This is a genomic window from Enterococcus sp. DIV1420a (genome assembly GCF_051712165.1).
In the GTDB taxonomy this organism is placed as follows: Bacteria; Bacillota; Bacilli; order Lactobacillales; family Enterococcaceae; genus Enterococcus; species Enterococcus faecalis.
The window spans coordinates 568,701-626,371 of sequence record NZ_JBIOOI010000001.1 but is presented as its reverse complement, the minus strand read 5'-3'; the positions used below and the strand labels follow the sequence as shown (position 1 = coordinate 626,371).

The following is a 57,671-nucleotide window of genomic DNA, read 5'->3' as shown; positions in this document are numbered from 1 at the left end:
CGGAAATAAACGATTCTGTCCCGACCTCAGTTGAGCCACCATATTATATAAAAGAAAATATGTGGGACAAAAGTCATGCTTGACTGCTGTCCCACATACTAAATCCTATGATAGTCAGCTGGAGACATGTGTCTCAGCTTTTGCTCGTAGTTGTCAATCGATTATCGATTGCTTACTTACCGCCGTATCTAGCTTTCGGGGTACCATACCACGCTTTACCAAGTTTGCGTTGAATCCATGGAATTACCCAGCGGTCTAAACCGACAGCACGGCCTGAACCGTTCATCAAAGCAAAAGCGACAAAGATAAACCAGATATTTACCCAATAGAACATGCCAGATAAACAGAAGGCAATTGTTAAACCAATTGTAGCAGCACTTGATAACCAAGTGAATAAACCAGCAATCAATGCTAAAGCAATACATACTTCAACGATTGTCATGAATTTTTGCATGAACAAAGCAACTTCTTGGTTTGGCATCATAAATTTCATTACGCTTTCGAACCATTTAGGCATGTGATCAAACACTTGCATTGGTGTTTCGCCGTAAGCGTAGCTTAAACCAAAGTGCGCTGCTTGTGTTGCCGCATCGGCACCACCGCTTGCCGCCGCATCCGCCGCACCACTTGCAGCAGTTGTTGCTGTTTCAGTTGCTTGAGAAGCACCTGTTGTTACTTGTTCTTGTAACCAAGGGAATGGGAAAACGACTTTATCTGTGAACCAAGAACCGTCACCAAACCAAGTGCTTGGTTTCAAGTAATCGCCGTTGCCGACAATTTTCTTCATTGATTCGACTAACCAAACCATACCATAGAAAACACGTAGCGGAACACTCCACAAGACATTGCCGTAACGAGACGTATGTCCGCGAGCAACAGAACGATCATCTTTAATATGGAAGATTTCGTGCATAATGTATTGGAACATATAGTAACCAGAACGAATATCAAAGAAGTATTTCAAGTTAACGATATGTTTCATAATGATGGCTAAGAAACCACTCAAATGAATTTTATCGAATAAGTTGGCAACGCCCCATTTCGCGCCGATGGAAACCATGAATCCTTGGTAGTTTCCTTTAAAGGCGTGTTTTTCGCCACCTTTAATATCTGCAACGATGTTGGCAGCCGCAGTATGACCTGTTTGTTCAGCTGCTTGAACGATTTGAGGAGTTGGTGTATTTGGTGTTTCTTCGTAATAAACCAAGTCACCAATGATATAAATGTTTTTGTCTTCGTAACCTTTTGCTTGCATGTATTCATTCGCAACTAAACGACTACCACGTGCTGCTTCTAAACCAAAGTCAGCGGCATCAGAAGTTGCTTTCACACCAGCTGTCCAGATTAACGTATGCGTTGGGACTTCAGAACCATCTTTTAATTTAATGTGATCTGCTGCAACTTCAACGATTGGTGAGTTCAATAATAATTGAACATTTTTCTTTTCTAGATAACGTTCTGCTTTGGCAGCATCGTTACGAGATAACATGTTTAAAATGGTTGGCATTGCTTCAACAACCATTAATGTAATTTCGTCTGGATCAATTTTGGCATCTTTCGCTAAACGATCTTTCCAGTCGATTAATTCGCCGACCATTTCGATCCCAGTAAAACCAGAACCACAGACAACGAATGTTAACATTGCTTTGCGTACTTCAGCATCTGGTTCGATGGCTGCTTTAGCAACGGTTGCTTCAATGTGATGACGAATTTTCACTGCATCATCAAATGACCATAAGGTGAAACCATTTTCTTTCACGCCTGGTGTTCCAAAGTCGTTTGGTTCGCCACCCATACCCAGAATTAACTGGTCAAATGGATAAGAACCTGCTAAAGTTTTCACAACTTTGTTTTCTTTGTCGATCCCAGTAACAGTATCTGTTACCAATTTTACGTTTTTCTTGCGTGAGAACAAACGTTGTAAGTCGTATTGAATTGCTTCTGGTTCAACACGTCCGCCTGCTACTTCATGCAATTCGGTCATCATAGTGTGGTAAGAATGGCGATCAATCAATGTGATTGTTACGTCCGTATCTTTTTTAAATTTCTTTGCTAGAAATTTAGTAGCTGAAACGCCAGCATACCCAGCACCTACAACGACAATATTTTGCTTTGTCATTGACAATCCGCTCCTTAATATTGTAAGTAGTAAAATAGTGATAATGATTAATAAGTACACAATCGACTAACATTATATAAGTATTTCACGAATTTGTCTAATATAAATTTTAATTGTCAACAAATTTACTCCAACGATGAGTTTTTGATGAAAAAAAGACCGAAATGTAAATATTTTTAGGGGATGGTCTTGACAACGTTTTTAAAACCATTATAATGTGTAATGTATCACAAACTTTTGATGTTTGTGAAAATCATGAAAGAAAAGGTGACTATCAATGAAAGTGAATAAATTTGTTAAAGGTTTTGCGGCAATTGCATTATTTAGTTTAGTATTAGCAGGCTGTGGCGCAGACAAGAAAGACAACACAACGAACTCTTCTAGCGCAGCATCTTCAGAAACGAAAAAATCAACTGAATCATCAGCACCAGCGAAAAAAGTTGCCGGTGGCGATTTAAAAGATGGTACGTATAAATTAGAAGAAAAAAATGAAAAAAATGGTTACCGTGCAGTCTTTGAAATGACTGTAAAAGACGGCAAAATCACTGAATCTAAATATGACAACATCAATGCTGACGGCAAATCTAAAACAGAAGACACTAAGTATGAAGAAAGCATGAAAGCAAAATCTGGTGTTGGACCAAAAGAATACATCAAACAATTAAACGATTCTTTTGTTAAAGCACAAAGCGCAAGCGGTGTGGAAGTAGTAACTGGTGCGACTCATTCATCTGAATCATTCCAAAACTACGCACAACAATTAATCCAAGCAGCACAAGCTGGTAACACAGACACAATCGAAATCGACAATGGCGCAGCATTGAAAGATGGTACGTACTCATTGAAAGAAAAAAATGACTCAAACGGCTACCACACAACATTCTCAATGACTGTGAAAGATGGTAAAGTGACTGAATCTAACTACGATAACGTGAACGCTGACGGCAAATCTAAAAAAGATGACACTGAATACGAAAGCAAAATGAAAGACGTTGCTGGCGTTGGACCAAAAGAATATATCGAAACATTAAACAAAGAATTTGTTAAAGCAATGGGCGAAGAAGACGGCTCACCTGCAGGTGTTGAAGTGGTAACTGGTGCAACACACAGCACACATTCATTCATCAACTACGCACAACAATTAGTGAACGCTGCTGAAAAAGGCGACACAACTGAAATCGTTGTTGACAACATCGTAACAAAATAAGTAATAATAAATGAATCGTGAAGTAGTTCCTGAAATGCTTTTCAGCAATTACTTGACACCATTGAGGGGTTGGGAAAAAGTCGGTTGGCTGACTTTCCCGCCCCTTTTTCTTCGCTAGTTCTGTCCATCATTTCACAAATTTTTTCACAGAAATTTGTGAATTTCCAAGAGAAAGACTTTTCATTTTTTCCAAAAAAGGCTACTATGCAAGAGAACTTATTTTTTAATTAAAGAAGGAAAGAAGAGGGAATCCTATGAAAAAGAAACTTCTGCTCATGGTGAGTGTTCTAGCAGTGCTGTTTGTGGCAGCTGCTTGTTCCTCAAAACCAGAAGCGAAAATTAATACAGAACCATACTCTGACCGTCAAACAATGCTTGGTACCTACGTTCAAATTCGCATCTACGATGATGGCAAAGAAGACGTCTTACCGAAAGCCTTTGCCCGCGTCAAAGAACTAGGCGATAAAATCACGGTCAACCAACCAGGTTCAGAAATTGATGAAATCAACCAAGAAGCAGGCGTAAAACCAGTCAAAGTCTCAGATGACCTGTATCCTTTGTTGAAAAAAGCCTATGAATACAGCAAAGACTCCCGCGGCGGCTTCGACATGGCAATTGGCCCAATCACTTCTATGTGGCACATTGGCTTCGATGATGCCCGCAAACCAAGCCAAGCCGAAATTGATCAAGCCTTGAAACTCGTTGATTACACGAAAGTCAAATTCAACGACAAAGAGCAAACCGTTTACCTTGAAGAAAAAGGCATGCAATTGGATTTAGGCGCAATTGCCAAAGGCTTCATCACCGACGAAGTCGTGAAAGTCCTCAAAGACAACGGCGTCACCACCGCTATCGTCGATTTAGGCGGGAATGTTTACGTCTTAGGACACAGCCCACGTGGCAAAGACATGGATTGGACAGTCGGGATTCAAGATCCGAATAAAGCCCGCAACACAGTCTTAGGTCAAGTCAAAGAAAGCAACAAAACCTTAGTCACATCAGGAATTTATGAACGCTACTTAAAAGTCGATGGCAAAACCTACCACCATCTCTTTGATCGTGAAACTGGCTATCCGTTTGATAACGACATCGCAGGTGTCACCATTATCACCGACAAATCCATCGATGGTGATGGTCTCTCAACAGCCGTCTTCTCAATGGGCGTCAAAAAAGGACTAGAATATGTCGAAAGTCTGAAAGGAACCGATGCCATTTTCGTCACAAAAGACGACAAAGTCTACATCAGCAAAGATATCGAAGGCAACTTTGAAATCGGCAAAGACTCTGGCTATACGATGGGGAATCGGGCCGATTTGAAATAAGGAGCGACTAAAAATGTCTTTAAATGTGTTTTTAAAAGTAGTGGAAATTCAGACGAAGCTTGCCAGTCTCTTTCCCTTCATTATCGGGGTCTTGTTTTCAATGACCTATTTCGGGGAAGTTCAGTGGGGCAACACGCTGGTTTTCTTCATTGGCATGGTGGTCTTTGATATGGCCACCACCGCCATTAACAATTACATGGACTTCAAAAAAGCCAAATCTGACGTCTATAAATATGAAGAAAATATTATCGGACAATCAGGCGTTTCACCACAACTGGTCCGCAACATGATTTTTGCCATGATTGCCTTCACTGCCGTTGTGGGTGCTTACTTAACGGTTCAAACAGGCTGGCTCTTCCTCGTATTAGGGGGGATTTGCTGCTTCATCGGGATCTTCTACACGTATGGACCGATTACGTTATCCCGCATGCCCTTGGGGGAAATTTTCAGTGGCTTCACGATGGGCTTAGGCATCTTCGTCTTAACCGTTTACTTGAACGTCGTCACCAATCCGCCTTTTTATTTAACGGTCGATTTTGCTAGCGGCGCCTTTCGCTTAGACGGCAATCTCTGGGCGGTGCTTGCGATTGTCGTGGCGTCCTTGCCCTTGGTTTGTTCGATTGCTAACATCATGCTCGCCAACAACTTACGGGACTTAGACACGGATATTGAGAACCACCGTTATACATTAGTCTATTATATCGGGCGCCCAGCAGGGATTGTGCTGTTTCAAGTGTTAGCGCTAGCTGGTTATCTGGTGATTTTATTCGGCTTCATTAGTGGTATTTATCAATGGCCTGTGTTAATCACGTTTGCCACTCTGTCAGTCATTTGGAAAAATATTCAAACGTTTAAACAAGAATTGCCGCAGCCGAAAAGTTTCCGTCATTCCATTAAAAACTTAATGGTTTTCAATGGCACCTATGCCTTAGGGCTATTAATTAGTGCATTGCTTGGCTAGATTCTAAAAAAAGTAGAGAAAATACGAAAAAAATACTGTTTTTTTTCAATCGACTTCTTCAAAAGTGTTACACAAAGCTCAAAAAGTTAGTATCAATTACTAACTTTTTGAGCTTTTCTCGTTAAATGGCTAGAAACCTTAAACTTTTGTCGGGGATTTTTGATAAAAATTGACTAAAATCGCCTTTTTTTAGTAATGATTATTAAATAACGGGTGTTGTAAACCCTGGTATAACAAGAACTTTCAAAATTTTCGCAAGAGGTGCGAAAAAAACGTCAATTCCTAAAGGGGGGTTCTTTGTTATTATAGAGGTATGAAAAAAGGTTGTTACACATTCCTTGTATAAAAGATCAACGAATACAAGTGAATCTAAAGGAGGTTTTTAAATGAAAAAAAAGCGTTATTTAATGATTGTGTGTCTACTATCTTCTCCTAGTTTTTTTATAAATGTTGAAGCGTCTGATGGTGGTTCTAGTTCGGTGGGGATTGAATTTTACCAAAATCCGAGAACACCCGCTCCTAAAGATGCCCCACCGAAAACAGATGCGCCAGCTGCTGATCCCAAGGAACCAGCTGGTCCTCCGCAAGGAGATCAACGAAGTGGTGGTTCGACACAGACCACCACAACTGGCTCGCAGCTCCCTCGTACAGGGAGCAAGAGTCAGGCAAATCTTAGCATTCTCGGCTTAGCCTTAATCGGCTTGGCGGGAATGGTGCATAGAAAGAAGGGACGACATGAAGCAAACTAAGTGGCAACGATTAGCAACCATTGGCTTGTGTAGTTCTTTAGTGATTAACGCCTTTTCTGGCGTGACCGCAGTTGCGGAAACAATCACGATTGAAAGTAGTCCGACAGTAGCAAGTAGCGCTAAGGAAGCAACATCAGCAAGTAGCGCAACGCCAGCAAGTACGGAAAGCAGTCAAGAAACGACTGAAACGAGTCGGGAAGAAGGAACACAGGAAACAGAGAAACCAGAAGAAATCACGAAAACGAGTGATTCTAAAATAGATATGATAGACCCATTAAACAATTCACTACAGAATTCACCAACAGTTTCCCCTAAAGCAACTGTTGCAATTCCTAGTCAAGTAATGGATTTTGCAATCGTAGATGAAGAGAATAATGGCGTTGCTTTGACCACACCTATTACGGGCGATAGTCAGTGGGTACGAACAGGTGGCGTCAATGGACTTGTTGGTAGTGTTCAATCTGTTCGATATAGTACAGCATATGCAGGGAAAAACGTTTTTTTTAATAGAATAACGATTCCAGGGGTTAACTATTCAAATACTGTGAACTTTGCATACGGCTTAAGGAATGTTACTATTACACTGCCAAAATGGTATAAAGGGCTGAGTTTTGTCAAGCCGTCCTATTCAATATATCCAGCATCTTATATAAGTAGGTATGATAATAACGGGCAGACCCAAGTTGGCTGGTGGAAAATGTCATCAGATAGTGCACTTGGGCAATCAATGCATGTCATTGCTCAGCCGAATGTTTATCAAGTCAAGCATGGTCTTGATGAAGTAGGTCTAGCAACAGCTTCATTCAGTTTTAATGCCGTTTATCGCGTTGGCTCGATAGCAAATAAAACATATACTAAATATAATATCGGACCCGATGCTTTAACAAATAACTATAATATTATTTATATGTATACAACAAAACGTAAAGTTACTGAAAATTTTGTTGATGTCAATGGAATCAAAATCACACCGCCAAGTGGTTTCACCCAAGGCAAACAAACAGTAATTAACAGTGACCCCTACACCTTTAAACAAAGTGGCACCTTGCCAGAGATTTACAAAGCAAGCAACGGCAAAACCTATCAGTTCAAAGGTTGGTACAAAGGCAAAACCAAGCCAAACACCTTGACCACCACCAAAGCACCAAGCTATGCGGTGACTTATAACGATAATGATGATTTGAATGTGGTGTATGAAGAGATTGAAGCTTTTGATTTCCCAGCGCTGACCTATCAATTCGGGTTCGTTGGTGAAGATGGAAAATTAGCAAATCCTGCCGATATTAATATCACCTATGATTACAAAACCAGTGCTTATAGAGGAACAGGAGGGGGAGCAGATGATACTGTTTCTTTTGGAACCATTGCCACCAATCAAAGTGCCACAACAGTAGGCAACTTAAAAAACGTTACAATGCCTGCAACATCTATAGCTCGCCCTACTGAAACAGGTTATAATGGAGATGCGTACGCTAATTTCTCAATTAAACTTCCAAGGTACTATCAATCGTTAAATCTTTATGATAAAACAGGCAAAATCAATCCAAGCTATCCATTGCCAGCATATACTAGGAAATATAGTGTCCGCTATGATGATCAGATTCTATCAGAAGCATCGGTAATTGCTTTTTTAAGATTGACACAGAAATCAGATCAGAGTTATGCGCCATATGAGTCATATTCAGTGGTGGATCCTAGTGTAAAATATCCAGAATTTTTACATAGAGTAATTTATAGTACTGACCTAGTCTCTGGATATGCAAAATATACAACTTTCAGTAGTCCAGTTTATTATCACTTAACTAATCGCAAGATCACTGAGAACTTCGTCGATGCCAACGGCACTAAAATCACGCCACCAACAGGCTTTACGCAAGGAAAACAAACAGTAATTAACAGTGACCCATACACCTTTAAACAAAGTGGCACCTTGCCAGACACTTACACAACAGGTGGCAAAACCTATAAGTTCAAAGGCTGGTACAAAGGTAAAACCAAGCCAAACACCTTGACCACCACCAAAGCACCTAGTTATCCAGTGACTTATGATGATAATGATGATTTGAATGTGGTGTATGAGGAGATTGAAGCTTTTGATTTCCCAGCAGTGAATTATCAATTTGGTTTCGTTGGTGAAGATGGAAAATTAGCAAATCCTGCCGATATTAATATCACGTATGACTATACAGGTATTGAAGTTAGAGGAAATGGGGGAGCAGATTCAAATGTTTCTTTTAAAACGATTGCTTCAAATCAGAGCGGTACAACAGTGGGTAATTTCAAACAGGTGATATTTCCTGCATCAAGTATAGAACGACCTACTACAACAGGGTGGAATGGTGATGGATTTTCTGAATTTTCGATTAAACTCCCTAAATATTACGAATCAGTAAACCTTTATGATAAAACAGGTAAGATTAATACAAATTACCCGTTACCAAGAGTAACATTAGTTGAATCTAATGTGCCAGATACTATTTTTAGTGAATCAACGCTCATTTCTGATTTAGCCTTAACACAGAAAGCAGACAAGAGTTATACTCTGCGGGAGGTAAATGTGTCGATGAATCCTAACATTAAATATCCCAATCTTATTAGTAGAAATATTAATAGTTTAGATGAACGTGATGGAAATATTAGATATAAAACGATTGAAGGACCAATCTACTATCATCTAACCAACCGCAAAGTCACCGAAAACTTTGTGAACACAAGTGGCACTAAAATCACGCCACCAACAGGCTTCACGCAAGGGAACCAGATTCCCATGACTAGCAACACCTTCAAGTACACAGCCGCAAAAGCCTTACCAGCTAGTTATACAACAGGCGGTAAAACTTACATTTTCCAAGGCTGGTACAAAGGCAAAACTAAGCCTAATACTTTAACAACCAGCACTACGCCAACATACAGTACAACCTTTGATGGCAATGACGACATGACGGCGATGTATAAGGAAGAAGTACCGAAAGCAAGTGTCGCTTTAACTCGCACTACCGCTGAAACCGTGACTAGCGGCGGCAATGTCACCTGGCGTGCCACAATTACCAATACAAGCCAAGCGCCACTAACCACGGCGACCATCAAGAAATCAACCGCTTGGACAACTGGCTTAGCAGCACCAACCGCCATGATTGTCACGCCAGCTGGCGGAACCGCGAAAACAGTTCCCGTCACAGCGACTACGTGGACCAATGGTGTTAGCTTAGGCACTGACATTCCCGTAGGAAAATCTGCCACGGTTCAGTTCACTACGAAAGCGACAGGGACAGCGGGGCAAGTCTTGCGCGCTGGGATTACCACCAGTGGGAATTACAGTGGTGTCTCTGCTTCGGCCACCGTACGTGTGAAAGACAATGATCAAGCAATTGTGACACCAACGGCTGAAGGCTTCATCAGTGTTCCAATGTTCAATTTTGGTCAAGTTGGGGTAGCGGGAAGCACGCAACAGCACAGCTTGAAAAAAGCCGCTGATTATTATGGCAACGGCACACGCAATCCCTATCTGCGGATCAAGAAAACCCAACCGAATTGGAGCTTAACGGCGCAACTGTCGCAACCAAAATCAGTGATAGACAGCTTGCCAACAGCGACCCGCTTATTATTAGGGGCGGCTCCTGTTTCGAGTTTCTCAAATTACAACCAACCTACCGAGTTGAAAAATGCGGTCGGTACTACGAGTGCCATTAGTTTGAATGCCAACAACACGGCCACTAGGATTATTGCCAACCAGCAATTCACTGGGAGTAATATCTATCAGTTGGACTTCACCTTCAACAATGTCAAACTTGAAGTGCCAGCCAACCAAGGGGTCAAGGGGCAACAATACCAAGCCGCAGTTACGTGGAACTTAGTTACAGGTCCTTAAAATAGTTAAGTTATCATGAGGAAAGCTCAAAATGTTAGTGTTTGATACTAACATTTTGAGCTTTTGTTTATGGAAATTAAGAAATTTGGCTGAGAATCAGAAGCAAAATGGCAGATTTTCTTGGTTTTTCGCACATTTTTCTAGTAAAAAAGGACTCTTCTACCTTGGTATAATAGGAATCGTCGGAAAAGTCACTTAGCTGTAGCAAAATTTGAAATTTCAAGTCCGCCTTTTTTTGATAGAATGGAGAAAATTAAAAGCTGTACATATACCAATACATAAAGAAAGAGAATAGCATGAATCAAAATGGTACATAGAAAGAAGGGACGACATGAAGAGAATTAACTGGCAACGCTTAGCAACCATTGGCTTGTGTAGTTCTTTAGTGATTAACGCCTTTTCTGGCGTGACCGCAGTTGCGGAAACAGTCACGAGTGAAAGTAGTCCGACAGTAGCAAGTAGCACAACGCAAGAAAGTACGGAAAGCAGTCAAGAAACGACTGAAACGAGTCGGGAAGAAGTAACACAGGAAACAGAGAAACAAGCAGAAATACCAGAGGTGAAAACTGAAACAACAGAATCGGTACCAGAAAATAGTAGTGAAAATGACCGACAAACGAGTATTTCGCCACGTTGGGTGCCGAATGATCAAGTGATTTATCCGAGAATGATCTTTGGCTTTACTGATGAAACAGGAAAAGCTTTTGCTGATGAAAACTTAACGTTATCAGGGACGTATTATAAATTAGCTCGCCACACGGCAACTAGTCAGTGGCGACCATACGCTGATAGATATCCAATTGTTTCTTCTAATGCAGGTGGTGGTCAATATCGAGTAGCTGTCAATGCAACGATTCCTATGCCGTACGATTTTCTCACAAATTTACCAGCAGGTTACACTCATAATTTGTACGCAATTGAACAATTAAAGATTGATAACACGTTAAAGTATGTCGACAGTATTGTTGCCCCGCCTGGTAGTATAAACAGGACCAGATACAGTGAGCAACAAACATCTGAAGCAGCTCAATTTGGTAATTATGTTACAGGTAGTTTGACTCAGAGGGATAGAACATTTTCTAAAAATAGTGCAAATATCTTTTCTCTAAATTCATTAGCTTTGGCTCCAGAAATTACTGACGTATTAACGATGCTGCGCACAGATTCTATAGAACGTGGACCAATATTAATAGGTTTTGATGGCACTACCACGTACCGAGAAACACTTAATTACGTAGTCACTCGGAAACAAGTTACCGAAAAGTTCGTAGATACTAACGGCGTAGCTATCACGCCGCCAACAGGTTTTACCCAAAACAAGAAAACACCAATGACCAGCAATGCTTTCACCTTCAAACAAGCTGGCACCTTACCAGAGACTTACAAAGCAAGCAACGGCAAAACCTACAAATTCAAAGGCTGGTACAAAGGTAAAACCAAGCCCAATACTTTGACCACCACCAAAGCGCCAAGCTATGCGGTGACCTATGATGGGAATGACGATTTGACGGTGGTGTATGAGGAAGAGGCAGTCACAACGTTGTATCCATCATTAGATGTAAACTTTGTAGACGAAAAAGGGGTTGGCTTCACGCCAGCGTTAACTTTTAGCGGTAAATATCGTGTGCAAAGAACGAGTGATAGGCTTTATACAGATTTGTACGATTTAACATCCAAAAGCAAAGGTAGCGGACAATACACACTAAGTCTTAACAATGGTACGATGCCATTATCACCAGAGCTATTGCGAGTTTATGGGAATGACAAACCAATTAATGGTACGAACAGACTTAATTTTTCTCTAGATAAACTAGCGATCAATCAACAATTAAAATATGTCAATAGTATTGAATTAGATACGGTGAAAAGTGTTATGAAAATGTATGGCTATAACTATACCAGTGGTAGCGCCACAATTATAGATCCTAATCAAGTGCCAACAGAATATAACCTGAGTGCTGGAAATATCGCCTTATTAGGCTTTGATACAGATGGAGTATATTTTTCAAAGGAAAGTAGTGGAGTATTCAATACATTGATGGGTTATGCGAGTGACGGAGGTAAGCCCCTAATTACCATGAATCTTTTTAGTGGAAATCCAGTAAATGCATCCAAATTAGTCTACACAGTCACCCGTAAACAAGTCACCGAAAACTTCGTGGACACCAACGGCACTAAAATCACGCCGCCAACAGGCTTCACGCAGGGGAACCAGATTCCCATGACGAGCAACACTTTCAAGTATACAGCAACAAGAGCTTTACCAGCTAGTTATTCAGTAGGTGGTAAAACTTACATTTTCCAAGGCTGGTACAAAGGTAAAACCAAGCCTAATACCTTAACGACAAGCACTACGCCAACATACAATACAACTTTTGATGGCAATGACGACATGACGGCAGTCTACAAAGAAGCAAACATCAGCGCTAACTTAACGATGCGTGGTGCAGTCGATGTCATTGACAATGGCGCAGCCATGGAATATTGGGAAGTGCTGTTAAAAAATACTGGAGAAGCACCTTTAACTTCAGTTAAGATTAAACCAACCACTGACTGGGCGGCTGGAATTAGTACACCCACGGAACTGTTTATTTTAGGTACTGGTCAAAATACGAAAGTTCGACCAATCACGAAAGAGCAGTGGGAAGCAGGTTTTGAGATTCCTTTAGACAGTAGTCTTCCTGTGGGCGGCCAACTAACGATTAATCTCCTAGGAACAAAAGTTACTGGACAACCAAACCAAGTGCTAAAAGCCGCTGTGGAAGTCACAGGGAACTTCAACAAACTGACTGCCTCAGATACGGTCCGGATTAAAGATTTAGATCAAGAAACAAAGGAACCAACTGGGGAAGGCTTCATCAGTGTTCCAACCTTCAATTTTGGTCAGGTTGGGGTAGCGGGAAGTACGCAACAGCACAGCTTGAAAAAAGCCGCTGATTACTATGGTAACGGCACACGCAATCCCTATCTGCGGATCAAGAAAACCCAACCGAATTGGAGCCTAACAGCGCAACTGTCGCAACCGAAATCAGCGACAGACAGCTTGCCGACAACGACCCGCTTGTTGCTAGGAACGGCCGCTGCTGCCAGCTTTACCGATTACAACCAACCAACAGAAACCAAGACGCCGCTTGGCAAGACTGGCACCGTGAATTTAACCGCCGACAATACCGCAACAGCGGTGGTCGCGAACCAACAGTTCACAGGTAGTGACGTTTATCAGTTGGACTTCACGTTTGCTAACATCAAACTAGAAGTGCCCGCCAATCAAGGCATGGTTGGCCAACAATACCAAGCCGCCGTTACGTGGAATTTGGTGACTGGTCCCTAACAACCTTCGGGATTATGTGGCGGACTCCTTTTATAAATAGTAAAAATATCATGAGAAAAGCTCAAAATGTTAGTGTTTGATACTAATATTTTGAGCTTTTGTTTATGAAAATTAAGGAATTTGGCTGAGAATCAGTAGCAAAATGGCAGATTCTCTTGATTATCAAGCACTTTTTCGATGAAAAAGTGCTCTTCTGCCTTGGTATAATAGGAATCATTGGAAAAGTCACTTAGCTGTAGCAAAATTTAAAATTTCAAGGCCGCCTTTTTTTGATAGAATAATGGAGAAAATTAAAAGGTTTACATATAACAATTAACAATAAAACCAATACATAAAAAGGAGAATAGCATGAATCAAAAATGGCAAAAGTTACTTACAACCGCCTTGTGTTGTTCCTTATTGATAAGTTCACTCAATGGCATCTCAGTACTCGCCGAAACAATGGTTGTTGAAAATGAAACAACCACTGAAACGGGCGAAACAACGGCAAGTGAGGATACCGCTACAAGCGACTCATCGTTAAACGCTAGTCAAGAAAATGAAACAGCCAACACAGTTGCGTCATCAGAACCAACCACAGAACCAGAGACATCAGAATTACCTCAAAAGATGATAGAAGAGCCGCAACTACCATCGGCAGAGGACCAGACTGAAGCAACAGCCGATACAACGACAGCGGCTGTTGAAGCGACTCAGGAGGAGCCGACAAAGCGAGAAAATCGTGCAGTTAAAACGGCTGATATTCCTGGGAAAACTTATAAAATGGCCTTTATTGATGAAAATGGGTTGTTTATTGATCCTGCTAAAGTGACGTTCACAGCCGATGTCACGAAAGTAGAAAGAAAATCAGGTACTCAGACAAAGGTGGGAACCATTACAACTAGTAATCTAGGGAATTTCAAGATGTTGACGGTGCCGAAAGTTACACTTCCTGATGATGACGCCACAGAGGACTACGGTTTTTCGGGACTAACCAATCACAAAATTACGTTGCCAGGGCAATATACTGCCCCCAAGACAACGCCTAATAATTTTTATAAAGGACCAGACACGACAACCTTTCCTTTGGCTGTTTCCCGTCAAGTAACTATAGCTACTGGCAAGGATTATAGTACATACACAACAGGGGAACGTTTTAATATGTTTACTACGGCAACGCCTAAGCAATTTAGTTTGCGAACATATTCTTGGGTCCCTGATCCTCAAAAAGTCCAATTTTCTGCTGCTTACAATATGGCCACGACTGCAGGTGAAAATAATTATTTAATAACCGATGATACGATTTATTATTATGTACCCAATAGACGAGTTAGTATTTATTATAATGACATGACATCGACAGTTTTGCCAACCTATCCGACAGGCTATAACGCAGCCCTTTCGAAAACAGTGGTTGAGTCAGACAATTTTCACTATAAAGCCCCAAAAGCATTTCCAAAAACCTATTCTTCTGGGAATCGCCACTTCCAGTTTAAAGGGTGGTATAAAGGATCCGCTCGACCAGATCCTAAAGCCGTTAAGTTGGAAACCACATTGACACCAGAATTTGATGTTACTTACGATGGTAAAGACAATGTGTATGTTTTTTATGAGGAATTAGAAGAAAAGACAACGACAATCCCGGAAATCACTTATAGTTTTGGGTTTGTAGATGAAAAAGGCGCATTAATAGCGCCAGCGAATTTCGGGATGCAGACTAATTTAACATCGATCATGAACGGAATAGCGAAACAAGTAGGAACAGCAACAGGTGTTAATAGTGGGAATCTGAAAAAATTAACCATTCCTAGTCAACAATTAACCTACACGAAAACGATAAATCCTGCCTTTTATGGTAGTACTAATTTTCGCTTAACAATCCCTAAACAATACAAGCCACCAACAGTAACACCTGGGCCTCATTATACAGGCTCCAGTACAGCTTATCCTGTTGCAACAAAAAGAATGCGTTTTGTGGACAGTACGATAGCTGACATACGGGTGGAGACAGATGGCAAATATTATAGTTTATATCCTACAACGACAGCCAATCAGTATCGACTGTACTACACTTCTTGGATAGAGGATACAACCAAAACGAGATTTGATTCTATTTTGACTAGTACAAATACAGAAGTAAGTGTGCCAAATTACTATACAACCGATGATACGATGTATTATTTCTTAGAAAATCGGCGCATCACTGAAAATTTTGTAGATGAGAATGGTACGAAGATTACAGCACCGACAGGATTTACTCAGGGAAAGCAAACAGTCATTGACAGCGACACCTACCATTTTAAATTGGCGCAAGAATTACCTTATAGTTACTACGCGAATGACAAAGCCTATCGTTTTAAAGGCTGGTATAAAGGGAAAACGCAACCTCAAAATTTACAAACCACACGAGTGCCGGAATATGATGCCTCCTATGATGATAATGATGATTTAACAATTATATATGAAGAAATTAAATATGGCGGCAATACCGTGCAGTTTGGGTTTGTTGGAGAAAGTGGGCAATTACTCAATCCTGCTGACTTTAAAGTCACCACAGAGGTAGTTCAGATTATCGATGGCGTTAGCACGGTTTTAGATAATATTTCGGCAACGGATCAAACAGGAAACTTAAAAGCCATGACAATTCCACAAAAACAGTACACGTTAACGAATAGCTCGAACTTTTATGGTACAAGGAACTCGTTTATTGAGATTCCTAAATACTATAAGAACCTTTCATTTCAAAAACCTTCTGGGTATCAAGGACAAGAGTATCCTTTAGCAGGACGAGTAGAAAGGACTTTTGCTGGTAATCCTTATACAGAAGGCGCAAATCCTGTATATTTCACAGTAACGAAGAGTCAGAACCAACGTTATAAACTCCGTGAAATATACTGGGATGATAATCCTGAAAACCTTTTCTCAAGTTTATATAAAACAACACTTATAAGAAATGATAATTCGTTAGCTGGCGTGGAAATGTTTCCTGAAAGCACGTTATATTACTATCTTGTTAATCGCCGTGTAACTGAAAATTTTGTGGATGCATCTGGAACGAAAATTACGCCGCCAACTGGGTTCACACAAGGGAAACAAACAATCATTGATAAGGATAATTTTACATTTACTCAGGCAGGTACGTTGCCTTTTATGTACAAAGTCAATAATCGGCCTTATGTCTTAAAAGGCTGGTATAAAGGCAAAGAAAAACCAGACAAACTAAATGAAATCACCAGAACAAATCGAAATATTAGTTATCCAGTGACTTATGATGACCAAGATGATATCACTATAGTATATGATGAATTTAAGACGGAAGACAAAACGATTAATTTTGGTTTTATCAATGAGACGGGTGACTATGTAGCACCAAGTAATTTCAATATCCGCACAGATATGTCTCAGGTAGTGGGTGGTTTACAAAGCAAGTTGCAAACTATTACCGCGTTACCAACTGGTGATTTTCTACAGTTAAAGCTTCCAGCTGTCAATATTGTGGGAAGTTTTACGTCGGATGAAGAGCTTTATGGAACACGTAATAGCATCGTGACAATTCCTAAGTATTATAAAACGCCGACTATAACCCCATCGAGTAAATATAATGGTCCGAATTATTCTGGGGTTACGGGAATAATTGCGTATCATAATACGAAAAATAGTGCAGAATTTACTGAAAATCGTTTACAAGTGACACCAATTGCGGGGTCTCAAACGGATTACCGGTTTCCTGAAGTAGGGTGGCAAGGGGAAACCACTCGAACAACCTTCTCTTCTCTTTATAAAATGGATTATAATAGTACAGTGAGCGGGGTGACTGCCCACACAGAAATATACGCAACAGGGACAGTAAATTACTATTTAGAAAATCGGCGCATCACTGAAAACTTTGTAGATGAGAATGGTACGAAGATTACAGCACCGACAGGATTTATGCAAGGAAATCAGCTGGTAATGAACAGTGAAACGTATAAATATACCGCTGCAAAAGCGTTGCCGAAAACTTACCAAGTCGGAGAAAAAACCTATGTATTCAAAGGCTGGTACAAAGGGAAAGAAACAACAACACCTTTAAAAACAACAACAACACCAAGCTTTACTCCAACATTTGATGATAATGACGACATGACCGCTGTGTATCAAGAAGCGGTTCCTACAGCAGAATTAACGGTAAAAGGTTCCGCTGACATAGTCGAAAATGGCACGACAATGGATCACTGGGAAGTGCTATTAAAAAATACGGGAGAAGCCCCGTTGACGACCATTAAAATCAAACCAACGGCGACATGGGCCGCTGGCATCAGCCCGCCCAATACTATTTTTGTGTTAGGTACAGGGCAGAATGCTAAGGCCTATCCAGTTACGAAAGAACAGTGGGCAGCAGGTTTTTCTCTGCCATTAAATACGCCCTTACCAGCAGGCGGACAGTTACAAATGAACTTATTAGGAACCGCCGTTACAGGAAATCCTGGTCAAGTTTTAACCGCTGAAGTTGAAGTAACGGGCAACTTTGGCAGCTTAATCGCCAAAGATACGGTCCGTATTAAAGACCTAGACCAAGAAATAACTAATCCTGACGGCGACGGCTTCATTAGTACGCCAACATTTGATTTTGGCAAATTAGCGATTTCAGGAAGTAAGCAACAATATGGTTTGAAAAAAGCCGCTGATTACTACGACAACGGCACACGCAATCCCTATTTACGCCTGAATACTAGCCAAGACAACTGGAGCTTAACGGCGCAACTGTCGCAACCAAAATCAGCCACAGACAGCCTGCCGACAACGACCCGCTTGTTGCTAGGAGCGGCCGCTGCTGCCGGCTTTACCGATTACAACCAACCAACAGAAACCAAGACGCCGCTTGGCAAGACTGGCACCGTGAATTTAACCGCCGACAATACCGCAACAGCGGTGGTCGCGAACCAACAGTTCACAGGTAGTGACGTCTATCAGTTGGACTTCACGTTTGCTAACATCAAACTAGAAGTGCCCGCCAATCAAGGCATGTCTGGCCAACAATACCAAGCCGCCGTCACTTGGAATTTAGTGACTGGCCCATAAAAATAAAAATGCCCGAGCCTCTTATTTTTCTAAGGCTCGTGCATTTTTATTGATGGTCTTTTGAGGGTCGTTGTGCTATAATGGTAATGAAAAGAGAGGTATGCGCCAACATACCTCTCTAGTGTAGAGCCGTTTCAGACGGTAGCGATTTTTAGTGATTTATAAAAAATAACCGTGCTCGCTAAAGTTGACGGTTATTTTTTATTGTCTTCTTTAACAGCCTCTAGGATTCCGAAGATTAACGTTGCGATAAAAGAACCGAAACTAATCATCAGAGCTAAAGCTTCTGCGATAGACAAAAGGCCTCTCCTTTCATAGATTTTAGTACTTACATTCATAAGCACCACCACCTTTCAGATTGGATAGCCGCCGCCATAACTTCTCTACAATTTTATTATACCATGTAGGGCTAAAAAATAATTAGTTTCCAACATGTTTTTTTAGGTAATTGTGCTATAATAGCAATGAAAAGAGAGATATGCTGTAACATACCTCTCTGATGTAGAGCCGTTTAAGACGGTGACCTTTTTGATTATTTAAAAATAACCGTACTGGTCAAAGTAGACGGTTATTTTTTCTTGTCATTTTTAAGCAATTTCACAATCAGTGCAATCAAAGCAATGGTAAACATACCAAACCCTAGGATCGTCTGAATTGTTTCATATGTTGTACAGTAAACGATATTTTTATTCGTATTTTTCAGAGAAATATGCTACAATAGAGACGAAAAGAGAGGTATGCTCTAACATACCTCTCTAGTGTAGAGCCGTTTAAGACGGTGACCTTTTTAGTTACAAAAAATAACCGTACTCAGTCAAAGTAGACGGTTATTTTTTCTTGTCATTTTTAAGCAATTTCACAATCAGCGCAATCAAAGCAATGGTAAACATACCAAACCCAAGAATTGTCTGAATTGTTTCATATGCTGACAAAAGGCCTCTCCTTTCTCTAAATTTCGGAAATACGTGCATACGCATCACCTCTCTTTCAGATTGGATAGCCACCGCCATAACTTCTCTACACTTAGATTATACCATGTGAAACAAAAAAATAATTAGTTTCCAATATATTTTTTTAGGTAATTGTGCTATAATGGTAATGAAAAGAGAGCTATGCGCTAACATACCTCTCTGATGTAGAGCCGTTACTAACGGTGACAAAAATTAATATTTTTGAAATGACCGTCTAACTAGCCAAAGTAAGCAGCGCCCCTTTCATTAAGGGGCGCTGCTTTTTAGTCGTTATTGCGATTGTTCAGTGTCTTTCGTAGAGAGGTTCATTTGTTCTTTGATGGCATTTTCGACACGTTGGCGTTCACTCTCTTCCACAAGTTGATAAGAAATACCTTCAATCCCTGTCACGCCATCGCCAGTGTAATCGTAGCCTTTTAATTGATCGGTTTCAATCGTTTTTAGTGCGGGGGTGTATTTTTTTAGCATTGCCATCATTTGGTCAAAGGACAAGTCGGTTTCGCCATGCTCGCCGATTACGTCCAGAATTTCTTGATATTTTAGCAAGCTGTTAAAAGAAAGTAGCTTGTTGGTTAATTCGATTAAAACTTCTCGTTGGCGGCGTTGACGACCATAGTCGCCTTCGGGGTCTTCGTAACGCATGCGCGCATATTGTAAAGCTTCCCAGCCCCCTAAATGCTGTTTGCCTTTCGGATAATGAATCCCTTCAGCGTCAAAAGCAAAGGCATTGTCAACAGTGACGCCGCCCACCGCATCGCCAAGGTCCTTCATAGCATCCATATCAATTGAAAAGTAATGATTGATTGGGATGTGCAAGACATTTTCAACCGTTTTAATTTGCATATCGGCACCACCGAAAACGTGGGCCGCATTGATTTTATTGTATTCGCCATTGGTGCCAGCCATTTCCACATAGTAGTCACGCGGGATGCTAGTGATGGTAGTTTTTTGTAATTGATTATTCACTGTAACCACCATCAAGGCGTTGGAGCGGTAATCGGTTTTGCGTTTTGAGTCATTCGCAATTCCCATAATTAAGAAACTAACCGGTTCTCCTTTGGCTAAATCGGGACTCTTCGTGGAAGATTTTCTTGGTTTATACATGGTGTTCGCCGTTTTTTGCAAATTACGATACATGCTGACGCCGTAAGCCGAAACAGAAAGTGTGCCTAAAAATAAAAGAGTTAAACTGAAGACCACGAATAAACTTTTTCTTTTACGAGAATGGCGGCGCCGGCGTTGTGTCGGTACTTCTGCTTCCTCTGGTTCAGGTGCCGGCAAATAACGTTGAACAATTTGAAATGAAAAGTTGATCCAGCTATAACTTAGGAGCATCCCAGCGATGACATCACTAGGATAATGAACGCGTAAGATTAAGCGACCTAACACAATCAAAACTAAATAAGTGAGTAAGAAAATTTTGATGCCTTTGGTTTTTTCGACATGAAGATAGGCCAAAATGATCAAAATTGTACAGACCAGCGCCATTGCTAATAATGAATGTCCGCTGGGAAAGCTAGCAGAGCTCCGGTCAGCTAAAGCGCCTAGGTTTGGTCGAGCCCGACCCACCACATGTTTAAAAACGCTCCCTAAGAAGCCGACAGCTAATAGGTTACTGACAGCCCAAAAGGCTAGGATTTTTTCTTTTTTGCGTAAAAGGTATACCATCAATAATAAGAAGAATAGCAGCATTGGTCCAATTGTGGCTGTTTTTGCTAACAGATTGACCGCTGTTAAAAGTGGGGCATTTAATTGCCATTTGATGTGATAGATAGCTTCGTCCATTTGTTGAAACCAATTTGGACTAGCCGCCACTAACAAAGTGAGGAAAGTAAAACCAAGCGTTGTTAGGGCATAAAGTGGAAATTTTTTATTCGATGTTTGCATGAGAATCCCTTTCTTTTTCCCTTGAAAGAGTAGACTAAGCCAGCATCGATCGTAAATAAGCGCTTGCGACTAAACAGGACACAGCAAGCCAATCGGTTCTCATCGTCTGAGCTTTAGCACTATCCAACGTAAAGATTTCTCTTAGCTATTTTTAGAAGAGCCTTAATTCGACCATTCCTGTTTTACACATTGGTGTCTTTCGACATTTCTGCGCAATAGCCTATGTTTGGATAGGAGCCTCACCTAACAAGGTTATTTTATCTAACGCTAGAAGTATAGAATTTATGCAGCGGTTCTCACAATGAAGTTTAAGAAAATTTATTGTTTTTTAAATAAATTTAAAGGTGTGGGGAAGTGAAGCAGTTAAAAAAACAGTACTTGAGCATTCTAAAAAAAAGTGTACAAGGCTGTTCTCGGTTAACCGCTATAAATAGTTGGTGTTCAATAATGATAAATTAAAAAACAAACATTTTTTATAAGAGTGCTATAAGTTTTTCTCAGTAAAAAAGGCGGACAGTTGCTATTGAATTGCTACTTCATTTAAAATAAATATGTCGACAATAATTGTGCACAAAGTTGATGGTCGCTATCGAAAAAGTAAAAATGATGTTGTGGAGATTTTACGTTTCAGTTGATTAAGATTACATGTTTTTTGAAGGGTTTTGCTTATAAGGGAGCGATATACATGAAAAAAATGATGTTATTCATAATTGCAGTGGGCGCAACGATGATCAGTGTTTTTGCTTTAGGAGATGCACAGCAGAGTTATGCACATGGCTATGTTGATAGCCCAGTCAGTCGAGTCAAAAATGCGGAAGCAAACGGATTTGGATGGGGACCTGGTCAAGACAGCTCACAGCCAGAAATTATCACGACACCCCAAGGAATTGAAGCGCCAACTAAATTATTAGACACGGGTCAATTAAATGGAAGGTTGCCTTCAGCTGGATTAGCAAGCTATTCCAAACTAGATGAACAAACAGCCACTCGTTGGGTAAAAAGTAATATAACAACAGGAGAGAATAATTTTAAATGGGTGATGACGGCAAAACATAAGACCAATCGTTTTAGATACTATATGACGAAACCTGGATGGAATCCTAATGCACCATTAACGATGGACGAAATGGAACTGATTGGCATAGTAGGGCAACCAATCGGTCAAGATTTACCTCCTGGTCAAGGATTTATGGTCAATGATACAGAAACACACAGAATAAAGATTCCCGCTGATAGGAAAGGATACCATGTTATTTATGCCGTTTGGGATATCAATGACACGATTAATTCATTTTATCAAGCGATAGATGTTAATGTTCAATAATCAGGTATCAAGATAATGCGGCTGAGACAAAAGTGCTTAGCGCCAAGAACTAAGTAGGTTCTGTTCATCATCGAATCACTACGTTCTTCGTGATTCTTAACACTTGGAAGGATTAAGATATGCCGAACACTTGTGTGAGAAAGTCAATTTCGGCTTATTTCCGAAGGGGCTGCTTTTGTTCAGCTGATTATCTTCAGAAGTAGCAAGTGGGACATCAGTCAAAACGACTGATGTCCCACTTGCTTTTTTCTAAACTTCCCCACTTATTCTCGACGCCATTCACCAATCTGGTCCAAACTAATTTCCCCAGAAGACAACGTTTTGGCCGTGCCATCAGGCAACTGGACAATCAATTCTCCATTTCCATTAATGGTTGTCGCAACGCCGCGGAAGTCTTGCCCGTTTTGGGTAAAAGCGACGTCTTTGCCAATCACAAAGGAGCGTTGTCGGTATTCTTCTAAAAAGTCTTTCGTTGAACGTTCGTCTAAAATTTGATAAAAATGATTCCAAATGTTGGCGACTAATTCATTTCGCGTCGCTGTCGGTTCACCATCTGGGAAAAGAGAAGTCACTTTCTGCCGAATGTCCTCAGGAAATTCGGTTTCTGTAATTGAAAAATTAATCCCCATGCCGATGATGACATTGGAAATCTGCCCTGTTTCCACATTGCTCATGGCTTCCGACAAAATCCCGCAAACTTTTTTGCCATTTAAATAAAGATCATTGACCCATTTAATTTCTGTGTGAACGCCTGCCAGAGCATCCATTGCTCGAGCGACCGCTACGGCCATAATCACAGTATATTGGGCGATTTCTTCAAAATTTTGGTTCGGTTGAAGCACCATGCTCATGTAAATCCCTTTACCTGGCGTAGCGAAAAATGGTCGGCCGAACCTGCCCCGCGGCATTTCTTGCATGTCAGCAACAATCAATGTATTGTCGGGCGTCTGGTCTAAAATCGCCCGCTTAGCATCGGTCATGGTAGATTCAGATGTTTCTAGGACGGTAATTGTTAAAGGTGGCGTTTGGGGCCATAATGCCAACTGAATGCCTTCTGCAGAAAGGACATCTGATTTCTCAAGGCGATACCCCTTATTTTGCACGCTAGTAATTTGATAGCCATCTTTTTTCAATTCATTAATTGCTTTCCAAATAGCTGTGCGAGATAAGGACAGACGTTGTGCCATCTCTTCGCCCGAAAGGAATGCGGGCGTTTGTTTCATCAATAAAGTTAGGACTTGGCTTTTTGTCGACATATTTTTTCCTCCGATTCGTTATGCTTATTGTAGCGGAAAGGAAAAGGCTTGGTCAACTAGTGAAAAAATCCATCTTAGGATGGAGGAAAATGAAGCAGGCGTTTGCTATACTTGTTTTATTGAGAAGGAGTGAGGGGAATGGAAAAGCAACAATATGTTTGTGAGAAATGTGGCAACATGCACTATGTGTCGGACCAATTTCAAGCAACAGGTGGGAACTTTGCGAAAATTTTTGATGTTCAAAATAAAAAATTTATTACAATTAGCTGTACCCAATGCGGCTACACCGAACTTTACCGCAGCCAAACAAGCGGCGGCATGAATGTCCTAGACTTTTTATTAGGTGGCGGTTAGTCAAAAACGAATGCATCTTTGCATTCGTTTTTTTGTGTGAAGAGGAAGATAGGGGAAAAGGAGGTCGGGCCAGAAGCGTTTAACTCCGAGAACCAAGTAGGTACGATGATTTTATCTGTTCATGCTTCACAGTGAAACATCGCAACTCTTAGAGCTGTAGCTCTTTTGAAGGCTGTACTGTGACGAGACGCATGTCGAGAAAACACCTTAGAAGTTGTTGAGATCGGAGCAACGCGTAGTGTTGCTTCTGTTCCCGCCGTTTATCAGTTTTTGAGCGTGGAGCAAAAATCCAAAGTGATCTTTGTCCCACACGCATTATATAGTAAACTCAGTCACATTAAGTGTGATTTAAAATTCTTTCCATCATTGCAAAGGCATAGTATAATGAAGCGAAGGGAGTGATTTCATGCTAACAACTAAATCAAGAAGACAAGGAAGCTCGGTCGTTTTAACATTACCCACTGATAATGGTAAAAAACCAAAAGTCGACCAAGAATATATTGTGATGTATTCTGACGACGGTACAATTACATTAGTCCCTAAAATTCAGGATCCGTTTAGTGAAGGTCCAGAAGGTGAGTATTATGAAAAAGATGAGTGGCATGATCTTGCACCTGAGGGGAGAGAACTTTTTTAATGAATGTTGAAAAGAAGTACATTCCCAAAAAAGGAGATATTGTATGGATTGATTTTGATCCTGCTGCAGGCAAAGAGATTCAGAAGAGACGGCCTGGTTTAGTCGTGTCAAGATATGAATTTAATCGGAAAACCATGTTTGCTGTGATTTGCCCGATTACTTCCACCATTAAAAATATTCCCACTCGATATACGTTGCCCGATGACATAGAAACCCATGGACAAGTAGTGATCTCACAACTGAAATCTTTGGACTTCACTGAAAGAAAATTAAGTCAAATTGAGCATTTGCCATTAAAAGATATGGCGAAAATTGACCAAATAATTGAATATATTTTCTAGTTGTTGACAAAATGCGTAATTATTTATTACGCATTTTTTCATTAAAACCCTTTACAAAAAAACTCCTTTTTATGAAAAAGAAAACCTTAAAGAAACCCTTGACTTTTCTAGACAAAGGTAGTAGAATCTATAGAGCAAAAACTATCTGAAAGTGACGAAGCAGGAGCGAAATATTGTCCGTTCCGGTTTTTTATAGGAAAACAAAAGTAGAAACGCCAGAAAATTTTTCGGAAGCATGTTCTATTTTTGGTTTTTTTTTGCTTAAAAACTGCAAAAAATGCTTTTTGTTACATATATTTAATATATGTAACGTAAATGTAATTTTTCGGATCGGTGTTTTGATAGACTTATAACTAGAGGGGTGAAGAGCTTGGCTGGACACGTAGTAAAATACGGAAAGCATCGCGAACGTAGAAGTTTCGCACGTATCAGTGAAGTATTGGAATTACCAAATTTAATTGAAATCCAAACAGACTCTTATCAATGGTTTTTAGATGAGGGACTTCGTGAAATGTTTGAAGACATTTTACCAATTGATGATTTCCAAGGAAACTTATCCTTAGAATTTGTTGACTATGAATTAAAAGAACCAAAGTACACAGTAGAAGAAGCCCGCGCACATGATGCCAACTATTCTGCGCCATTACATGTAACATTACGTTTAACCAACCGTGAAACAGGTGAAATTAAATCCCAAGAAGTCTTCTTCGGCGATTTCCCATTAATGACAGAAATGGGTACCTTCATCATCAACGGGGCAGAACGTGTTATCGTTTCCCAATTAGTTCGTTCTCCAGGTGTTTACTTCCATGGAAAAGTGGACAAAAACGGCAAAGAAGGTTTTGGCTCAACAGTCATTCCTAACCGTGGTGCATGGTTAGAAATGGAAACAGATGCGAAAGACATTTCTTATGTTCGGATTGACCGCACACGTAAAATTCCTTTAACTGTGTTAGTTCGTGCTTTAGGTTTCGGTTCAGATGATACCATCTTCGAAATTTTCGGCGACAGCGAAAGCTTACGCAACACAATTGAAAAAGATTTACACAAAAACGCAAGTGATTCTCGTACAGAAGAAGGCTTGAAAGACATTTATGAACGTCTTCGCCCAGGCGAACCAAAAACAGCAGATAGCTCACGTAGCTTGTTAACTGCACGTTTCTTTGATCCAAAACGTTATGATTTGGCAAACGTTGGTCGCTACAAAGTTAACAAAAAATTAGACTTAAAAACACGTCTATTAAACTTAACCTTAGCTGAAACGCTAGTTGATCCAGAAACTGGTGAAATCATTGTCGAAAAAGGCACGGTTTTAACACACCAAATCATGGAAACATTAGGCGAATACATTGACAACGGCTTAAACAGCGTAACTTACTATCCAAGTGAAGATGCGGTAGTAACTGAACCAATGACAATCCAAGTGATTCAAGTTCTTTCACCAAAAGATCCTGAACGTATCGTAAATGTGATTGGTAACGGCTATCCAGACGACAGCGTAAAAACAGTTCGTCCAGCAGATATCGTTGCTTCAATGAGCTACTTCTTCAACTTAATGGAAGATATCGGCAATGTCGATGACATCGACCACTTAGGTAATCGTCGTATCCGTTCAGTAGGCGAATTATTACAAAACCAATTCCGTATTGGCTTAGCCCGTATGGAACGTGTGGTTCGTGAAAGAATGTCTATTCAAGACACAGAAACATTGACACCACAACAATTAATCAACATCCGTCCAGTGGTAGCAAGTATCAAAGAATTCTTTGGTTCTTCACAGTTATCACAGTTCATGGACCAAACAAACCCATTAGGTGAGTTAACCCATAAACGTCGTCTATCAGCCTTAGGGCCTGGTGGTTTGACTCGTGACCGTGCCGGTTATGAAGTTCGTGACGTTCACTACTCTCACTATGGTCGTATGTGTCCAATTGAAACGCCTGAGGGACCAAATATCGGGTTGATCAATAGCTTATCTAGTTATGCGAAAGTGAATAAATTTGGTTTCATCGAAACGCCTTATCGCCGTGTTGATCGTGCGACAGGCCGTGTTACTGATCAAGTAGATTACTTAACAGCAGACATCGAAGACCATTATATCGTAGCGCAAGCGAACTCACTTTTAAATGAAGATGGCACATTTGCCAATGATGTTGTTATGGCGCGTCTACAAAGTGAAAACTTAGAAGTTGCCGTAGACAAAGTTGACTACATGGACGTTTCACCAAAACAAGTAGTCGCAGTCGCAACAGCATGTATTCCTTTCTTAGAAAACGATGACTCCAACCGTGCCTTGATGGGTGCCAACATGCAGCGTCAAGCGGTGCCGTTAATTCAACCACGCTCTCCGTGGGTAGGTACAGGTATGGAATATAAATCAGCCCATGACTCAGGTGCTGCTTTACTATGTAAACATGACGGTGTCGTAGAATTCGTCGATGCAAAAGAAATTCGCGTTCGTCGCGACAATGGCGCATTAGACAAATATATGGTTACAAAATTCCGTCGTTCTAACTCAGGAACAAGCTACAACCAACGCCCAATTGTTCACTTAGGTGAAAAAGTTGAAAAAGGCGATACTTTAGCGGATGGACCTTCTATGGAAGAAGGCGAAATGGCTTTAGGGCAAAACGTCTTAGTTGCCTTCATGACATGGGAAGGTTACAACTACGAGGATGCCATTATCATGAGCCGTCGTTTAGTTAAAGACGATGTCTACACTTCTGTGCATATTGAAGAATATGAATCAGAAGCACGTGATACGAAATTAGGACCTGAAGAAATTACCCGTGAAATTCCAAACGTTGGGGAAGACGCGTTGAAAGACTTAGACGAAATGGGGATTATCCGCATTGGTGCTGAAGTTCAAGATGGCGACTTACTAGTTGGGAAAGTCACACCTAAAGGGGTTACAGAATTATCTGCAGAAGAACGTTTATTACACGCAATCTTCGGGGAAAAAGCCCGCGAAGTTCGTGATACGTCTCTCCGTGTACCTCACGGTGGCGGCGGTATCGTTCATGATGTGAAAATCTTTACTCGTGAAGCTGGCGATGAATTATCACCAGGTGTCAACATGTTAGTTCGTGTCTATATCGTTCAAAAACGTAAAATTCACGAAGGAGATAAAATGGCGGGACGTCACGGAAATAAAGGGGTTGTTTCCCGTATTATGCCGGAAGAAGATATGCCATTCTTACCTGACGGAACACCTGTTGATATCATGTTGAACCCATTAGGGGTACCTTCTCGTATGAATATCGGACAAGTACTTGAATTACACTTAGGTATGGCTGCTCGCCAATTAGGTATTCACGTCGCAACACCTGTTTTCGATGGGGCAACCGATGAAGACGTTTGGGAAACTGTTCGTGAAGCTGGTATGGCTAGCGATGCTAAAACAGTTCTTTACGATGGACGTACAGGTGAACCATTTGATAACCGTATTTCCGTTGGTGTCATGTATATGATTAAATTAGCCCACATGGTTGATGACAAATTGCATGCTCGTTCAATCGGACCTTACTCTCTTGTTACGCAACAACCGTTGGGTGGTAAAGCTCAATTCGGTGGACAACGTTTCGGGGAAATGGAAGTTTGGGCACTGGAAGCTTACGGTGCTGCTTACACATTACAAGAAATCTTAACTTACAAATCTGATGACGTTGTCGGACGTGTGAAAACATACGAAGCCATCGTTAAAGGTGAACCAATTCCAAAACCAGGTGTGCCTGAATCATTCCGAGTATTAGTGAAAGAATTACAATCACTTGGTTTAGACATGCGTGTCTTGGACATTGAGGAAGCTGAGATTGAGTTACGCGATATGGACGATGACGATGATGATTTAATCACCGTTGACGCACTAACCAAATTTGCGGAACAACAATCAGCGAAACAGCTGGAAAAAGAAGCAGAATCAGTCGTGAAAGAAGAAGCACAAGACGTTGTTCAAGAAATTGAAACAGCCGAAGACAGAGACTAATTTGTCGCTACCACTCTGATGAGTTGATTCAACTGCGACTTTGTTGCAACTGCGCAAGCCATTACTTGTTCCAAGTGTCGTCAGACCTTCTTTCAAGTGATGCTTGCCATTTGCTAACAAGTTGCTGACTCAGCTTCTCTAAATAAGGAAATGGAGGGAATTCCTTTTGATCGATGTAAATAAATTCGAAAGTATGCAAATAGGGCTTGCTTCACCAGAAAAGATCAGAAGCTGGTCTTATGGGGAAGTTAAAAAACCCGAAACAATTAACTACCGTACATTAAAACCCGAACGTGAAGGGTTATTCTGTGAACGCATTTTTGGTCCAACCAAAGACTGGGAATGTGCTTGTGGTAAATATAAACGTATCCGTTATAAAGGTATTGTCTGTGACCGTTGTGGCGTTGAAGTCACTCGTTCAAAAGTACGTCGTGAACGTATGGGACATATTGAATTAGCCGCACCAGTTTCACATATCTGGTACTTTAAAGGAATTCCATCTCGGATGGGTCTTGTTTTAGACATGAGCCCTCGTGCATTGGAAGAAGTCATTTATTTTGCTTCATACGTTGTCATCGAACCAGGTGACACAACATTAGAGAAAAAACAATTGTTAACGGAACGCGAATATCGTGAAAAACGTGAACAATATGGCCAAGCCTTCAAAGCTGCTATGGGTGCCGAAGCCGTGAAACAATTATTAGATAACGTCGATTTAGATGGCGAAGTTGCGCAATTAAAAGAAGAATTAAAAACAGCTTCTGGTCAAAAACGGACACGTGCCATCCGTCGTTTAGACATCTTAGAAGCCTTCCGTGCTTCTGGTAACCAACCAAGCTGGATGGTAATGGATGTTATCCCAGTTATTCCACCAGATTTACGTCCGATGGTTCAATTGGAAGGTGGTCGTTTTGCAACAAGTGACTTAAACGACTTATACCGCCGTGTTATCAACCGTAACAACCGTCTAAAACGTTTATTAGACTTAAATGCGCCAAGCATCATTGTTCAAAACGAAAAACGGATGTTACAAGAAGCGGTCGATGCTTTAATCGATAATGGTCGTCGTGGTCGTCCAGTTACTGGACCAAGTAACCGTCCATTGAAATCTCTTTCTCACATGTTGAAAGGGAAACAAGGTCGTTTCCGTCAAAACTTACTAGGTAAACGTGTTGACTATTCTGGTCGTTCCGTAATCGTCGTTGGTCCGTTCTTAAAAATGTACCAATGTGGTTTACCAAAAGAAATGGCGATTGAATTATTCAAACCATTTGTAATGCGTGAATTAGTACAACGTGAAATTGCGACAAACATTAAAAATGCGAAACGTAAAATCGAACGTGGCGAAGATGAAGTTTGGGATATCTTAGAAGAAGTTATCCAAGAACACCCAGTTTTACTTAACCGGGCACCTACGTTGCATAGATTAGGGATCCAAGCTTTCGAACCAGTTCTTGTTGAAGGTCGTGCGATTCGTCTTCACCCATTAGTGTGTGAAGCCTACAATGCCGATTTCGATGGAGACCAAATGGCGGTTCACGTGCCTCTAAACGAAGAAGCACAAGCAGAAGCTCGTATGTTAATGCTTGCTGCCCAAAATATCTTGAACCCGAAAGATGGTAAACCAGTTGTTACACCATCTCAAGATATGGTCTTAGGTAACTACTACCTAACAATGGAAGAAGAAGGCCGTGAAGGGGAAGGCATGATCTTCCGCGACATGAACGAAGCTGTTTTAGCATGGCAAAATGGCTACGTGCATTTACACTCACGGATTGGGGTTCAAACAACACTTTTAGGTGACAAACCATTTACTGATTGGCAAAAAGAACGAATCTTAATCACCACAGTTGGTAAGATCATCTTTAACGAAATCATGCCTGTTGAGTTCCCTTACTTGAACGAACCAACAGACTATAACTTAACTGTTCAAACACCAGATAAATACTTCGTAGAAGCTGGTACAGACATTCCTGCACACATTAAAGAGCAAGAATTAGTTTTACCATTCAAGAAGAAAAATCTTGGAAATATCATTGCTGAAGTCTTCAAAAGATTCCACATTACGGAAACCTCTAAAATGCTTGACCGCATGAAAGACTTAGGTTACAAACACTCAACTTATGCTGGGATGACGGTAGGGATTGCCGATATCATGGTTCTTCATGAAAAACAAGCAATCATTGATGCTGCCCACAAACAAGTTGAAACAATTACTAAACAATTCCGTCGTGGTTTAATTACTGATGACGAACGTTATGAACGTGTAATCGGCGTTTGGAACGGTGCCAAAGACGAAATCCAACAAAAACTGATCGAAAGTATGGAAGCTCGTAACCCAATCTTCATGATGTCTGACTCTGGAGCCCGTGGTAACATCTCCAACTTTACACAGTTAGCTGGTATGCGTGGTTTGATGGCCGCTCCGAATGGACGAATCATGGAATTACCAATCATCTCAAACTTCCGTGAAGGACTTTCTGTCTTAGAAATGTTTATCTCAACTCACGGGGCTCGTAAAGGGATGACTGATACGGCCTTGAAGACAGCCGATTCAGGTTACTTAACACGTCGTTTAGTTGACGTTGCCCAAGACGTAATCATTCGTGAAGACGACTGTGGCACTGACCGTGGTCTTGAAATCGAAGCAATTCGTGAAGGTAACGAAATTATCGAACCATTAGACGAACGTCTATTAGGTCGTTATACACGTAAATCAGTTGTTCATCCAGAAACTGGTGCAATCATCATTGGTGCGGATCAATTAATCACTGAAGATCTTGCCAGAGAAATCGTGGACGCTGGTATTGAAAAAGTAACCATCCGTTCTGTCTTTACATGTAACACAAAACATGGTGTATGTAAGCACTGTTACGGACGTAACTTGGCAACTGGTTCTGACGTTGAAGTCGGAGAAGCAGTTGGTACAATCGCCGCTCAATCTATCGGGGAACCTGGTACACAGTTAACCATGCGTACGTTCCATACTGGTGGGGTTGCCGGTGACGATATCACTCAAGGTTTACCTCGTATCCAAGAAATCTTTGAAGCACGTAATCCGAAAGGGCAAGCAGTGATTACAGAAGTAACCGGTGAAGTTATCGATATTTCTGAAGATCCTGCCACACGTCAAAAAGAAGTAACCATCAAAGGAAAAACAGATACACGTACCTATACTGTCCCTTACACTGCACGTATGAAAGTTGCTGAAGGCGACATCATCCACCGTGGTGCACCGTTGACAGAAGGTTCAATTGATCCAAAACAATTATTACAAGTTCGTGATGTTTTATCTGTTGAAAACTACCTATTACGTGAAGTACAACGTGTTTACCGTATGCAAGGGGTAGAAATTGGCGACAAACATATCGAAGTAATGGTTCGTCAAATGTTACGTAAAATCCGCGTAATGGATCCAGGTGACACTGAAATCCTTCCAGGAACATTAATGGACATCGCAGAATTTAAAGACCGTAACTACGACACATTAGTTGCTGGTGGCGTCCCTGCTACTAGTCGTCCAGTCTTACTTGGTATTACCAAAGCGTCATTGGAAACAAACAGCTTCTTATCTGCTGCATCCTTCCAAGAAACAACACGCGTGTTAACAGATGCTGCTATCCGTGGCAAAAAAGATCCATTACTTGGATTGAAAGAAAATGTTATCATTGGTAAAATCATCCCAGCTGGTACTGGTATGGCTCGTTACCGTAACATGGAACCAAAAGAAGTTGGCGTAGCTAGCGAAAACGTTTATAGTATTTCAGACATTGAAGCACAAATGGCTGCTGAAGATGCGATGAAAAACATCAATAAATAAACCCTAAAAAGCCGTAAGGAGCATGCTCCTTGCGGCTTTTTTTATTTGCTATAACCAACTGATTGTGAGTAAGCCCAAACTTAAAAAGGGGACAAAGGGAAGTTTCTGTTCAACTGGATACCCTAAAAATTTACAACTGTAGCCATAGATTAGACCATAACTACTGGCAAAAAATAGTAGCATCAGCAACTGAGGTACCTGTAAAAAACAGCCCCACAAACCCAGTAACAAAAGATCCCCTCGCCCCATGGCTTCCGGAAAATAATGTAAGACGGCTTGGAAAAAACAAAAACAAAAAAGACCAGTCAGTAAGTAAAACGAATGCTGACCCGCCACTTTCAGCAAGCAAAGCACAAAAAAACTAGGATAAAGAATCTTCGGTTCAACCACTAAATACCAGTAATCAATCAAGGATAATGTGAAAGCGCTCGTCAGCCACCACCAGAGAATCAAAGCATCAATCGTCAGGCCAGCTGAAAAACAGCTTACGGTTAAGCCGCCCATGACAAGTTCTGCTAAAAGATAACTCTTAGCTACTGGCTGTTGACACTTTCGACAACGAAAGCGCTGCAGCAAAATCGAAACAACTGGAATTAATTCATAGAGTTGTAGAGGCTGGTGGCAACCTTGACAGTGGGAAGGGGGCCACCACAAAGAACGCCCTACTGGTAAGCGCTCCGCCACTAAGCATAAAAAAGAACCGAAACAGGCACCAATCAAAAAGAGACTCAAGAAAAACATAGGTTACCTCCTTAAAAATAAACTACGCTTTTTTTAAACTTTTTCGTTTGACTAGACAAATCTTTTTTTGTTAGGAATAATAAAAGAAACAAGAAATGAGGGAATCAAATGGAAAAATTAGCGATTGGTGTCGACGTTGGCACCACGCAAGCCAAAGCAGTGGCTTTTCAAGCAAATGGCACAGTCGTAGCTTCTAGCTATGTGCGTTATCCATTAATTCAAGAGACTGAAGGAATGGCAGAGCAAGACCCAGAAACGCTGTTCCAAGCTGTGGTGAACTGTATTCGAACCGTCACACAACAAGTGAAGAATCAACCAATTGGGCTCATTTCTTTTGCTTCAGCGATGCATGGCTTAATTGCCATGGATGCGCAAGGACGCCCATTGACCCAAGTGATTACTTGGGCTGACACACGAGCATCTGATTATGCGGAAGCGTTAAAAGAAACGCCAGCGGCCCAATTGTTTTATCAATTGACAGGCATGCCAGTTCATCCAATGGCGCCTTTGTACAAGATTCGCTGGCTGCAGGAAAATCAGCCAGCCGTTGCGCAGAGCGCGGCCAAGTTTATTGGGATTAAGGACTACATTTTTTACCGTTTCTTTGGCGAATACTGGACAGATTATAGTAGTGCTTCAGGAATGGGTTTATTTAATATTCACACGCGACAATGGGAAACGTCGATTTTAGCGTATTTATCTATTGAGGAGGAACAGTTGCCAAAAGTTGCCCCGTCAACGTTCATTTTTCCAGCGTTAGCGCCTTCTTGGCAAGAGATGCTTGGTGTTGAGGAGGAAACGGTTTTAGTTCTTGGTGGTGCGGATGGCCCGTTGTCTAATTTAGGTTTGGGAGCGCTAGGAATGGGTGTAGCGACTTTGACCGTTGGTACGAGCGGCGCACTTCGGTATATTGTCGAAGAACCTTTTTTGCATCCGCAAGGTGAAACGTTTTGTTTTGCTCTAGATGAACAGCACTGGGTGATTGGTGGCGCAAGTAGTAATGGTGCAGTTGCGTTAGATTGGGCGAGCCAAACGATTTTTGCAGAAGAACGTCAGCAAGCTATCCAAAACGGGACCAATCTCTATGACCCAATTATGGCCAAAATTGCAACCGTGCCAGCTGGGGCAAATGGCTTACTGTTTCATCCTTATTTGCTTGGTGAACGAGCACCGCTGTGGAATGCAGAGGCGAGCGCAAGTTTTATTGGCTTGCGCAAAAATCACCATGCTGGACATTTAGCTCGAGCGGTGGTGGAAGGCATCTGTTTCAATTTAAAAACTATTTTAGAGGATTTGAAACAACTCGGTGGACCCGTTCAGGAGATTCGGGCGACAGGCGGCTTTGCTGATTCCCCTGTGTTCCGTCAAATTATGGCTGATGTGCTGGGAGAAACGTTATCGTTCACTGATAGCACCGAAGCTTCGGCATTAGGCGCTGTTTTGCTAGGTTGGCAAGGCTTAGGGCAGTTACCAAATTTACAAGCAGCGGCGCAACAGGTGCTGATTCATGAAACGGTCACGCCACGAGCGGATCAATTGCTAGTTTATCAAGAACTGTATCCTGTTTTTCAAGAAACCCAACAAGTTTTAGCACAAAGTTATCAAAAATTAGCAGAATTCCGCAAATAATTGATAGTAAATAGCTTTGACAAATGGCTGAGAAGTTGCTTAACTAGAAGAGAGACAAAGACTTGAGGAAATGAGGATGAGGAATGAAGAAGCAGCTACTACCACTATTTCTGTTATTCATTGGGGCGTTAGCAAGCTGCAGTGCACCGTCTCGTTCCGGCGAAAAAGCAGCGCAACAGTTGGTAGATTACTTTATTTATCAAGAAAAGCCAGAGACATTCTCTCAAACTTTTCGTGAACCGAAAGTCTTAGCGGAGCATTTGCAGACGAGCCGTCAACAGTTCCAGAAGCAGTTTTTCAATAGCTTAAAAGAAATGAACGCTGAAGTCACCGAGACTGAAGCCCAGAAGCTTAGCGCAGAATTACTGGCTCAAGTGAAGAAAAAAGCGTCATATCAACTAGTAGCCACGAAAGAATTGAATGGGCAAGCGACAATCACTTTTCAGATTAAGGGCTTAGATTTTGTGACGGCGATTGAAGATACAACCACTGCTCTTCTTCAGCAAACGCAACAGGCGACACAAGCGCTAGACATGCAGCACACGTTAGCCGTTTTAAAAAAAGAAATCCAACAAATCAATGTCAGCCATGAGCCAGTTGAACTGCCATTAACGGTTAAGCAAGTAGAAGGACAATGGTACTTGCCGGCAGTGGAGCAACTGAGACTGAATCAGTTTTTTTTAGCTTTCGTCACAGGAAAAGAAGATACTGACCAGTTGACAGAGGCACTCGACACGATCCTCACTCAAGCGGAACAAAAAGTCGTCACTGCGGATGAAAAAACAGCGATTTCAGGAAATTAATTAGATTATTAATTGTAATTATTATAATTTGATAATAATTTTAAAAAAGAAAGGTTTTCAGTGTACTTTTTTCACAATTCATATTACACTAAGAGTGTAGAAATAATATTTAGGAGGATGACAAAGAATGAAATTTGAAAAAACAAAAGAAATTTTGAACCAACTCGTTGCAGATTTAAGCCAATTTTCCGTGGTAATTCATCAAACACATTGGTATATGCGTGGACCTGAATTTTTAACACTTCACCCACAAATGGATGAATACATGGATCAAATCAATGAGCAATTAGATGTTGTTTCAGAACGTTTAATCACATTGGACGGCTCTCCATTCTCAACATTGCGTGAATTCGCAGAAAATACAAAAATTGAAGATGAAATTGGTAACTGGGACCGCACCATTCCAGAACGTATGGAAAAATTAGTAGCAGGCTACCGTTACTTAGCAGACCTTTACGCAAAAGGAATCGAAGTTTCTGGTGAAGAAGGCGACGACTGCACACAAGACATTTTCATCGCAAACAAAACAGACATCGAAAAAAATATTTGGATGTTACAAGCCAAACTTGGCAAAGCGCCTGGTATTGACGCATAATTTAAAACAACTCCCAAAGCCGCTGACGTTGACGTTGGCGGTTTTTTTCTGTTTAAAAGGCACAAAAAAATAAGTGAAAATCTATTTTCTGAAAGCGCAGAAAAACATTGACTTTATCAGTGATTGAAGGTAAAATATTAAATGGTATTGTTTGCCCCACAATGAGCCCCGGAAACTCAAGTGTATGTCAAACATCGAAAACAAAATTGGAGGAAAGAAACGTGCGTACAACATATATGGCCAAAGCTGGCGAAGTAGAACGTAAATGGTACGTAGTAGATGCAACAGATGTTCCTTTAGGACGTCTATCAGCAGTTGTTGCTTCTGTACTACGTGGTAAAAATAAACCAACATTCACACCACATGTGGATACTGGAGATTTCGTAATCGTAATTAACGCTGATAAAGTAAAATTAACAGGTAAAAAAGCTACAGACAAAATTTACTACCGTCACTCAATGTATCCTGGAGGATTAAAATCAGTGACTGCTGGTGAATTACGCGACAAAAACTCTCGCCGTCTTATCGAAACTTCTGTAAAAGGTATGCTACCTAAAAACACTTTAGGACGTAAACAATTTACTAAATTGAACGTATACGGTGGAGCTGAGCATCCACATGCTGCACAACAACCAGAAGTATTAGATATCACGAACTTAATTTAAGGAGGGAAATTCATTGGCACAAGTACAATATAGCGGCACAGGCCGTCGTAAAAATGCAGTTGCCCGCGTACGCTTAGTACCAGGTACTGGTAAAATTACTGTAAACAAAAAAGACGTAGAAGAATATATTCCACATGCTGACTTGCGTGAAGTTATCAACCAACCATTTGGCGTAACTGAAACAAAAGGCGCTTACGATGTAATCGTAAACGTAAACGGTGGTGGCTATGCTGGACAATCAGGAGCTATCCGTCACGGAATCGCTCGTGCATTGTTACAAGTAGATCCTGACTTCCGTTCTGCTTTAAAACGCGCTGGGTTACTTACTCGTGACGCACGTATGGTTGAACGTAAAAAACCAGGTCTTAAAAAAGCACGTAAAGCTTCACAATTCTCAAAACGTTAATACAAACGTTGATATATCAACGTTTATGCGCTTTTTTTGGTCTTACTTGGCCTTATTTAAGCTCAGTCAGATAAAGAATTCAATAATTCTAAGGCATCAGCTTCTTGCTGATGTCTTTTTTCTGGCATTAATTCAAGGTAATAATTCATAGTTGTTTGTAAATTTGAATGCCCTAATATTTTTGATACATAATCTATCCGAATATCATTTGAAAATAAAAATGATGCTAGGGTATCTCTTAGTCCGTGGAAAGTAGTGGTTGTTAACCCTAACTTTATCAGTACCTTTTTTAAAGCGGCTGATTGTCTAAATCCATCAGGATCAAAAAGATAACCATTTGCTTTCGGCGTAATTTTGCTTACTATATTATATACATCTTTTGTAATAGCTACTGTACGTTGTGATTTTTTTGTTTTTAATCTGGTATCGTCGCTGGTAGGGCTAATTGAACGAGTAATATGGATACTTTTTTCAGAAATGTCTTCTGGTTTCAATCCGAGAATTTCCCCACGTCTTGCTCCAGTCTCTAGTGCCAAAAGAGCAACTACATGAAATTCAACGGTTGAATTTTCAATAAGATACTTTCTAAGGATTTTCATTTCTTCAATAGATAATGCTTTATTACGTTTTTCTAATTCTTTTCCACGGGTTTTTACAAGACTTCCAAAGTCATTATCTAGTAATCCCCGAGCATACGCGTAATGTAAGGCTGTACGAATCTTAAGTAATACCTCGGTTGTTGTTTTACGAGAATGTGTTTCGCCGTATTCATCAATTTTCATTTGAACGACTAAATCATCAAGATTTGATAATTTGATGTCCTTGAATAAAGAACGTACAATTGCTAAAGTACGTTCATAGTTAATAAAAGTTGCTGGTCGGACATCATTACGTTTGACTGTATAAACCCATGATTCAAAAAAATCCGCAAATGTATCTTCTCTTCGGGAGATATTTTTCCCTTTTCCTTTCAAAATTTCTTGTTGGTGTGCCCAAATTTTAGCTTCCGATTTAGTAGGGAATGTTTTGGCTATTTGTTTTTGTTTACCATGCTCCATGATAGAAACGCGTACACGAAAAGAATTTTTCCCTCTTTTTTCAATAGTTGGCATATCAACTTCCCTTTCTTCAAGACAAAGTTGATAGATGACTTCTGATTACTCCTTTATTTTATAACCAAAGTAGCCATCTATCAACTAGTGAATTAATATACGGAATTTTTTGCAATAAATTCTTGAATATCTTTTATGGTGTATCTTTCTTGACTGCCTATCATAAAGCGTTTCAAATGAGTATTTTGTCTTAGGTATTTATCAAATGATTTTGGATCGATCCCTAAGTAAATAGCAGCCATTTCACGAGTTAAAAGATACGGAAATTTTTTATTTGCATTCATTTATAACCCTCCTCTTAAATAGTTATAAGAATTAAACGAAAGATGAATTTTTTAAATTCTATTGCTATAATCTTTTATATTTAAATTTGAATGGTATATTTTTAGTATGAAGAATCAATTTTCTGTAGTCTCATCATTATTGGTCTTGGTCGGGTCGATGATGAGGCTTTTTCCATTATCTGTGGGTACTATTTTTTTATTTATTTCTAGTTTTGTATAAGTTTCAAAAAGAGTTGCTTGTTCGCTGGCTTCCTTTTCATAAGTTTTTTGTTTAGAGTTATCCTTCGAATAAAAGGTCTTTACTACGTCTTTATAGAGTTTTTCGGCTATTCTATTTTGACGTAACGTACCATCAGTTGTTAGCTGTTGATAGGGATTAGGTTCTTTTGATGAAGTATCCAGTATGAAATTTTGCAGATATTCATCAAAAAATGCAATTTGCATTGTGTCTTTTGTGAGATAAAGGACTAAACCTAATCTTCTAGCTAGCTGATAATAACTATCTATTTTTTTATCAAAAGATTTATCATTTTTTTCTATGCTTTGGTAAAACTCTTTAGGGCTATATGGTGATGTAATGATGATTAAATCAGCTGTCAATACTTTATCGAAATAACGACTGGGAGCGTTAGAATGAATATTAAAAGGATCAAGTAATTTTAGCAAATCATTGTAAGAAAATGTTGCTGGTCTAAGTTCATCTAATATAATAGTCTGTTCTCCTTGGTATAGTTGGAAAGGATCACGGCTGGAACCTGTTAAAAAATATCCGTTCTCATTTTTTTCCGCATATTCTTTTGCTAGTCGTGTTTTCCCAGTTCCTGCTTGCCCATAAATATAAATCACATCAATCGCTTTTCCCGTATCTATCATTTCTTTTCGCCAATTTTCTGATAAATCTTTTCTACGCTTTAACCAAACATTTTCAATTCGATTTTTTGCTTTTGCATATTGATAACCGGTTAAGAGGTCTTCCACTTCCCTTAAAGTAATGTCACCTGTTTTTAGTTGGTCTAAACAAGCTCTAATAATTAATTCATCTTTGACAATTGTTGATTTGGTGTTTTGTTTGATGCTTTCTTGTATTTCTAGCATCATTTCTTCAAAGTCAAAGTTCGCTAGAACTTCCTCTGGAGGATAGGGATATTGGTTATTAGCGTTTGTTGTGGCATGGATTAAGTAGGCAAAGCCGTTTTTATAGTTTCCCTGCCATTTTTGAATCGTTTGCGGTTGGTCTCCTAAAAGCTTCGCTATATTTTCTAAACTACGAGGGTTTTCAAATTGCATCATTACGTGTACATGATCGGCTTTCTTTTCCCCAATCATATGGGGAAACGGTGTTTCATACTGTTTTTCCCAATCTAGTTGTTCTTCTTTGGTATAAACATCTTTGTCATGTATGATACCTGCACATCGTTTAGGTTTAATAACTTTTTTAATATGTGTCATACAGGCTGCCAAGTTTTTAAAAGGGAAATGGGTTATGTTTTGAACGTACATCATATTTCGTTCTTTTTTCATATGCTCTTCCTCATTTCTATCATTTTTTGCTATATTTTTGGAACTGGAACAATTACTATTTCGGTGGTATAACAAGCCCTACCACCGTGTGAAATCAAGGTTTTTGGCTTCTTTTTGAGTTGGCACAATTTTTATTACTAGTTGTGCTCAGGGCTGCTCCTTTGTTTTCGTTCCGAACAAAAGCAGCCCTGACCACTTACTCGTGTTTCGTACCCATCAACCATAAATTCCGCTTTTCCCGTACAAAAGGGGATAGCACATATTCCGGATAATAACTCGCAATATGGGCTTTAATATGATTTTCTTGTTCATGCAACAGCTGTTGCGCTTGAATTTCCCGTGGCATCTTAATCCATAATTGCAGATGCGTTTGGGTAATATCCAAGACCGATTTTCCTACTGCTCGATTGAAACAGCTAACGGTAGTTTTATCAGGCAACCATTGTTTTTCTGATGATTCATTCGTCGGAACGGTAGTCGGAATTTGACGGATAAAACGACGGAAAATGACGGTGCCCAGCAGGGCTTTTATCAAATTACGCCCGGTATCTGTTTTCCTGCGCCTCATTATTTCAGGGAGTAACAACCCTAGTAACAAAAACGGCATCAGCCTAACGCTATATTTTAATAGTATATTTAGCCATTGAAAGAGTTGAGGCAAGAATGGAAAAATGAACCATTCACTCGGATTCGTTTGTTCATGAATTGGTACCATGGTAAATAGGATGAAGCTGGCAAGTACGACGATCCAACTTAAGCACAAGCCATAGGCTAGTGGGTAACAGCGCATAAAATAGGTTTTCTTCATGATAAAATTCCTTTCTCAGTGTAAAATGTCGGTGTCAGTAACGGGAGTACTTGGTACGGATGTTCATCATCAATGAGTTGAATTAAGCCGGTTCCTTTTCCAATGGGAATCACAATCCCCGCGGGATCCAAATCAGGAAAAAGAAACTGGGTCGTTTTACTATTAATATTGCCAATTTGAACAAACACGTTGGCTTGTTCACGCACGCTAACGGGCACCGCGTTATAATCAAAGCGTTGGGAGACTAAAATTAAATGACAATTCGTCGCCCGACCTAATAAGGCAATCCCACTCAATAGGGAGAGAAAGGCTTCTTTGATAGATTTGTTGACGCCTTCGGATAAAGCCAAGACTTCATCAATCACTACCGTAACGGGTTCAAAGACTTTGGTGGGTTGATCGTATAGTTGTTCTTGCCGTTCATAAATAGTCGTTAATACTTGGCTTAAAGCATCGTTGACTTGACTAACGAAATCACTTCTCGAACGATTCTTGGTCGGGTGAATGACGGTCAATTGGTGAGCTCTTGCCCAACGTGAAGGACTATCGAATTTTGGGTCAATAATAATTAACTGGGAGCGGGTGAACAATTGTTCCAATAAATACGTTAAGAAATACGATTTGCCACTCCCAGAGTTCCCCGCAATCACGATACTCGTTACTTTTTGATAATCCATCGTTAGATGTTTCATGATGGGAATCTGGGTATCTTTAGTTTGGCGAACGTACGAGTGTAAATTGGGGATCACTAACCGTTCGCTAATGCCTTTGAACCATGGAAAAAACAGTGCTCGTTGCGTATGAATATCCTCCGTGTCTAAAGGAAGAAAGTACGCGGTTGTTTGTTTTAATAAGGTATAGCGCGGATAAAGGCTAGCATTGGCAATAATAAAAATTTTTTGATACAGTTCATCATCAATTAAATAACCCGCGGGGGTACGGGGGACGAATAGAAATCCGTCCGCTTGTACTACCACATAAAACGAGTTGGTATAGGTTGATTCACCATTAATCGCGAGAGCCATATTTAAACTCTGATTTAAGTACTGTTCAATGGCGTGTGCATCCATCATTTCACGACCTTTAAGCCGTCGGCTTTGAAATACACATTGTTGCGAATCTCAATTCCTTGTAAGTGCTCAAATTCAATGACGGCTAAAAAAGGGGGTACGGTTGGTTGTTGTTCAAATTTTACCGGGAAAGGGTTTAAGCCTTCTTGGATAAACCAAAGTTTATAGCCTTTAATGGTGTCTGTCCGTTGCTTTTCAACGTATTCGTATTGGGTTTCCATAAAGGTCGTCACGCATTGAATGGGCTTATCTGGTACGATAAATTTTTGAGCGGTTGTTTCGGTATAGTGATTGGTTTGATTAAAGGTTGTTTTCATAATGAGTATCCTCCTAGAAAAATTTAATGTAGTGGCTTCATTCTGCGCATAATGAAGGTTTTTATCTGTACAACCCGGGTTGATAGCTTTATTGTAATCGAGATTTCACACATTGTGGCGGACATGGAGATGTCCGTTTTTTTATTCACGTTTTATGAACAATAATCATTGTTAAATAAGCGTTTATACCTTCTGATTTACTTATTAATATGTAATATTAAAAAAAATGAATAGTTCAAAAAATTATATTAACCACTGGAAACATCGCTATAACGGTATTTTCAACGTTTCTATTTGTTTTTTTATTTTTCTCAAACCGGACATGGGGATGTCCGCTTTTTTCAATTATTCAGAAAAAAACGTTATGAAAGTGGGCTCATTTTACCGATTTACTCTTTTTATTAGTCCAAAAAACGCCTTATAAGCGAGTTGACCGTTCACTTATAAGGCGCTTAATGACTATTCTTTTATTGGCAGTTCCCGTTATTAATGCGATAGTAAGGTGGCTATTTCAATCAATTTGTTTTCTATGCTTCCTTTTTTACAAAGGAATTTGTTTTTCCCTTAACAGATGCCGGACTTCTTCTAAAGATTTTCCGACACAGCTTGATAAGACAAAATGATACCATTCATGAGCAGGATCATTAAGGTTAAAAGATACTGCTGAACGTTCAATAATATGAAAACTAATGTTGGATGGTAGATACAAAGCGAGACAAATAGCCACTAAGGTTGGTAGTGACCCACTTGATTCGCCTGAAAAAATCCGTCGGATTTGACGTTCCTCCATGGGAATTTTATCAGCCAGTTCTTTACGTGTTAGCCCACGCCATGCTAATACTTGTTGTAAACAATCGCTAACATCATTCGTTAATCGTTGATACATCCGTCTATTTTCCGTAATGATTTCTTGTAAATAAGCCGCTTGTTTTGCCGGTGTGGCATGTTCATACCCTTGATGCCAAGTAATTTCTAATTCAAAGGGTGCCCGTTGTTCCCGATTTAATACCAGTTCTAACAACCACTCTTGTGGGACGGTGGGCGATTTTAATGGGAGCTTTAGCTCAAATAATAACGCACATTCATCCATAAACGCGCGGGCATAAGGGGTTAAACACAGGTACCCCTGTTGATCGCGGGTCACATATTTAGGGGTATTAAGGACAAAATGGGCTTCCACATAGACGTATTGCCCGTACAATAGTTTTTCTTGTAATTTGGGATTCCTTTCAATTTCATGTTTTGCACTTACTGGGTCAATGCAAAACGTTTGGTGGGATTGAAGCTGTCCGAGTTGCCAGCAATGAGTAGGAACATAGCGATCTTCAATAAAATTAAACGCCCCCATGACTACTTCGTAGCCCAATTCAACTAAGCGGATTTTAGCGGCTAATCGTGAAACATTAAAAGTATGCGCCATTGCTTCAATGACATGGTCTATGGTGGCTGGGAGCTGTTCTTTTAAAGTTGAGACGATCCTAGCGGGTAATACAGTTGCCATGTAGTGATGTACCATTTTTTCTGGCATTAAAATTTTAGGAGCTAACGCTCGTGCTTGCCATTCCATCCACATCAATCCTTGGTCTGTGGTTGCTGGTTTTACTGAAGGTTTTTCTGGGGCTCTTGGTAGCGTGGGCAGACTGTTTAATTGCTCTTTATAATAACGAGCAAGTTCAAATACTTTACGATGTAAGACCCAATGAATACATTCATGCATAATGGTCATATTTACTACGGCTTGACTAGTCATAGTCGCTAACTGTTCTTCAATGACTATGGTTCCTGCGGTATGACCGTGGGGATCATCCACAAAAAAAGTTTGTCCAAAAATCGTTCCATCAGGAGTAATCGATTGTTTTACTACCTTTAAACCCAAACATTCAGCGAGGGCTTTGGGGTCAAGTGCCATCGGCGTATTTAACGCCTGTGGAGCATAACTTTGTAAAAAATCCGTTGCCAATTTTTCTAGTTGTCCCGTGCTTAAAACAGGGATTAGCTGCTCAGATAAGGTATGAGTAAAATGCGATTTTTGGTTATCATAAAAATCACAACGTAACACGTGCAAGGAAGTTAAGCCAGCATGTAGCTGTCCTTCACAAGCAATCCGTAACCATTGATACGCCGTATCATCATATCCATCATCTAGCACCGTTAAAACCGCTTCTGCCAGTACATCGAATCGTAGAAAAAGACCTGGTCGGTCTTGTACATAAACTTTTCTAACCAACAGATCAGACAATGAGAAGGTCGTAAATTTAACCCCTGGATAGTAAGCAAGTTCTACTTCAGAGAGTTCGTGTTCAACAAAGTGGTTGGCGGCACTGTATAATTCAGCAGTAAATTGTTGTTTGATATATTCAGTAAAGGAATTGTTTAGGGTCATAGTTAAACCAGCTCCTTCGTTAAAATCGTCTTAGTTACTAGAATAAGCAATCCATTATTTATTTGCGTAATTCGGCTTATTATCGGCGATTAAATGCATAGTGGCTTTTTAACTAGTTTATTAACTTTTTTTCTTTTTGGAACTTCCAACAATAAGGCACGTCGTATTCTTTAATGAGCTGGTAAACATCTTCTACGCTTAGTTGTAAACGATGCGCTAACTCATTCATGTTTAGATACGGGTATTTTAGACAGAGTTCCCGTAATAATTTCACTCTGCTATTCTGCCATTCAATTTCACGCTGTGTATGGCGCATTAACAAGACTCCTTCCGTAGGGCGCTTTTACTCGTCTGAAAAAGGCGGTTGCTTCGTATAATAGATTGACAAAAGGTGCATGACTTTTTTTCGTCACACACCATCTGCCATCCTGTTCACTATATCCACTGTTGTAGTCGTTAATTCTTAATTAATAAAGTTTGCTTTTTTTAATGATTTTAGTTTAGACGCTTCGTAATTATAGAGATTATTTAGCGTCTACAGTGGTAGGTAGTTTTAGTTATCCTAACTATTAATAGTAATTTCTATTTTTTAGCATTAGCTACATAAAGTTTATTTAGTTCAGACATCAATGCACTATAACTATCTTGCTTATTATACATATCAGCATGGCTATAATTATGATCATTAAACGTACTTGTAACATCGGCATAATTACTGTAAGTATAGTTATAACCATAAACAGAAATTGTAGTTGATGTTGTAAATTCTACGTTTAGTAATTTAGCTACTTCTAAGTCTATTAGTAACCAGTAAATACTTGTTCCTGCAGTTGCATAGCCATATGCGGTACCTAATCGAGATTTAGTGCTACTAATAGATGCTGGAGAGGCAGATGATTGCGCTAAATAGTAATTTGCCAGTGTATTAATAGCATTGATCATAGTTTTGTTATTTTTAATAGAATCAATTTCTTCTTGGCTTAATCCTGATGGACTAGAAGCTAATTTAATTATTATGTTTTTAGTAAAATCATCACTACTAGTGTATAAAGTGTATACAGAGTCTATAGCACCTAAAAATTTAGTAGGATTAATAGAATTCATAGCAATTAAAAATCCAGCAGGATCAGTAGAACTCATAGACTTAATAGTACTTAATTTTTCAATATCATTAATATTTTCAACATAACTAATAGCAGAATTTATATTATCTTCATTTGCTGAACTACTTCTCAATATACTAATAAATTCAGCTTTAGCTTCTTCTAATCGATAATTATAATCTTTCGCTTCCGCTGCTTTAGTTATGGTATCAATCTGAGCACCTGAGGTAGCGTCGTTGATTTGGTTAATATATTCTGTTAATTCAGTACTATTTAAAGTCGTTAACCGAGTAATCTTCGCTATCGCTTCTGCTTTTGGCTTTCCTATGATACTATCATTGTCTCGCTTAATAGCTTCTTTTCGTATGCTTGCGACTAAATCTGCCGTAGTTGCCATGTTGATCTGATTCATAAAGGCCGTTTTTTCTTCATCAGCTAATTCAGTTAAGGCAGTGATATCAGCTTGAGCGGCTTTTTTAACTATTATGAAATTATTTTTGGTTACCGCCGTATCCTTAGCAAAGTTAATTGCTTCTGCCGAGGTCGCATCATTTACTTGTGTGATAAAGGCCGTTTTTTCCTCGTCACTTAATCCGGTTAAAGCGGAAATAATTAATTTCGCCGTGGTGGCCGCGTTCACTGTTTCTAGACTATTGCCGATCGCTTTCGCTTCTGCTGCTGCTTGGATAGTGGCAACTTCATAAACTGTTGTTGCAGCATCAATTTGATCCGCCAAGGTAGTTCTTTCTACCTCACTTAATCCGTGTAAGATATTGATGGCAATTTTAGCGTTAGCTTTCGCTAATGAGAGGGCATTTTCTGCCGCTAATTTTATTGCATCATTTTGCGCTTTCACAATGCCATCACCCGTGGTCGCTACATCTACTCGGGCCGTAAAGATGGCTTTTTCCCCACTACTTAAATCCGTTAACGCATTGATTTTCGCTTTGGCATCGGCTTTAGTGCCATTCAATACTTTCGACATGATTGTATCAACCATCTGTTTGATTTCATCGGCAGTAGTTGCAGCATTGACTTGATCCAGTAAGTTGGCTTTTTCTTCATCATTTAAACCAGGTAAGGTCGAAATTAATGTTTTAGCCGTGTTTAATGTTTGCGCTTCTTGCAAGACTTGGTTTTCATTCGCTAGAATCGTAGCTGTTTTTTGGGCTTGTGCTATTTCTTCTGGCGTCTTTGCCGCGTCAACTTGGGCTAGTAAGGTCGCTTTTTGGGTATCATCTAAATCTTTTAGGGCATTAATTACCGCTTTCGCCGCTGCTTTTGTGGCGTTATTTTGAATTTTTATCACTTCATCAGGAGAGGTTGCTAGTGCTATCTGATTGATAAAAGCCGCTTTTTCAGCTGCATTCAAGTCAGATAGAGCCTCAATCGCTGTGGTTGCAATAGTTTGTTGAGCTTTTAAGGCTTGATGATCACCCGCTAATTTAGCGGCATCAATTTGTAGTTTCGTTACATCCATTGCGGTAGCAGCCACGCTTACTTGTTTGTTCAAGGCCGCTTTTTCTTCATCACTCAAGCCGGTTAGGGCTGTAATCGCCGCTTGGGCTTCCGCTTTAGCAAAAATCAATTGATTTTCAGTTGCTAGTTTAGTCGCAGCTAATTGTGCTTCCATAATGCCGTCGGCGTCCAGTGCAGCTGTAACTCGGGCATTAAAGATGGCCTTTTCCTCACTACTTAAATCCGTCAAATCATTAATTTTTGCCTGTGCAGCAGCTTTGGCGGTCGTTAACGCTTTAGCAGTCGTTGTATCAATCAGCTGTTTGATTTCATCGGCAGTAGTTGCGGCGTTGACTCGGGTCATAAAGGCCGTTTTTTCCTCGTCACTTAAATCTGTTAGGGTTGAAACGACGGCTTTAGCGTTAGTTAAGGTTTTCGCCGCTTGTAAAACTTGATTTTCATTGGCTAGCGTGACCGCATTCGTTTGGACTTGCGCCACTTGTTCAGGCGTCGTAGCTTGATCAACTTGGGTCAAGAGGCTAACTTTTTCCTCGTTGTTTAAATCCGACAAGGCGGAAATAGCTACTTTCGCATCCACTTTTGCGGCAATGAGCCGATTATTGGCGGCGGTCGCTTGGGCTTCTGCTTGGATATTTGCCAATGCCTGCGGAGTTTGTGCTATATCCACTTGGGATAATAAGGTCGTTTTCTCTGACGTATTCAAATCCGCTAACTCATTGATGGTGGCTTTAGCCTTGGCTTTATCAAGCGTAAGCTGGTTTTCTTCTGCTAATTTAGTCGCATCGATTTCGGCTTTCTTAATACTATCCACCGTAGTCGCCGCAGTGACCCGATCTAAAAAGACATTCTTTTCGCTCGTACTTAACTGTGGTAAAGCATTAATGGTCGCCTTCGCTGTTTCTTTTGTGATGGTTAAGGCTTGAGCAGTAATCGTAGCAATTTCGTCAGGGGTGTTTGCTGCGTCTAATTGCGTGATAAAGACCTCTTTTTCAGCAGCATTTAAATTAGGCAGAGTAGCAATCATTGCTTTGGCATTGGTTAAGTCTTTCGCCATTTGTAAAATTTGGTTTTCACTCGCTAGCGTAACCGCATTTGTTTGGATTTTAACCACATCCGCAGGTCGTGTTGCCGCCTCAACTTGCGCCAGTAGGGTGGCTTTTTCTGCAAGGCTCAAATCTACTAAAGTATTAATAGTGGCCTTTGCGGCTGCTTTAACGACATCTAATTGACTCCCAGGGTCTTTTGCTGCTAGCGTATTTTGAACAGCAGTCACCTCAGCTAACGTGTTTGCTTGATCAACTTGGGCTAACAAGAGGGCTTTCTCCGCCACTCCCAAGGTAGCGGCATTAATGGCCGCTTTTGCGGCATCTTTAGCAATACTTAATTTATTTCCAGTATCTTGGGTGGCGGCGTCTTTCGCTTCAGCCGTCATTTGAGCCAGTGCAACCGCCGCCATGCTTGTAGCCTGTTCGACTTGGTTAAGCAGGTTAGTTTTGTCCGCTGCATCTAAGTTGGTTAGGGCATTGATGGTGGCCTTCGCAGCTACTTTCGCGTCATTTAGTTTCGCTTCCTTCACTGCGGTATCTTTAGTTTGTGCAGTGTTTTGTGTAGTGGTGACATCTGCCAAGGTAGTTGCTTTGTCAACCTGATCTAGTAGGGTGTTCTTATCAGCTTCGGTTAAATCAGTAAGCGCATTGATTTGATCCTTCGCAGCGGCTTTGGCGTCATTTAGTTTTGTTTCGGCATCTTTCGCTTCCGTTGTTTTCGTTTGAACAGCGGCTACAGTATCTAGTGTTGTTGCACTATCGACTTGGGCTAGTAAATTTGCTTTTTCTTCATTACTTAAATCTGTCGCGTTAATGGTCGCTTTTGCGGCATCTTTCGCTTCATTTAATTTTGTTTCAGCTGCTTTCGCTTCCTTCACTGCAGTATCTTTAGTCTCTGCAGTGGTTTGTGCAGTGGTGACATCCGCCAAGGTAGTCGCTTTGTCAACCTGATCTAGTAGGGTGTTCTTGTCAGCTTCGGTTAAATCAGTAAGCGCGTTGATTTGATCCTTCGCAGCTACTTTCGCGTCATTTAGTTTCGCTTCCTTCACTGCGGTATCTTTAGTTTCTGCGGTGGTTTGTGCAGTGGTGACATCCGCCAAGGTAGTCGCTTTGTCAACCTGATCTAGTAGGGTGTTCTTGTCAGCTTCGGCTAAGTCAGTAAGCGCGTTGATTTGATCTTTCGCAGCGGCTTTGGCGTCATTTAATTTTTTCGCTTCCTTCACTGCAGTATCTTTAGTTTCTGCGGTGGTTTGTGCAGTGGTGACATCCGCCAAGGTAGTCGCTTTGTCAACCTGATCTAGTAGGGTGTTCTTATCAGCTTCGGTTAAATCAGTAAGCGCGTTGATTTGATCCTTCGCAGCTACTTTCGCGTCATTTAGTTTCGCTTCCTTCACTGCGGTATCTTTAGTTTCTGCGGTGGTTTGTGCAGTGGTGACATCCGCCAAGGTAGTCGCTTTGTCAACCTGATCTAGTAGGGTGTTCTTATCAGCTTCGGTTAAATCAGTAAGCGCATTGATTTGATCCTTCGCAGCGGCTTTGGCGTCATTTAGTTTTGTTTCGGCATCTTTCGCTTCCGTTGCTTTCGTTTGAACAGCGGCTACAGTATCTAGTGTTGTTGCACTATCGACTTGGGCTAGTAAATTTGCTTTTTCTTCATTACTTAAATCTGTCGCGTTAATGGTCGCTTTTGCGGCATCTTTCGCTTCATTTAATTTTGTTTCAGCTGCTTTCGCTTCCTTCACTGCAGTATCTTTAGTCTCTGCAGTGGTTTGTGCAGTGGTGACATCCGCCAAGGTAGTCGCTTTGTCAACCTGATCTAGTAGGGTGTTCTTGTCAGCTTCGGTTAAATCAGTAAGCGCGTTGATTTGATCCTTCGCAGCTACTTTCGCGTCATTTAGTTTCGCTTCCTTCACTGCGGTATCTTTAGTTTCTGCGGTGGTTTGTGCAGTGGTGACATCCGCCAAGGTAGTCGCTTTGTCAACCTGATCTAGTAGGGTGTTCTTGTCAGCTTCGGTTAAATCAGTAAGCGCATTGATTTGATCCTTCGCAGCGGCTTTGGCGTCATTTAGTTTTGTTTCGGCATCTTTCGCTTCCGTTGCTTTCGTTTGAACAGCGGCTACAGTATCTAGTGTTGTTGCACTATCGACTTGGGCTAGTAAATTTGCTTTTTCTTCATTACTTAAATCTGTCGCGTTAATGGTCGCTTTTGCGGCATCTTTCGCTTCATTTAATTTTGTTTCAGCTGCTTTCGCTTCCTTCACTGCAGTATCTTTAGTCTCTGCAGTGGTTTGTGCAGTGGTGACATCCGCCAAGGTAGTCGCTTTGTCAACTTGATCTAGTAGGGTGTTCTTGTCAGCTTCGGCTAAGTCAGTAAGCGCGTTGATTTGATCTTTCGCAGCGGCTTTGGCGTCATTTAATTTTTTCGCTTCCTTCACTGCAGTATCTTTAGTTTCTGCGGTGGTTTGTGCAGTGGTGACATCTGCCAAGGTAGTTGCTTTGTCAACTTGATCTAGTAGGGTGTTCTTATCAGCTTCGGTTAAATCAGTAAGCGCATTGATTTGATCCTTCGCAGCGGCTTTGGCGTCATTTAGTTTTGTTTCGGCATCTTTCGCTTCCGTTGCTTTCGTTTGAACAGCGGCTACAGTATCTAGTGTTGTTGCACTATCGACTTGGGCTAGTAAATTTGCTTTTTCTTCATTACTTAAATCTGTCGCGTTAATGGTCGCTTTTGCGGCATCTTTCGCTTCATTTAATTTTGTTTCAGCTGCTTTCGCTTCCTTCACTGCAGTATCTTTAGTCTCTGCGGTGGTTTGTGCAGTGGTGACATCCGCCAAGGTAGTCGCTTTGTCAACCTGATCTAGTAGGGTGTTCTTGTCAGCTTCGGCTAAATCAGTAAGCGCATTGATTTGATCTTTCGCAGCGGCTTTGGCGTCATTTAGTTTTGTTTCGGCATCTTTCGCTTCCGTTGCTTTCGTTTGAACAGCGGCTACAGTATCTAGTGTTGTTGCACTATCGACTTGGGCTAGTAAATTTGCTTTTTCTTCATTACTTAAATCTGTCGCAATAATGGCCGTTTTTGCGGCTTCTTTCGCAAGTAGTAACTGGTTCGCATCATCTTGCTTATTAACAGTGACTTTCAGGGCTTGGAAATTTGCTTGCGCTTCTGAAATATGTTCCTCTAATGCATTTATAGTTTGGGTTAACTGGCTAATATTGGCCTTTAACGTAGTAATTTGATTGGTCAATTCGTTTAGTTTTTTCTCATCATTAGCTAATTGGGTAGCAGTATCGGCGGCTGCTTGCGCATTATTTGCTTGACTTGTCGTTGGTACAGCAAGACTATTTAATTGCTTTTGCGCTTGCTCTAGCCGGGCTTGAAGATCCGTTATATGCGTTTGTTGCTCCGCTTGTTGCTTGGTTAGTTCTGTGACAGTATTTGTTGCTTGAACAACTTGTTCTTGTAACTCGTTTAATTGGGTAGCGTTGGCTGTAGTTGCCTCTAGTTCTGCTTGGATAGCCATTAATTTATCTGTTAATGCGGACCGTTGGTCTACTTGTTCTTCGGATAGGTTTTCTAACTGGACAGTTAGTGCTTGCTTTCCAGTCGTTAAATTCGTCACTTTTTGTTGAGTGACTTGCCACGCCTGTTCCGCAGTGGCTAATTGTGTGGCAAGATTCTCTTTTTCTTGTTGAGCTGTCGTAAGTTGATTATTCGTTTCGAGCAAGTGATTTTTTTGTAAGCTTAATTCTTCTTGTAACTGCTTAACTTGTTGCGTTAGATCGCTTTGTTGCTGGGTTAATTCCGCCGCTTTAACACTATTTGCTTGATTGACATCCTTCGTCAAACGTAATTCTAGCTCTTGCTTTTCTTGTTCAAGCGCTTCTTGTTTTTGTACTAAAGCAGCCAATTCTGCTTGCATTTCTAGCAAGGCTTGTTTTTTATCCGCTAAAGTTGTTGGCGCATCTACTTTAGCTTGGGTTAAATCAGCTCCTTGTTGGTCATTGCTCGTGCTTAACTTATCTGCACCATTAGAGATCGGTAGGCTTGGGGTAGAACTTACCGCTGTTTTGGGTAAATCAGAAGTTTGGTTAGCGAAAGTCGCACTAGGGTCTACTTTATCTGCTGGAGTTAGCTGAGCTTCTTTTACTATTTCTCCCTGTTGATTCGTCACTTTAATATGTGATCCATCAAAACTAATGGTGGTTCCTACCGGAACATGGTATTGGCTACCGTCTTCAAACCCATTGAGCTCCATCAATTTTTGCCATTTAACATTTACTGCTAGGGAAATATTATAAAATGTATCACCTTCTTCAAAAGTATAACTGGATTGATTCGCCGAAAGCTTAGCTTGAATACTCTCGACAGAATTAGCAGTCCATTCCGCCGCATGGACGGGTTCTGTATCCGTTAATATTAGACCACCTAAAACTAAAGAAGAAAATAGAAGACCTTTAATAATCCATTTTTTCCCTTTTTTATACATTTTGGCACGATATTTAGGTTCATTAGCTCGTATATTAGCCTGAAAATGTGCTTTTTTCATTACCAGGTACCTCCTTAATAAAATGTTAATAAATGTTTTGTCATATTTATACATAAAAAACTTCTAAACAATTAACTCTTTCATAGATTTTATTATTACTAAATGTTGCCAATAGATATGCTGAATTTCCGGATAAAATCAATGAACCTTCGATCTAATAACAGAGTCACTAACAAGCGAGAAAACAGTTTCTAACTATTTTTTATCGTTTCAATTATTTTAACTCCCTTCATACTAATACGACATAGAATCCGACTTCCTATTCTTCAGAAAGATTTGTTTAACTGCTTAAATAACAGAGTAGAGAAACAAATCAATAAAAATAGTTCAACTATAAAGCAGTTTCTACGCATTTATTCAAGTATACTAAAAACAAATAAAAATAAATTCTATATTTATCATTACTAATTATCCAAATAAAGGAGTTTCCTTACATATCAGTTTTTCGATTGATAACATGAAATTGAAATAAATCGGCAATGTATAATGTTAATTTGACAAAACAAACATATTCTGCTTAAGGGGATGAAATGGTATTTAATACTATAAAAAAGTACTGTCTTAGTTTGACAGTACTTTACCATTGATTGCTAGTTTTTCATTACTTATAGAGATTCAGTTAACCTGTTGGCTACGATTACATTTTTCATCGTATTCAGGAACTTTTTAATAGTAATTTAGCAGTATTTTTTCTTTATAAAGAAAATCCATAATTATATACAACTGGGTTTATCTCCAAAAAATATATTGATTTTACGTAATCAAAGTCAACTATCAATTTGGTCATAATTGGTCTTGTTTTTATACAATTTAGTCTGTTAGTATCCCTTCAAAAGAATTTCTATTTCTTTGAAATGTTGATACAACGGTATTTAAATGTATTGGAATGTACATAAATATAGAACGATATTTCTCAAAACGTTAATTACTTGGAGTCGTTGCGAACGTGTTCGCTTACTAATCAATTACAATGTTTCAAGACACTTTCTCGCAATGAGAAAGTGTCTTTTTTATCAATCTCTCTAACCCAACCCTCTCCAAAAAATGGTATCATTAAGTAATGAAACATAGTCATAAAAAATAACGAATATCGGAGGCAGAAAATGAGTAGTGTGGTTTGTCAAAGTTGTGGGGCGAATGCGTTTAGATGGTACGATACCGCTGATCAAGTGGTGGAATGTAAGTATTGTCATTCCAAGCAAGCTTTTATAAAAGGTATGGGCGTCGAGTCAGCCATAAAAGTTGTTGGGGGAAAAGAAGAAGCGGAGACGGATTCTGAATACCAAGAACGGATTATTCATCAATTTGGCTTGAAAGATCAAGTGATTGAAGTGAAGAATTATTCATTAATCGATATTCCGTTAACATTTATTGTTTGGTTGTATTTGGATATTTTATTAGGAGCATTGTTTATCTGTGGTGGTTTTCTTTCTAAAAACTATCGAGCTTGGTACGCCAATTTACTTCGTTGGCACTTTTATGGTTGGCGTTATACAAAGTCAGCGACTGAAAAAGAGAAGGCAAGTCAACGGATTAGAGGCAGTCTGTTGATTAAATGGCTACTTCAAGAGGACCCCGACAAAACGAAAAAATTAATAATGGTTGGCGTGTCCATCCTGTTCACTGTCCTGTTCGTTTACACTACAGGAAATGGCGCTGCCTAAACGAAATATTTATTGAAACACTTTCTGTTGATAGAAAGTGTTTTAACACAAAATAAAAAAAGTGGGCCATAAGTCGAAATGACTTATGGCCCACTAGCTATATTTTAAGATAATCATCTGAACAAAAGAGACTCTCCCTATAACCCTCACCGAGAAGACAAAATTTCATAAATCACATAGAGTTCCCAGTTGGAAATCTCTATTCGATAAAACTGTTCTAGAGTATAGAAAATGTTTTTAGCATTTTGGAAAAATGGTTTTTGGTTAATGGTTAGTTCCTCTAGGTTAGCAGGGATTTCATAGTCTTCAACGCCGAGCATTGTCCGCTCTACCATGAGCGCGTTGTGCATCATTAAGTTAAATTTCATTTTGCCGCTGAGTGTGAGGTCGAAGCGTTTTTCAATGTTTTTTGTAACGTTTTCGACTTGTTTAATAATGACGTCAGGATTTAGAAATTCTAGTTTTTCTGACAAGCCTTCTTTCGAGAAGAAGTGAACAAATTCGTTAATCATGCTATCGATGTTATTGGGATGCATCAAGTTTTGGAAAGGTTCCATCAACTGGGTTCCTGCATCTTCGTCTAACATGTCTAAGAGGTTCACGCTAGCAACATTCGTATGGTTGTCTAAGTAAGACGTCGTCAAAATGAGCGAGGTTTCTTTTAAATAATTTTCTTCGGCGTTGGCAATGTCTAACGTGTTCACCAAATCTTTGTATTTTAGGGTAATGACTTTAATATCAGTATACAGGTATTTTTGACAGATTTGTTTGATTTGCTTGGCAATATCCAGACCTGAAATACTAGAGACAATGATATTTTTTTCCACTGAAAAGCCTTCAAAGTACTGTACATCGGTTTTAAATTTTTTTTCAGCGGTTTTAGCAATACCATAGAAAAGTTGTTCGTTCATTAATTGATGACCAATTTCCAACGCATAGGCAGTGGTCAGGTTGTTGATCACCAAAAGTTCTCCAAGAATTTGCGGTTTCAAACTTTTATAAAGTTGTGTCAGGGAACCCATATCGACGAGCATAATGACGCCTTGTGATGTGTCCCGCTGAGAAAGCCACTCTTTAACTTCGGCGACGATATCTCTGACCGAAGAGGTTAAGGGCATGTTAATCGCATCAAAAATATAGGTACCACATAATTTGTTGGCAACGGCTTGAATACTTGTGGCAGTCGATTCACCATGCGCCACGAGGAGCGCTTGGTAAGGAATCGTTTCAGAAATTTCTCCGCTAAGTAATACAGATAAGAGTACCTCTGTCAAGAAACGGTATTCTTCTGGCAGCGGACTGACTAAGTTTTTCACGAGGGAAACCGTTCGCGGATAGTGTTCTTTTAACTGTGCTTGGACTGGAAGGAGCATTGTTTCGTTAAATGTTGGCGGTAAAATTTTCAGCAATTTGGCAACATCTTTCATCGGTTTTTCAGTTTGTTCAGGTTGGTTAATAATTAGTTTGTTTTTGGTTTGGACTTCCGTGACTAGGTTTTGTAAAAAATAATCATTTTCTAAGGTTATTTCATCGTCTAAACAATATTTAATGAATTGTGTCAGTTCAGTTTTTAAGTGGGCCAGTGTTTTTTCTTTTGTAAATAAGGCTTCAAATGTTGCGAAAATATCGGAAGAAAGTGTGTCTTCTTCTAACACTTCTTTGTCTAAAGGAATCGTAATCATTGGTTGAGTCGCATCGCCAATGACGACGGGTTGATTGGGCAAAGTTTTTCGTAATTGCGACGCGCAAAGGAGCTGCACTTTGTTGGATAAACTTCCCACGTTGCCAGGTTCGTCATTTTCTAATAATGCCGTAAAGATTTCTTCGTCCACGTTGATGTCTTTGGTCATTCGTTTCGCTTCTCGGTGGAATAAGTTTTTTAAAATCGCAATCCGTTCTCGAATGGGGCGCTCTTTGAAGTTCGGAAGTGAGACGATTACGGAAATTCGGCGATAAAAGGTTGGTAATAAGACTTTTTTCGGGTTTTCGGTGGTCGCAAATAGTAGCCGGACCTTGGAATGCACCATTTTTCCTTCTTCACCAATGGGACGGAAGGTTCCTGTATCCATAAACTGAAAGAGTTTTTCTTGGTTTTCGTTGGATAATCGATGTACTTCATCTAAAAAGAGTACGGAATTATTGGCTTGGGCCAAGAGTCCTTGCTTTTCTGATTCAGCTCCAGTAAATGCGCCTTTGGTATGGCCGAAGAGAATGGATGACAGTAATTCGGGATTGTTGGCATAATCGGCACAGTTAAAGGTGTAGAATTTTTCCAGGCCAATGATTTGTTCGTTTTTTAGATACTCATAAATCAGCTTTGCCAAAA

At 40.2% G+C, this 57,671-nt stretch carries 36 protein-coding genes and 1 riboswitch (1 of these 37 only partly in view); of the genes, 19 read left to right on the top strand and 17 right to left on the bottom strand.

The features are described 5' to 3' along the window. Positions 1-172 precede the first annotated feature (172 nt). On the bottom strand, positions 173-2,119 hold the full coding sequence (locus IGI80_RS03170) for an NAD(P)/FAD-dependent oxidoreductase (RefSeq protein WP_002354747.1): 1,947 nt from the start codon (positions 2,117-2,119) through the stop codon (positions 173-175). Positions 2,120-2,396: 277 nt separating this feature from the next. Between IGI80_RS03170 and pplA the strand changes: the two genes are divergently transcribed. The 7 genes from pplA to IGI80_RS03135 all read left to right on the top strand — a co-directional run bounded on the left by pplA (position 2,397) and on the right by IGI80_RS03135 (position 18,597). Then, positions 2,397-3,326, top strand: a complete 930-nt coding sequence (gene pplA / locus IGI80_RS03165; protein ID WP_002381005.1) for an extracellular electron transfer flavoprotein PplA — start codon at positions 2,397-2,399, stop codon at positions 3,324-3,326. Between the two features lie 254 nt (positions 3,327-3,580). Continuing rightward, positions 3,581-4,648 (top strand): FAD:protein FMN transferase, encoded by a 1,068-nt coding sequence (locus IGI80_RS03160; protein ID WP_002354751.1) that lies wholly within the window; start codon positions 3,581-3,583, stop codon positions 4,646-4,648. Between the two features lie 13 nt (positions 4,649-4,661). Beyond that, the gene (gene menA / locus IGI80_RS03155) at positions 4,662-5,609 is read left to right on the top strand and encodes a 1,4-dihydroxy-2-naphthoate polyprenyltransferase (RefSeq protein ID WP_438722670.1); all 948 of its coding nucleotides are present in this window, start codon (positions 4,662-4,664) and stop codon (positions 5,607-5,609) included. Positions 5,610-5,995: 386 nt separating this feature from the next. After that, positions 5,996-6,358, top strand: a complete 363-nt coding sequence (locus tag IGI80_RS03150; RefSeq protein WP_002370158.1) for an LPXTG cell wall anchor domain-containing protein — start codon at positions 5,996-5,998, stop codon at positions 6,356-6,358. Then, complete coding sequence (locus tag IGI80_RS03145; protein ID WP_438722667.1) at positions 6,345-10,226, top strand: WxL domain-containing protein; 3,882 nt, start codon at positions 6,345-6,347, stop codon at positions 10,224-10,226. The genes IGI80_RS03150 and IGI80_RS03145 overlap by 14 nt, the downstream gene beginning before the upstream one ends. A 331-nt stretch (positions 10,227-10,557) precedes the next feature. Next, positions 10,558-13,557: a WxL domain-containing protein gene (locus IGI80_RS03140; RefSeq protein WP_438722665.1), complete on the top strand. Its 3,000-nt coding sequence runs from the start codon at positions 10,558-10,560 to the stop codon at positions 13,555-13,557. A gap of 348 nt (positions 13,558-13,905) precedes the next feature. Beyond that, positions 13,906-18,597 (top strand): WxL domain-containing protein, encoded by a 4,692-nt coding sequence (locus IGI80_RS03135; RefSeq protein ID WP_438722663.1) that lies wholly within the window; start codon positions 13,906-13,908, stop codon positions 18,595-18,597. Between the two features lie 194 nt (positions 18,598-18,791). Here IGI80_RS03135 and IGI80_RS03130 read toward each other — a convergent pair whose 3' ends face one another. The 4 genes from IGI80_RS03130 to IGI80_RS03115 form a co-directional block, all read right to left on the bottom strand. Then, positions 18,792-18,935: a putative holin-like toxin gene (locus IGI80_RS03130; protein WP_002396786.1), complete on the bottom strand. Its 144-nt coding sequence runs from the start codon at positions 18,933-18,935 to the stop codon at positions 18,792-18,794. 230 nt (positions 18,936-19,165) lie between these two features. Continuing rightward, positions 19,166-19,300 (bottom strand): putative holin-like toxin, encoded by a 135-nt coding sequence (locus IGI80_RS03125; protein WP_153829595.1) that lies wholly within the window; start codon positions 19,298-19,300, stop codon positions 19,166-19,168. Between the two features lie 124 nt (positions 19,301-19,424). Beyond that, a complete protein-coding gene (gene pepG1 / locus IGI80_RS03120) occupies positions 19,425-19,568 on the bottom strand; it encodes a type I toxin-antitoxin system toxin PepG1 (protein ID WP_002389461.1) in 144 nt (47 codons plus the stop codon). A gap of 270 nt (positions 19,569-19,838) precedes the next feature. Next, entirely contained in the window at positions 19,839-21,455 is a 1,617-nt protein-coding gene (locus IGI80_RS03115; protein ID WP_002372620.1) for a phosphatase PAP2/LCP family protein, read from the bottom strand. 91 nt (positions 21,456-21,546) lie between these two features. Next, a riboswitch (M-box (ykoK) riboswitch) is annotated at positions 21,547-21,713 on the bottom strand. 427 nt (positions 21,714-22,140) lie between these two features. Here IGI80_RS03115 and IGI80_RS03110 point away from each other — a divergent pair. Beyond that, positions 22,141-22,779: a lytic polysaccharide monooxygenase gene (locus IGI80_RS03110; RefSeq protein ID WP_002378863.1), complete on the top strand. Its 639-nt coding sequence runs from the start codon at positions 22,141-22,143 to the stop codon at positions 22,777-22,779. Between the two features lie 263 nt (positions 22,780-23,042). Here the strand turns inward: IGI80_RS03110 and IGI80_RS03105 are convergent, their stop codons facing one another. Beyond that, positions 23,043-24,035, bottom strand: a complete 993-nt coding sequence (locus tag IGI80_RS03105) for a biotin--[acetyl-CoA-carboxylase] ligase (protein WP_002394775.1) — start codon at positions 24,033-24,035, stop codon at positions 23,043-23,045. Between the two features lie 138 nt (positions 24,036-24,173). On the opposite strand from IGI80_RS03105, the gene IGI80_RS03100 reads away from it, so the two are divergent. From IGI80_RS03100 to rpoC, 5 genes are all read left to right on the top strand, one after another. Further along, positions 24,174-24,389 carry a zinc ribbon domain-containing protein gene (locus IGI80_RS03100; RefSeq protein ID WP_002354768.1) on the top strand — a complete coding sequence of 72 codons (216 nt, stop codon included), beginning with the start codon at positions 24,174-24,176 and terminating at the stop codon, positions 24,387-24,389. A 406-nt stretch (positions 24,390-24,795) separates the two neighbouring features. Further along, positions 24,796-25,026, top strand: coding sequence for a type II toxin-antitoxin system PemI/MazE family antitoxin (mazE, locus tag IGI80_RS03095; protein ID WP_002354773.1), 231 nt, complete (start codon positions 24,796-24,798; stop codon positions 25,024-25,026). Next, positions 25,026-25,367, top strand: a complete 342-nt coding sequence (locus IGI80_RS03090; RefSeq protein ID WP_002360937.1) for a type II toxin-antitoxin system PemK/MazF family toxin — start codon at positions 25,026-25,028, stop codon at positions 25,365-25,367. Before mazE ends, IGI80_RS03090 begins: the two co-directional genes overlap by 1 nt. Before the next feature lie 370 nt (positions 25,368-25,737). Continuing rightward, positions 25,738-29,352, top strand: coding sequence for a DNA-directed RNA polymerase subunit beta (gene rpoB, locus IGI80_RS03085; RefSeq protein ID WP_002389470.1), 3,615 nt, complete (start codon positions 25,738-25,740; stop codon positions 29,350-29,352). 166 nt (positions 29,353-29,518) lie between these two features. Continuing rightward, on the top strand, positions 29,519-33,172 hold the full coding sequence (gene rpoC / locus IGI80_RS03080; protein ID WP_438722659.1) for a DNA-directed RNA polymerase subunit beta': 3,654 nt from the start codon (positions 29,519-29,521) through the stop codon (positions 33,170-33,172). Positions 33,173-33,220: 48 nt separating this feature from the next. Here the strand turns inward: rpoC and IGI80_RS03075 are convergent, their stop codons facing one another. Continuing rightward, entirely contained in the window at positions 33,221-33,913 is a 693-nt protein-coding gene (locus IGI80_RS03075; protein ID WP_438722657.1) for a prepilin peptidase, read from the bottom strand. 108 nt (positions 33,914-34,021) lie between these two features. On the opposite strand from IGI80_RS03075, the gene IGI80_RS03070 reads away from it, so the two are divergent. From IGI80_RS03070 to rpsI, 5 genes are all read left to right on the top strand, one after another. Further along, positions 34,022-35,542, top strand: coding sequence for a gluconokinase (locus IGI80_RS03070; RefSeq protein ID WP_002399854.1), 1,521 nt, complete (start codon positions 34,022-34,024; stop codon positions 35,540-35,542). 83 nt (positions 35,543-35,625) lie between these two features. Further along, entirely contained in the window at positions 35,626-36,345 is a 720-nt protein-coding gene (locus IGI80_RS03065; RefSeq protein ID WP_086281506.1) for a DUF5105 domain-containing protein, read from the top strand. 127 nt (positions 36,346-36,472) lie between these two features. Then, complete coding sequence (locus IGI80_RS03060) at positions 36,473-36,940, top strand: Dps family protein (RefSeq protein WP_002354782.1); 468 nt, start codon at positions 36,473-36,475, stop codon at positions 36,938-36,940. Between the two features lie 236 nt (positions 36,941-37,176). After that, positions 37,177-37,605 (top strand): 50S ribosomal protein L13, encoded by a 429-nt coding sequence (gene rplM, locus IGI80_RS03055; protein ID WP_048670019.1) that lies wholly within the window; start codon positions 37,177-37,179, stop codon positions 37,603-37,605. A gap of 13 nt (positions 37,606-37,618) precedes the next feature. After that, on the top strand, positions 37,619-38,011 hold the full coding sequence (gene rpsI, locus IGI80_RS03050) for a 30S ribosomal protein S9 (RefSeq protein ID WP_002354786.1): 393 nt from the start codon (positions 37,619-37,621) through the stop codon (positions 38,009-38,011). A gap of 62 nt (positions 38,012-38,073) precedes the next feature. Here rpsI and IGI80_RS03045 read toward each other — a convergent pair whose 3' ends face one another. The 9 genes from IGI80_RS03045 to IGI80_RS03005 all read right to left on the bottom strand — a co-directional run bounded on the left by IGI80_RS03045 (position 38,074) and on the right by IGI80_RS03005 (position 53,681). Further along, complete coding sequence (locus IGI80_RS03045; RefSeq protein WP_438722654.1) at positions 38,074-39,123, bottom strand: tyrosine-type recombinase/integrase; 1,050 nt, start codon at positions 39,121-39,123, stop codon at positions 38,074-38,076. 92 nt (positions 39,124-39,215) lie between these two features. Continuing rightward, a complete protein-coding gene (locus tag IGI80_RS03040; protein WP_438722652.1) occupies positions 39,216-39,407 on the bottom strand; it encodes a DNA-binding protein in 192 nt (63 codons plus the stop codon). Between the two features lie 114 nt (positions 39,408-39,521). Next, complete coding sequence (locus IGI80_RS03035; RefSeq protein WP_438722650.1) at positions 39,522-40,928, bottom strand: Rep family protein; 1,407 nt, start codon at positions 40,926-40,928, stop codon at positions 39,522-39,524. A 196-nt stretch (positions 40,929-41,124) separates the two neighbouring features. Further along, positions 41,125-41,496: a hypothetical protein gene (locus IGI80_RS03030; protein ID WP_438722648.1), complete on the bottom strand. Its 372-nt coding sequence runs from the start codon at positions 41,494-41,496 to the stop codon at positions 41,125-41,127. A 236-nt stretch (positions 41,497-41,732) separates the two neighbouring features. Next, complete coding sequence (locus IGI80_RS03025) at positions 41,733-42,809, bottom strand: AAA family ATPase (protein WP_438722646.1); 1,077 nt, start codon at positions 42,807-42,809, stop codon at positions 41,733-41,735. After that, positions 42,806-43,123, bottom strand: coding sequence for a hypothetical protein (locus IGI80_RS03020; protein WP_438722644.1), 318 nt, complete (start codon positions 43,121-43,123; stop codon positions 42,806-42,808). Before IGI80_RS03020 ends, IGI80_RS03025 begins: the two co-directional genes overlap by 4 nt. A gap of 541 nt (positions 43,124-43,664) precedes the next feature. Then, on the bottom strand, positions 43,665-45,506 hold the full coding sequence (locus tag IGI80_RS03015; protein WP_438722642.1) for a hypothetical protein: 1,842 nt from the start codon (positions 45,504-45,506) through the stop codon (positions 43,665-43,667). Positions 45,507-45,618: 112 nt separating this feature from the next. Continuing rightward, on the bottom strand, positions 45,619-45,822 hold the full coding sequence (locus IGI80_RS03010; protein WP_438722640.1) for a hypothetical protein: 204 nt from the start codon (positions 45,820-45,822) through the stop codon (positions 45,619-45,621). Positions 45,823-46,088: 266 nt separating this feature from the next. Next, on the bottom strand, positions 46,089-53,681 hold the full coding sequence (locus IGI80_RS03005; RefSeq protein WP_438722638.1) for a LysM peptidoglycan-binding domain-containing protein: 7,593 nt from the start codon (positions 53,679-53,681) through the stop codon (positions 46,089-46,091). A 1,103-nt stretch (positions 53,682-54,784) separates the two neighbouring features. On the opposite strand from IGI80_RS03005, the gene IGI80_RS03000 reads away from it, so the two are divergent. Continuing rightward, complete coding sequence (locus IGI80_RS03000) at positions 54,785-55,345, top strand: hypothetical protein (protein ID WP_002354788.1); 561 nt, start codon at positions 54,785-54,787, stop codon at positions 55,343-55,345. Positions 55,346-55,491: 146 nt separating this feature from the next. On the opposite strand, the gene IGI80_RS02995 is transcribed toward IGI80_RS03000, so the two are convergent. Continuing rightward, positions 55,492-57,671, bottom strand: the 3' portion of a protein-coding gene (locus IGI80_RS02995; protein ID WP_002354793.1) for a sigma 54-interacting transcriptional regulator. The gene runs 340 nt beyond the window's last position; only the last 2,180 of its 2,520 coding nucleotides appear in the window; its start codon lies beyond the right edge, outside the window; the stop codon is at positions 55,492-55,494.

What these genes read in the sequence shown, in the direction of transcription:
- IGI80_RS03005 (WP_438722638.1), bottom strand. Translation starts at nt 53,681, where the DNA reads ATGAAAAAAGCACATTTTCAGGCTAATATACGAGCTAATGAACCTAAA.
- IGI80_RS03010 (WP_438722640.1), bottom strand. Translation starts at nt 45,822, where the DNA reads ATGCGCCATACACAGCGTGAAATTGAATGGCAGAATAGCAGAGTGAAA.
- IGI80_RS03015 (WP_438722642.1), bottom strand. Translation starts at nt 45,506, where the DNA reads ATGACCCTAAACAATTCCTTTACTGAATATATCAAACAACAATTTACT.
- IGI80_RS03075 (WP_438722657.1), bottom strand. Translation starts at nt 33,913, where the DNA reads ATGTTTTTCTTGAGTCTCTTTTTGATTGGTGCCTGTTTCGGTTCTTTT.
- IGI80_RS03065 (WP_086281506.1), top strand. Translation starts at nt 35,626, where the DNA reads ATGAAGAAGCAGCTACTACCACTATTTCTGTTATTCATTGGGGCGTTA.
- IGI80_RS03130 (WP_002396786.1), bottom strand. Translation starts at nt 18,935, where the DNA reads ATGAATGTAAGTACTAAAATCTATGAAAGGAGAGGCCTTTTGTCTATC.
- IGI80_RS03135 (WP_438722663.1), top strand. Translation starts at nt 13,906, where the DNA reads ATGAATCAAAAATGGCAAAAGTTACTTACAACCGCCTTGTGTTGTTCC.
- IGI80_RS03045 (WP_438722654.1), bottom strand. Translation starts at nt 39,123, where the DNA reads ATGCCAACTATTGAAAAAAGAGGGAAAAATTCTTTTCGTGTACGCGTT.
- IGI80_RS03000 (WP_002354788.1), top strand. Translation starts at nt 54,785, where the DNA reads ATGAGTAGTGTGGTTTGTCAAAGTTGTGGGGCGAATGCGTTTAGATGG.
- IGI80_RS03150 (WP_002370158.1), top strand. Translation starts at nt 5,996, where the DNA reads ATGAAAAAAAAGCGTTATTTAATGATTGTGTGTCTACTATCTTCTCCT.
- IGI80_RS03140 (WP_438722665.1), top strand. Translation starts at nt 10,558, where the DNA reads ATGAAGAGAATTAACTGGCAACGCTTAGCAACCATTGGCTTGTGTAGT.
- IGI80_RS03105 (WP_002394775.1), bottom strand. Translation starts at nt 24,035, where the DNA reads ATGTCGACAAAAAGCCAAGTCCTAACTTTATTGATGAAACAAACGCCC.
- pepG1 (WP_002389461.1), bottom strand. Translation starts at nt 19,568, where the DNA reads ATGCACGTATTTCCGAAATTTAGAGAAAGGAGAGGCCTTTTGTCAGCA.
- IGI80_RS03115 (WP_002372620.1), bottom strand. Translation starts at nt 21,455, where the DNA reads ATGCAAACATCGAATAAAAAATTTCCACTTTATGCCCTAACAACGCTT.
- IGI80_RS03170 (WP_002354747.1), bottom strand. Translation starts at nt 2,119, where the DNA reads ATGACAAAGCAAAATATTGTCGTTGTAGGTGCTGGGTATGCTGGCGTT.
- menA (WP_438722670.1), top strand. Translation starts at nt 4,662, where the DNA reads ATGTCTTTAAATGTGTTTTTAAAAGTAGTGGAAATTCAGACGAAGCTT.
- IGI80_RS03070 (WP_002399854.1), top strand. Translation starts at nt 34,022, where the DNA reads ATGGAAAAATTAGCGATTGGTGTCGACGTTGGCACCACGCAAGCCAAA.
- IGI80_RS03025 (WP_438722646.1), bottom strand. Translation starts at nt 42,809, where the DNA reads ATGATGGATGCACACGCCATTGAACAGTACTTAAATCAGAGTTTAAAT.
- IGI80_RS03110 (WP_002378863.1), top strand. Translation starts at nt 22,141, where the DNA reads ATGAAAAAAATGATGTTATTCATAATTGCAGTGGGCGCAACGATGATC.
- IGI80_RS03060 (WP_002354782.1), top strand. Translation starts at nt 36,473, where the DNA reads ATGAAATTTGAAAAAACAAAAGAAATTTTGAACCAACTCGTTGCAGAT.
- IGI80_RS03020 (WP_438722644.1), bottom strand. Translation starts at nt 43,123, where the DNA reads ATGAAAACAACCTTTAATCAAACCAATCACTATACCGAAACAACCGCT.
- pplA (WP_002381005.1), top strand. Translation starts at nt 2,397, where the DNA reads ATGAAAGTGAATAAATTTGTTAAAGGTTTTGCGGCAATTGCATTATTT.
- IGI80_RS03030 (WP_438722648.1), bottom strand. Translation starts at nt 41,496, where the DNA reads ATGAGGCGCAGGAAAACAGATACCGGGCGTAATTTGATAAAAGCCCTG.
- IGI80_RS03040 (WP_438722652.1), bottom strand. Translation starts at nt 39,407, where the DNA reads ATGAATGCAAATAAAAAATTTCCGTATCTTTTAACTCGTGAAATGGCT.
- IGI80_RS03090 (WP_002360937.1), top strand. Translation starts at nt 25,026, where the DNA reads ATGAATGTTGAAAAGAAGTACATTCCCAAAAAAGGAGATATTGTATGG.
- IGI80_RS03160 (WP_002354751.1), top strand. Translation starts at nt 3,581, where the DNA reads ATGAAAAAGAAACTTCTGCTCATGGTGAGTGTTCTAGCAGTGCTGTTT.
- IGI80_RS03100 (WP_002354768.1), top strand. Translation starts at nt 24,174, where the DNA reads ATGGAAAAGCAACAATATGTTTGTGAGAAATGTGGCAACATGCACTAT.
- rplM (WP_048670019.1), top strand. Translation starts at nt 37,177, where the DNA reads ATGGCCAAAGCTGGCGAAGTAGAACGTAAATGGTACGTAGTAGATGCA.
- mazE (WP_002354773.1), top strand. Translation starts at nt 24,796, where the DNA reads ATGCTAACAACTAAATCAAGAAGACAAGGAAGCTCGGTCGTTTTAACA.
- IGI80_RS03035 (WP_438722650.1), bottom strand. Translation starts at nt 40,928, where the DNA reads ATGAAAAAAGAACGAAATATGATGTACGTTCAAAACATAACCCATTTC.
- IGI80_RS03145 (WP_438722667.1), top strand. Translation starts at nt 6,345, where the DNA reads ATGAAGCAAACTAAGTGGCAACGATTAGCAACCATTGGCTTGTGTAGT.